At 66.5% G+C, this 56,150-nt stretch carries 56 protein-coding genes (2 of these 56 running past the window's edge); 38 read left to right on the top strand and 18 right to left on the bottom strand.

All coding sequences use genetic code 11. The annotated features are described in order from the left end of the window. The 6 genes in view from IEX43_RS15460 to IEX43_RS15435 are tightly spaced (at most 35 nt apart) and all read left to right on the top strand, a layout consistent with a single transcriptional unit that may run on beyond the window. Nucleotides 1-435 carry the final stretch of a dipeptide/oligopeptide/nickel ABC transporter permease/ATP-binding protein gene (locus IEX43_RS15460; protein WP_188812365.1) on the top strand. The gene continues 1,692 nt to the left of window position 1, outside the view, so only the last 435 of its 2,127 coding nucleotides appear in the window; its start codon lies beyond the left edge, outside the window; it ends in the stop codon at nucleotides 433-435. Further along, nucleotides 432-1,238, top strand: a complete 807-nt coding sequence (locus IEX43_RS15455) for an ATP-binding cassette domain-containing protein (protein ID WP_188812363.1) — start codon at nucleotides 432-434, stop codon at nucleotides 1,236-1,238. Before IEX43_RS15460 ends, IEX43_RS15455 begins: the two co-directional genes overlap by 4 nt. A gap of 35 nt (nucleotides 1,239-1,273) precedes the next feature. Further along, a complete protein-coding gene (locus tag IEX43_RS15450) occupies nucleotides 1,274-2,191 on the top strand; it encodes a dihydrodipicolinate synthase family protein (RefSeq protein WP_188812361.1) in 918 nt (305 codons plus the stop codon). A gap of 24 nt (nucleotides 2,192-2,215) precedes the next feature. Continuing rightward, entirely contained in the window at nucleotides 2,216-3,205 is a 990-nt protein-coding gene (locus tag IEX43_RS15445) for an ROK family protein (protein WP_188812359.1), read from the top strand. Nucleotides 3,206-3,232: 27 nt separating this feature from the next. Beyond that, a complete protein-coding gene (locus IEX43_RS15440; protein WP_188812357.1) occupies nucleotides 3,233-3,916 on the top strand; it encodes an N-acetylmannosamine-6-phosphate 2-epimerase in 684 nt (227 codons plus the stop codon). Continuing rightward, entirely contained in the window at nucleotides 3,913-5,157 is a 1,245-nt protein-coding gene (locus IEX43_RS15435; protein WP_188812355.1) for an N-acetylglucosamine-6-phosphate deacetylase, read from the top strand. The genes IEX43_RS15440 and IEX43_RS15435 overlap by 4 nt, the downstream gene beginning before the upstream one ends. Nucleotides 5,158-5,189: 32 nt before the next feature. Here IEX43_RS15435 and IEX43_RS15430 read toward each other — a convergent pair whose 3' ends face one another. From IEX43_RS15430 to IEX43_RS15420, 3 genes are all read right to left on the bottom strand, one after another. Beyond that, nucleotides 5,190-5,957 carry a glucosamine-6-phosphate deaminase gene (locus IEX43_RS15430; protein ID WP_188812353.1) on the bottom strand — a complete coding sequence of 256 codons (768 nt, stop codon included), beginning with the start codon at nucleotides 5,955-5,957 and terminating at the stop codon, nucleotides 5,190-5,192. Nucleotides 5,958-6,049: 92 nt separating this feature from the next. Further along, on the bottom strand, nucleotides 6,050-6,781 hold the full coding sequence (locus tag IEX43_RS15425) for a FadR/GntR family transcriptional regulator (protein WP_188812351.1): 732 nt from the start codon (nucleotides 6,779-6,781) through the stop codon (nucleotides 6,050-6,052). Between the two features lie 107 nt (nucleotides 6,782-6,888). Next, nucleotides 6,889-7,644, bottom strand: coding sequence for a ZIP family metal transporter (locus IEX43_RS15420; protein ID WP_188812349.1), 756 nt, complete (start codon nucleotides 7,642-7,644; stop codon nucleotides 6,889-6,891). 211 nt (nucleotides 7,645-7,855) lie between these two features. On the opposite strand from IEX43_RS15420, the gene IEX43_RS15415 reads away from it, so the two are divergent. Further along, nucleotides 7,856-8,332: a sensor histidine kinase gene (locus IEX43_RS15415; RefSeq protein WP_188812347.1), complete on the top strand. Its 477-nt coding sequence runs from the start codon at nucleotides 7,856-7,858 to the stop codon at nucleotides 8,330-8,332. Nucleotides 8,333-8,378: 46 nt separating this feature from the next. Here IEX43_RS15415 and IEX43_RS15410 read toward each other — a convergent pair whose 3' ends face one another. Next, nucleotides 8,379-8,990, bottom strand: a complete 612-nt coding sequence (locus tag IEX43_RS15410; protein ID WP_188812345.1) for an NADPH-dependent FMN reductase — start codon at nucleotides 8,988-8,990, stop codon at nucleotides 8,379-8,381. 306 nt (nucleotides 8,991-9,296) lie between these two features. Here IEX43_RS15410 and IEX43_RS15405 point away from each other — a divergent pair, with 306 nt between their 5' ends. Together IEX43_RS15405 and IEX43_RS15400 are read left to right on the top strand one after the other, a co-directional pair. Further along, nucleotides 9,297-11,975: an exo-rhamnogalacturonan lyase family protein gene (locus IEX43_RS15405; protein WP_188812343.1), complete on the top strand. Its 2,679-nt coding sequence runs from the start codon at nucleotides 9,297-9,299 to the stop codon at nucleotides 11,973-11,975. Nucleotides 11,976-12,276: 301 nt separating this feature from the next. Further along, on the top strand, nucleotides 12,277-13,203 hold the full coding sequence (locus IEX43_RS15400) for an SRPBCC family protein (protein WP_188812341.1): 927 nt from the start codon (nucleotides 12,277-12,279) through the stop codon (nucleotides 13,201-13,203). A 96-nt stretch (nucleotides 13,204-13,299) separates the two neighbouring features. Here IEX43_RS15400 and IEX43_RS15395 read toward each other — a convergent pair whose 3' ends face one another. Then, nucleotides 13,300-15,309, bottom strand: coding sequence for a rhamnogalacturonan lyase (locus tag IEX43_RS15395; protein WP_188812339.1), 2,010 nt, complete (start codon nucleotides 15,307-15,309; stop codon nucleotides 13,300-13,302). Between the two features lie 319 nt (nucleotides 15,310-15,628). After that, on the bottom strand, nucleotides 15,629-16,570 hold the full coding sequence (locus IEX43_RS15390) for a hypothetical protein (protein ID WP_188812336.1): 942 nt from the start codon (nucleotides 16,568-16,570) through the stop codon (nucleotides 15,629-15,631). 201 nt (nucleotides 16,571-16,771) lie between these two features. Between IEX43_RS15390 and IEX43_RS15385 the strand changes: the two genes are divergently transcribed. Continuing rightward, nucleotides 16,772-17,110, top strand: a complete 339-nt coding sequence (locus IEX43_RS15385) for a hypothetical protein (RefSeq protein WP_174175080.1) — start codon at nucleotides 16,772-16,774, stop codon at nucleotides 17,108-17,110. A gap of 37 nt (nucleotides 17,111-17,147) precedes the next feature. On the opposite strand, the gene IEX43_RS15380 is transcribed toward IEX43_RS15385, so the two are convergent. Then, nucleotides 17,148-18,083, bottom strand: a complete 936-nt coding sequence (locus tag IEX43_RS15380) for a threonine/serine dehydratase (protein WP_188812334.1) — start codon at nucleotides 18,081-18,083, stop codon at nucleotides 17,148-17,150. Between the two features lie 7 nt (nucleotides 18,084-18,090). Beyond that, on the bottom strand, nucleotides 18,091-18,351 hold the full coding sequence (locus tag IEX43_RS15375; RefSeq protein WP_188812332.1) for a hypothetical protein: 261 nt from the start codon (nucleotides 18,349-18,351) through the stop codon (nucleotides 18,091-18,093). A 237-nt stretch (nucleotides 18,352-18,588) separates the two neighbouring features. Here IEX43_RS15375 and IEX43_RS15370 point away from each other — a divergent pair, with 237 nt between their 5' ends. Beyond that, the gene (locus IEX43_RS15370; protein WP_188812330.1) at nucleotides 18,589-19,194 is read left to right on the top strand and encodes an AAA family ATPase; all 606 of its coding nucleotides are present in this window, start codon (nucleotides 18,589-18,591) and stop codon (nucleotides 19,192-19,194) included. Between the two features lie 73 nt (nucleotides 19,195-19,267). On the opposite strand, the gene IEX43_RS15365 is transcribed toward IEX43_RS15370, so the two are convergent. Beyond that, nucleotides 19,268-20,089, bottom strand: coding sequence for a hypothetical protein (locus IEX43_RS15365; RefSeq protein WP_229666491.1), 822 nt, complete (start codon nucleotides 20,087-20,089; stop codon nucleotides 19,268-19,270). Between the two features lie 117 nt (nucleotides 20,090-20,206). Continuing rightward, on the bottom strand, nucleotides 20,207-20,611 hold the full coding sequence (locus IEX43_RS15360) for an IclR family transcriptional regulator domain-containing protein (RefSeq protein WP_188812328.1): 405 nt from the start codon (nucleotides 20,609-20,611) through the stop codon (nucleotides 20,207-20,209). Nucleotides 20,612-20,709: 98 nt separating this feature from the next. On the opposite strand from IEX43_RS15360, the gene IEX43_RS15355 reads away from it, so the two are divergent. After that, on the top strand, nucleotides 20,710-21,927 hold the full coding sequence (locus tag IEX43_RS15355) for an N-acetylglucosamine-6-phosphate deacetylase (RefSeq protein WP_188812326.1): 1,218 nt from the start codon (nucleotides 20,710-20,712) through the stop codon (nucleotides 21,925-21,927). A gap of 53 nt (nucleotides 21,928-21,980) precedes the next feature. Then, nucleotides 21,981-23,723, top strand: a complete 1,743-nt coding sequence (locus IEX43_RS15350) for an HNH endonuclease signature motif containing protein (protein WP_188812324.1) — start codon at nucleotides 21,981-21,983, stop codon at nucleotides 23,721-23,723. Nucleotides 23,724-23,817: 94 nt separating this feature from the next. On the opposite strand, the gene IEX43_RS15345 is transcribed toward IEX43_RS15350, so the two are convergent. The 4 genes from IEX43_RS15345 to IEX43_RS15330 all read right to left on the bottom strand — a co-directional run bounded on the left by IEX43_RS15345 (nucleotide 23,818) and on the right by IEX43_RS15330 (nucleotide 27,794). Next, complete coding sequence (locus IEX43_RS15345; RefSeq protein WP_188812323.1) at nucleotides 23,818-24,735, bottom strand: Rieske (2Fe-2S) protein; 918 nt, start codon at nucleotides 24,733-24,735, stop codon at nucleotides 23,818-23,820. A 125-nt stretch (nucleotides 24,736-24,860) separates the two neighbouring features. Then, nucleotides 24,861-25,160, bottom strand: coding sequence for a putative quinol monooxygenase (locus IEX43_RS15340; RefSeq protein WP_188812321.1), 300 nt, complete (start codon nucleotides 25,158-25,160; stop codon nucleotides 24,861-24,863). Between the two features lie 39 nt (nucleotides 25,161-25,199). Continuing rightward, nucleotides 25,200-26,606, bottom strand: coding sequence for a cation:dicarboxylate symporter family transporter (locus IEX43_RS15335; protein ID WP_188812320.1), 1,407 nt, complete (start codon nucleotides 26,604-26,606; stop codon nucleotides 25,200-25,202). 159 nt (nucleotides 26,607-26,765) lie between these two features. Next, a complete protein-coding gene (locus IEX43_RS15330; RefSeq protein ID WP_188812461.1) occupies nucleotides 26,766-27,794 on the bottom strand; it encodes an Lrp/AsnC family transcriptional regulator in 1,029 nt (342 codons plus the stop codon). A 136-nt stretch (nucleotides 27,795-27,930) separates the two neighbouring features. Between IEX43_RS15330 and IEX43_RS15325 the strand changes: the two genes are divergently transcribed. From IEX43_RS15325 to bcp, 10 genes are all read left to right on the top strand, one after another. Then, nucleotides 27,931-29,160: a M20 metallopeptidase family protein gene (locus IEX43_RS15325; RefSeq protein WP_188812319.1), complete on the top strand. Its 1,230-nt coding sequence runs from the start codon at nucleotides 27,931-27,933 to the stop codon at nucleotides 29,158-29,160. A 56-nt stretch (nucleotides 29,161-29,216) separates the two neighbouring features. Beyond that, entirely contained in the window at nucleotides 29,217-30,506 is a 1,290-nt protein-coding gene (locus tag IEX43_RS15320) for an MFS transporter (RefSeq protein ID WP_188812318.1), read from the top strand. Between the two features lie 259 nt (nucleotides 30,507-30,765). After that, the gene (locus IEX43_RS15315; protein ID WP_188812317.1) at nucleotides 30,766-31,293 is read left to right on the top strand and encodes a hypothetical protein; all 528 of its coding nucleotides are present in this window, start codon (nucleotides 30,766-30,768) and stop codon (nucleotides 31,291-31,293) included. A gap of 235 nt (nucleotides 31,294-31,528) precedes the next feature. After that, nucleotides 31,529-32,329 (top strand): hydroxypyruvate isomerase family protein, encoded by an 801-nt coding sequence (locus tag IEX43_RS15310; protein ID WP_188812316.1) that lies wholly within the window; start codon nucleotides 31,529-31,531, stop codon nucleotides 32,327-32,329. Nucleotides 32,330-32,402: 73 nt separating this feature from the next. Beyond that, on the top strand, nucleotides 32,403-33,320 hold the full coding sequence (locus tag IEX43_RS15305) for a 2-hydroxy-3-oxopropionate reductase (protein ID WP_268238374.1): 918 nt from the start codon (nucleotides 32,403-32,405) through the stop codon (nucleotides 33,318-33,320). 119 nt (nucleotides 33,321-33,439) lie between these two features. Then, on the top strand, nucleotides 33,440-35,218 hold the full coding sequence (gene gcl, locus IEX43_RS15300; RefSeq protein ID WP_188812315.1) for a glyoxylate carboligase: 1,779 nt from the start codon (nucleotides 33,440-33,442) through the stop codon (nucleotides 35,216-35,218). Nucleotides 35,219-35,247: 29 nt separating this feature from the next. Then, nucleotides 35,248-36,462: a glycerate kinase gene (locus tag IEX43_RS15295; protein ID WP_188812314.1), complete on the top strand. Its 1,215-nt coding sequence runs from the start codon at nucleotides 35,248-35,250 to the stop codon at nucleotides 36,460-36,462. After that, nucleotides 36,455-37,798, top strand: a complete 1,344-nt coding sequence (gene allB / locus IEX43_RS15290; RefSeq protein ID WP_188812312.1) for an allantoinase AllB — start codon at nucleotides 36,455-36,457, stop codon at nucleotides 37,796-37,798. The genes IEX43_RS15295 and allB overlap by 8 nt, the downstream gene beginning before the upstream one ends. Before the next feature lie 9 nt (nucleotides 37,799-37,807). Further along, nucleotides 37,808-38,494, top strand: a complete 687-nt coding sequence (locus tag IEX43_RS15285) for a winged helix-turn-helix domain-containing protein (protein WP_188812310.1) — start codon at nucleotides 37,808-37,810, stop codon at nucleotides 38,492-38,494. A gap of 80 nt (nucleotides 38,495-38,574) precedes the next feature. Continuing rightward, nucleotides 38,575-39,054, top strand: coding sequence for a thioredoxin-dependent thiol peroxidase (gene bcp, locus IEX43_RS15280; RefSeq protein WP_188812308.1), 480 nt, complete (start codon nucleotides 38,575-38,577; stop codon nucleotides 39,052-39,054). A 118-nt stretch (nucleotides 39,055-39,172) separates the two neighbouring features. On the opposite strand, the gene IEX43_RS15275 is transcribed toward bcp, so the two are convergent. Together IEX43_RS15275 and IEX43_RS15270 are read right to left on the bottom strand one after the other, a co-directional pair. After that, nucleotides 39,173-40,669, bottom strand: a complete 1,497-nt coding sequence (locus IEX43_RS15275; protein WP_188812307.1) for an MFS transporter — start codon at nucleotides 40,667-40,669, stop codon at nucleotides 39,173-39,175. A gap of 59 nt (nucleotides 40,670-40,728) precedes the next feature. Beyond that, complete coding sequence (locus IEX43_RS15270) at nucleotides 40,729-40,932, bottom strand: hypothetical protein (protein WP_188812306.1); 204 nt, start codon at nucleotides 40,930-40,932, stop codon at nucleotides 40,729-40,731. Between the two features lie 112 nt (nucleotides 40,933-41,044). On the opposite strand from IEX43_RS15270, the gene IEX43_RS15265 reads away from it, so the two are divergent. Beyond that, a complete protein-coding gene (locus IEX43_RS15265; protein WP_188812305.1) occupies nucleotides 41,045-41,623 on the top strand; it encodes a GNAT family N-acetyltransferase in 579 nt (192 codons plus the stop codon). 180 nt (nucleotides 41,624-41,803) lie between these two features. Here IEX43_RS15265 and IEX43_RS15260 read toward each other — a convergent pair whose 3' ends face one another. Next, entirely contained in the window at nucleotides 41,804-42,118 is a 315-nt protein-coding gene (locus IEX43_RS15260; protein WP_104186438.1) for a hypothetical protein, read from the bottom strand. A 219-nt stretch (nucleotides 42,119-42,337) separates the two neighbouring features. Between IEX43_RS15260 and IEX43_RS15255 the strand changes: the two genes are divergently transcribed. From IEX43_RS15255 to IEX43_RS15240, 4 genes are read left to right on the top strand one after another with little or no spacing between them, the layout of a single operon-like run. Then, the gene (locus tag IEX43_RS15255) at nucleotides 42,338-43,450 is read left to right on the top strand and encodes a PP2C family protein-serine/threonine phosphatase (RefSeq protein WP_188812304.1); all 1,113 of its coding nucleotides are present in this window, start codon (nucleotides 42,338-42,340) and stop codon (nucleotides 43,448-43,450) included. Continuing rightward, on the top strand, nucleotides 43,447-45,426 hold the full coding sequence (locus IEX43_RS15250) for a glycosyltransferase family 2 protein (RefSeq protein ID WP_188812303.1): 1,980 nt from the start codon (nucleotides 43,447-43,449) through the stop codon (nucleotides 45,424-45,426). The genes IEX43_RS15255 and IEX43_RS15250 overlap by 4 nt, the downstream gene beginning before the upstream one ends. Beyond that, nucleotides 45,416-45,748: an STAS domain-containing protein gene (locus IEX43_RS15245; RefSeq protein ID WP_188812302.1), complete on the top strand. Its 333-nt coding sequence runs from the start codon at nucleotides 45,416-45,418 to the stop codon at nucleotides 45,746-45,748. The genes IEX43_RS15250 and IEX43_RS15245 overlap by 11 nt, the downstream gene beginning before the upstream one ends. Continuing rightward, the gene (locus IEX43_RS15240; RefSeq protein ID WP_188812300.1) at nucleotides 45,741-46,166 is read left to right on the top strand and encodes an ATP-binding protein; all 426 of its coding nucleotides are present in this window, start codon (nucleotides 45,741-45,743) and stop codon (nucleotides 46,164-46,166) included. Before IEX43_RS15245 ends, IEX43_RS15240 begins: the two co-directional genes overlap by 8 nt. 104 nt (nucleotides 46,167-46,270) lie before the next feature. Here IEX43_RS15240 and IEX43_RS15235 read toward each other — a convergent pair whose 3' ends face one another. After that, nucleotides 46,271-47,497 (bottom strand): GAF domain-containing sensor histidine kinase, encoded by a 1,227-nt coding sequence (locus IEX43_RS15235; RefSeq protein ID WP_188812299.1) that lies wholly within the window; start codon nucleotides 47,495-47,497, stop codon nucleotides 46,271-46,273. Between the two features lie 272 nt (nucleotides 47,498-47,769). Between IEX43_RS15235 and uraD the strand changes: the two genes are divergently transcribed. The 10 genes from uraD to IEX43_RS15185 all read left to right on the top strand — a co-directional run. Next, nucleotides 47,770-48,267, top strand: coding sequence for a 2-oxo-4-hydroxy-4-carboxy-5-ureidoimidazoline decarboxylase (gene uraD / locus IEX43_RS15230; RefSeq protein WP_188812297.1), 498 nt, complete (start codon nucleotides 47,770-47,772; stop codon nucleotides 48,265-48,267). Beyond that, entirely contained in the window at nucleotides 48,264-48,602 is a 339-nt protein-coding gene (gene uraH, locus IEX43_RS15225) for a hydroxyisourate hydrolase (RefSeq protein ID WP_066279543.1), read from the top strand. The genes uraD and uraH overlap by 4 nt, the downstream gene beginning before the upstream one ends. A gap of 92 nt (nucleotides 48,603-48,694) precedes the next feature. Next, nucleotides 48,695-49,009 (top strand): hypothetical protein, encoded by a 315-nt coding sequence (locus tag IEX43_RS15220; RefSeq protein WP_188812295.1) that lies wholly within the window; start codon nucleotides 48,695-48,697, stop codon nucleotides 49,007-49,009. Between the two features lie 58 nt (nucleotides 49,010-49,067). Continuing rightward, nucleotides 49,068-50,747 carry an amidophosphoribosyltransferase gene (gene purF, locus IEX43_RS15215; protein WP_188812293.1) on the top strand — a complete coding sequence of 560 codons (1,680 nt, stop codon included), beginning with the start codon at nucleotides 49,068-49,070 and terminating at the stop codon, nucleotides 50,745-50,747. After that, nucleotides 50,744-51,904 carry a phosphoribosylformylglycinamidine cyclo-ligase gene (purM, locus tag IEX43_RS15210; protein WP_174175153.1) on the top strand — a complete coding sequence of 387 codons (1,161 nt, stop codon included), beginning with the start codon at nucleotides 50,744-50,746 and terminating at the stop codon, nucleotides 51,902-51,904. The genes purF and purM overlap by 4 nt, the downstream gene beginning before the upstream one ends. A 379-nt stretch (nucleotides 51,905-52,283) precedes the next feature. Then, nucleotides 52,284-52,592 (top strand): hypothetical protein, encoded by a 309-nt coding sequence (locus IEX43_RS15205; protein ID WP_188812291.1) that lies wholly within the window; start codon nucleotides 52,284-52,286, stop codon nucleotides 52,590-52,592. Between the two features lie 210 nt (nucleotides 52,593-52,802). Further along, on the top strand, nucleotides 52,803-53,606 hold the full coding sequence (locus IEX43_RS15200; RefSeq protein WP_188812289.1) for an ATP-binding cassette domain-containing protein: 804 nt from the start codon (nucleotides 52,803-52,805) through the stop codon (nucleotides 53,604-53,606). Beyond that, a complete protein-coding gene (locus IEX43_RS15195; RefSeq protein WP_229666488.1) occupies nucleotides 53,603-54,517 on the top strand; it encodes an ABC transporter ATP-binding protein in 915 nt (304 codons plus the stop codon). Before IEX43_RS15200 ends, IEX43_RS15195 begins: the two co-directional genes overlap by 4 nt. Next, nucleotides 54,514-55,848, top strand: coding sequence for an MFS transporter (locus tag IEX43_RS15190; RefSeq protein ID WP_188812288.1), 1,335 nt, complete (start codon nucleotides 54,514-54,516; stop codon nucleotides 55,846-55,848). Before IEX43_RS15195 ends, IEX43_RS15190 begins: the two co-directional genes overlap by 4 nt. 80 nt (nucleotides 55,849-55,928) lie before the next feature. Next, a protein-coding gene (locus tag IEX43_RS15185) for an ABC transporter substrate-binding protein (protein ID WP_188812286.1) crosses the window boundary here: on the top strand, nucleotides 55,929-56,150 show its 5' end (the start). 1,329 nt of this gene lie beyond the right edge of the window; only the first 222 of its 1,551 coding nucleotides appear in the window; it begins with the start codon at nucleotides 55,929-55,931; the stop codon falls past the right edge of the window.

Genomic DNA, 56,150 nt, shown 5'->3' with positions numbered 1-56,150 from the left:
CTGGATGTGACCGTCCAGAAACAGGTGGTCGACCTGCTCAACGAGCTCCGCGAGCAGCTCGGATTCGCCATGGTCTTCGTCAGCCACGACCTCGCCCTGGTGGCGTCCCTGGCGCACCGGATCACCGTGATGTACGCCGGCCAGGTGGTGGAATCCGCCCAGGCCTCCGAGCTTCTGCGCAATCCCAAACATGAGTACACCCGCGGCCTGCTCGGCGCTGTCCTTTCCATTGAGGCCGACGCCGTCCGCCTGCACCAGATTCCCGGCACCGTTCCCTCACCACGCGACTTCGCGCCGGGCGACCGATTCGCGCCGCGTTCCCTGCGGTCCGACGCCGATCCCGACCAGAAGCTGGTCCTGACCCCGGTTGGAGCCGCGGGCGGCGGCGATGCCGACCACTACTGGGCAAGCCACCTGAAGGAGGATGCGAAATGAGTGAATCAACCGGCAAGCCGGTCATCGAACTCAAGGACGTCAAGGTCTACCACCAGGCGCGGGGCGGCAAACTCTTCCGGCCCAACATCGTCAAGGCGGTGGACGGCGTGGATTTCACCATCAGCCGCGGCGAAACCGTGGGCATCGTGGGTGAGTCCGGCTGCGGCAAATCCACGCTCGCGTCGGTACTCGTGGGGCTCCAGCCCCCGACGTCGGGCCAGGTCCTGTTCCACGGCAAACCAGCCATCAAGCGGAATGCCGCCATGCGCAAGGCATTCGGCCGCTCAGTGTCCGTAGTCTTCCAGGATCCGGCCACTGCCTTGAACCCGCGCATGACCGTCCAGGACATCCTTACCGACCCACTACAAATCCACGGGATTGGCACCGCCGCGTCCCGCGCAGCGACGGTCAAGGAGCTCTTGTCCCTGGTGGGCCTGCCCCAGTCCGCCTCGGAGGTCACGCCGTCACAGGTTTCCGGCGGCCAGCGCCAACGTGTGGCAATCGCCCGTGCACTGGCCCTGGACCCGGACATCATCGTCGCGGACGAGCCGACGTCCGCACTGGACGTTTCCGTCCGCGCCCAGGTGCTGAACCTGCTCTCGGACCTGAAGACACAGCTGAACTTGGGGATGGTGTTCATCTCCCACGACATCCAGACCGTCAGGTACGTCTCGGACCGCATCTGCGTGATGTACTTCGGCAAAATCGTCGAGCAAGGCAGCGCGGCCCAGGTCTTCGACAACCCCACCAACGATTACACCAAGAAGCTGCTGGGCGCCGCCCCCAGCCTGCTCCACATTTAGTTTCCCTCACCATTTCCAACCATCGGAGTATTCACGTGTCCACTCAGTACCAGGGCGTCATCCCGCCCGTCGTCACCCCCCGCCACGCAGACGGCAGCCTCGATACCGCCTCGCTGAAGAACGTCACCCAGCACCTGCTCGACGGCGGCGTATCCGGACTCTTCGTCCTTGGTTCTTCAGGGGAAGTCCCCTACATGACCAACGCCGAGCGCGAGCAGGTGGTCAGCACCATTGCCGATGCCAATGCGGGCGCCGTACCGCTGATTGTCGGCGCCAATGAGCAGACCACCAACCGCGTCATTGAAGAAGCAAAGAAGGTCATTGACCTCGGCGCCGACGCCATCGTGGTCACCTCCATGTACTACGCGATCGGCAACGCAGCGGAAACCGAAACCCACTTCCGCAGCATCCATGCCGCCATCGACAAGCCGATCTTCGCCTATGACGTCCCCGTCCGCACGCACTACAAGCTCCCCACCGACCTCCTGGTCCGGCTGGGCCGCGACGGCGTAATTGCGGGCGTGAAGGACTCTTCCGGCGACGACGTCTCCTTCCGCCAGCTGCTCCTGGCAGCCAAGGACGTCCCCGACTTCGACATCTTCACCGGCCACGAAGTGGTTGTTGACGGTGCGCTCCTGGGCGGCGCGCAGGGCGTTGTGCCCGGCCTGGGCAACGTTGACCCCGCAGGCTACCGCCGCCTGTTCGACGCCGCACAAGCCGGCGACTGGGCCGGCGCGGCCCGCGAGCAGGACCGCCTCGCAGACCTTTTCGAGATCGTCTACACCCCCAACGGCCGCGTATCCGGCGGCGCAGCGGGCCTCGGCGCCTTCAAGACCGCGCTGAAGGTCATGGGAATTATCGAATCCAACACCATGAGCGCGCCGATGCTGTCCCTCAACGAGGACGAGACCACCGCCATTAAGGTGATCCTGGAACGAAACGGCCTCGTGTAGTCCGCGCTCACTTTCAGGAAGAACATGATGTACGCGATCGGTGTTGACCTCGGCGGGACCAAGACTGCTGCCGGCCTGGTTTCAGGGGACGGGGCCGTCTTGTTTTCGGCGACGGTGCCCACACTCAACCGTGACGGCGGGGCAACGGTCCTTGATGCCACCGCGGCACTGGTCTCTTCCCTGACGGCGCGGGCAGAAGCAGAAGGCCTGGACGTTGCCGGGGTTGGAGTCGGCTCGGCCGGGGTCATCGACGCGGCACAGGGACTGGTGATTTCGTCAACCGATGCCATCCTCGGCTGGGCCGGGACGGCACTCACCACAGGCCTTGCAACCCGCCTCGGCCTGCCGTCGTCGTCAATCCGGGCAGTCAACGACGTCCACGCACATGCCTTGGGCGAGGCCTGGGCAGGAGCCGCCGCCGGAAGCGAGAGCTCCCTCCTGGTGGCCTTCGGCACCGGGGTGGGGGGCAGCTTCGTGCTTGCCGGGCACCCGATCCTGGGGCACCGCTTCGTGGGCGGACACGTGGGGCACTTCGCCTCACCCTACGCATACGACGGCGGCATTCCGGTCCCCTGTGTCTGCGGCGGTTCGGGCCATGTCGAGGCCATAGCCTCGGGTCCCGCGATCCGTGAGGCCTACGTCCGGCTGGGCGGCGCCCGCAGCGTGGCGGACGCCCGCGCTGTCTTTGTCCTTGCCGGCGCGGGTGACGCCACAGCATGTGAGGCCGTCCGCCGTGGCTCCGCCGCGGCCGGGCAGGCAGTAGGCGGCCTGGCGAACATCCTGGACCCCGAGGTCGTGGTTGTTTCCGGCGGGCTCTCAGATGCGGGTGCCGCGTGGTGGGGCCCCATGGAATGCGCCCTGCGTGCCGAGCTCCTGCCCACGCTGTCCGGCCTCCCGGTGCTGCCCGCTAAACTCGGCAACACGGCAGCCATGGTGGGCGCCGCCCGCCTCGTCCTCGCCCCGGCCTCCCAACCGGCGCTGACCTCCCAACCCGCCCGCATCCCACAGCTTTAGGCCCCGACCTTCCAGAGGAACCTGCCAGTGATCCTGACCCCCCAATCCCTTGAAGCCCTCCGCGGGCAGCTGGTTGTATCCTGCCAGGCATATCCGGGTGAGCCCATGCGGGATCCCCGCACCACCGGCCAGGTAGCTGCCTCCGCCGTTATTGGGGGCGCCGCCGCCGTCCGGGTCCAGGGCCTGGCAGATGTGCAGCACACGCGTGCCGCGGTAGAGGTCCCGGTGATCGGGCTCTGGAAGGACGGCCATGACGGCGTCTTCATCACTCCCACCCTTCGGCACGCCCTGGCGGTGGCCAATGCGGGCGCCCACGTGGTGGCCATCGACGGCACCCGCCGGAGCCGGCCGGACGGCCTCACCCTGGCGCAGACAGTGGCCGGCATCCACGCTGAATCCCATGCCTTGGTGATGGCGGACTGTGGATCCTTCGACGACGCCGCGGCAGCCGTCGAAGCCGGAGCAGACCTTGTGGGCACCACACTGTCCGGCTACACGGGCGAGCGTCCCAAAACCTCCGGCCCCGACCTGGACCTCCTTCGGGACATCGCGGCAGCGGACTTCGGGGTGCCACTCATCGCCGAGGGCCGCATCCATACGCCGGCCCAGGCACGGCAGGCCCTGGACGCCGGCGCGTTCGCCGTCGTGGTCGGAACAGCGATAACGCACCCGGCCACCATCACCGGCTGGTTCGCCGGGGCCCTGAAATGACGCCGCCAGCCACCCCGCTGGAACCAGGCAACTACCTGCTCACCGGCACCGTTGTTACCGATGGCTATTCCGCGCCGAATTCTGCGGTCGCCGTCGTTGACGGCTTCCTTGCCTACGTGGGGCCCCTAGCGGATCTTGACCGCTCCGTCCTGCCCGAACTTGAACCGCTCGAACTTCCGGACGGAAGCATGATCCTGCCAGGCCTCGTGGACCTGCACTGCCATGGCGCAGCCGGGGGCGACTTCCCAAGCGGCAACCTGGCCGCGGCCCGCACTGCCATAGACTTCATCCACCGCAGCGGCACCACTACCCTGCTGGCCAGCCTGGTAACAGCTTCGCGCGAGGACCTCCTGAAAGGCACGATGGCCCTGCGGCTGCTGGCGGACGAGGGACTCATCGCCGGCATCCATGCCGAGGGCCCGTTCCTGTCCCACGCCCGCTGCGGCGCGCAGGACCCGCGGTTCCTCCTGGACCCCGACCTCAGCCTGGTGGACGAGCTGTTGAAGGCCGCCGGCGGCCACCTGCGGACCATGACCTACGCCCCGGAACTGGCCGGAGCGGATGCCCTGGTCCGAAAGCTTGCGGAGCAGGGCGTGGTTCCGTCGCTGGGCCACACAGATGCTGACGCACGGACTACGGCAGCTTCCCTCACCGAGTCCGCCGAATTGCTCGCTGCCTCCGGGCCGGGGTCGGGATCCCGTCCCACAGTGACGCACCTTTTCAATGGCATGCCGCCGCTGCACCACCGCAGCCCCGGTCCTGTCGCCGCTTGCCTGCGGCTGGCCGGGGCCGGCAAAGTTGCCGTAGAACTCATCGCCGACGGCGCCCACCTGGATCCCGATACCGTTCGGATGGTTTTCGAACTGGTGGGCGCGGACAATGTTGCTCTCGTGACCGATTCCATGGCGGCCACGGGCCTGCCTGACGGTGACTACCGCCTGGGGCCCGCTTCCGTCTCCGTCAGGAATTCCGAGGCGCGGCTTAGCGGCGATGGATCCCTTGCCGGCGGCACGGCGACCCTCCTTGACGTTGTCCGGCGGACCATCGAAGCGGGCGTGGATCCGGCCGCCTCAGTTAAGTCAGCTACGGCCGTTCCGGCGGCCATCATCGGCCGGGCAGGGGAACTCGGGAGTCTCCGCGCAGCCCGCCGCGCCGACGTCGTTGCTGTGGACCGGGACTTCCAGCGCGTCCTGGTCCTGCGGGCCGGCCGCCTTCTGCGCCGCCCCGAAGCCCGGCTCTGAACCTGCCGCTTCCGGCTCCTTGCACATCGGCCCTACAAGGCCGCGGCTGCACCGCCCACGCGAACGGCTACCTGTCCACTCCCTGGGGGAAGCTGTGCAGCAGCGGCTTCGTCAGCCACCACCGTCACGTGAGGGTGCAGCTGAAGGACGGATGCCGGGCAGTCCGGCGTCACAGGTCCGTTGAGGGCGTCAGCCAGGATGCCTGCCTTGTCCGCGCCGTTGACCACCAGCAGGAGATGCCGGGCTTCAAGGATGGTGCCCAGTCCTTGGGTGATACAGCGGAGAGGCACGTCCGACGGCGACGTGAAGTAGCGGGCGTTGGCCTGCCGGGTGCGTTCAGTGAGCATTTCAACCCGGGTCCGGGAGTCCAGTGCCGAGCCCGGTTCATTGAAGGCCAGGTGGCCGTTGTGGCCGATCCCGAGGATCTGTACGTCAATGCCGCCGGCGCCGGCGATGGCAGCCTCATAGTCAGCTGCCGCCCGTTCCGGGTCCGCGGCGCTCCCGTCCGGAACTGCAACGTTGGCGGGGCCAAGGTGCAGCCTTTCAGTCACTTCCCGCCGGACAACCTCCGCGTAGCTTTCCGGATGGCCTGCCGGCAGACCCACATATTCGTCCAGGGCGAACGCCCGGATCAGCGTCATATCAAGCCGGTGCCCTGCCAGCGCCTTATAGATGGGCAGGGGTGAGCCTCCCGTTGCCACGCCCAGGACGGTGCTCGGCTTACTGCGGATGACGGCCGCAAGGATCCCGGCTGCAACGGAGCCAGTGGCTGGGGCGGTGGGCACGACGAAAATTTCCACGGCAAAGCACTCTCTACGAAAAAAACGGCATGGGTGGGTCCGCCCGGAGCGCGGGCGGTGAGGGAAGTCCGGACAGGGAAAGGCGGACGTCCTCAGGAGGCCGCGACGTCCTTGAGCTTCAGGCGGATGCCGTCGAAGTGGCGCTGGAGGCGCTCTGAGGCCAGCGCCTTGTCTCGTCCGTCGACGGCCTCATAGATGTCCCAGTGGATCTGGACCTGTTCCTCGAGGTTGACCGGCCCGGAGCCCAGAGCCTCGTGGATTTGGCGGTACACCTGCCAGAACACGTCCATCAGGTTGATGAGCAGTTCGTTGTTCAGGGGGGCGTAGAGACGGCGGTGAAACTCGGCATCGTGCTCCGCGAGGGGTTCACCCTTTGCGGCGGCATCCTGCATCGCTTGCATGGTGGACCGGAGGTCCGCAAGATGGTCGGCCGTCAGAAGGTCGATGGCTGAACCGATGAGGCCGGATTCGAGTGCCTGCCGCACATCAATGAGCTCCATTGCTTCTTCGCCCTTGTGCCTGAGCGAGAGCCTGCCACGGAAGGTCAGTCCGGACACCAGGGCGCTGAAGTTGTTGGGGGCAACGAACATGCCGAACCCGTGCCTGATTTCTATGACGCCGAGCGCCTGCAGCACCTTGAGAGACTCCCGGACCGTGTTCCGGCCCACACCCAGTTCAGCGGAGAGTTCGCTCTCGGTGGGAAGTGCGTCTCCAACATCGAGGCCACGCTCCAGGATGAGCTCCATAATGCGCGTTTGAAGTGCCTGGGAACGGATTTGCGCGCTAAACCTTGCCGAGGATACCGCTGCGGGTGCTACTGTCACGTCATCTCCTCTGACCGCACTCTGTTGGCGGCCTTCCTCTAGTGACAAGTGTACAGGAGATGGGACGTCCTTTCTCCTTCCGCGGTGACACTAATTTCGCCGTCGCGCTATCCCCCGAGGTGATGGATGGTGAAGGCGGCCAGAAACCCGACGGAGGCCGTCAAGCCCGTGAGGTTGTGGTGCTCCTCGAAGGCCTCCGGAATCATGGTGTCCGCCAGCATGGCCAGGATTCCTCCGGCCGCGATGGCGGTTATGAAGGCCACCACGCTGCCCGGAGCATTCTCCAGCACCACGTACCCGATCAGCGAGGCCACCCCGCAGAGCAGCGCGATGCCGCCCCACAAACCAAAAACATAGCGGGCACTCCTGCCGGCTTTCTTCATGCCGGCGGTTCCGGAGAGACCCTCGGGGACGTTGGAGATGAAGACGGCGGCCATCATCGCCGGACTGACGGCCCCACCGGCCAGCAGTCCCACGCCAAGGACCACGGACTCCGGCACGCCGTCCAGCAGCGCGCCCACGGCAATGGCACTGCCGCTGCCCGGGCTGTCGGATTCAGAAGGCTGCTGGTTGCCGGAACGTTTGCGGTGCTTGGCACCGGCCCGGGACAGCATCATGTTGGCAGTGACGTACACCACCGCGCCAGCCAGGAACCCGGCCACGGTGGGCCACAGGCCGCCGCCCTCCACGGCCTCCCCCACCAGCTCGAAAGCCAGGGCGGAGATCAGCACACCTGCGCCGAAGGACATGATCGAGGAAACCAGCTTGCTCGGCAGGTTCCAGCGCCATGACATTGCCGCGCCGAGGACCAGGGCAGCTCCTGCCACGGTTCCCCACATTAGGGCCTGCAACCACAACGGCATATGCACCGCTTCCCGGCTCCCCAGCGGAAGCCAACCGACCTGAACCCGGGCCCCTGCCTGCCCGGAGCCGGTGAGCGCTAAACAGCCAGAGTAGTGGAACTCCGCGCGGCGCCAGGAATTGACCGGATCTTGCGGCAAACCTTGCCGTGCCCTGAAGTTGCGGGTCCACGCTGAAGTCATGGACCAACCAGCTTGTGGGGAGCAGGAGACAATGGGAAACAGAACAGCATTGGACGGGGAAGTCACCGCGGTGGACGGCGTGCTCACCGACCAGCATCCGCTCGACTTCTACGCGTTGGGCCTGGCGGGCTGCATCGACCGGCTCACGGCCCCGCTCCGCCACCGGGGAACCAGTGTCCGCTGGGACACCCCGCACTGGGGCATCGAGATACCGAAGGACTGCGCGTCCCTTCTCTACCAGTCGGCACGCGAGGCACTGACGAACGTTTACAAGCACTCCGGGGCGGCTCACCTGACCGTCCAGCTCGCCGCCGTGGACCACGGCATCCGCCTGGTAGTGGCCGACGACGGCACGGGCTTTGACAGTGAAGCCGCCACCTGCGGGCGCCACCACGGCTACGGCCTCCGGCTCATGTCAGTAGCCGTCCATGAAGCCGGCGGCATAGTGGACATCCGCTCCGCCCCCGGGCAGGGCACCAGCGTGACGGTAACCCTGCCGCTGGACTAAGGCTCGGATGCCCGCCGTTGCTGGGACGGCGGGCCTCCGGAAAACCCTAACGGGTCAGTTTGGCCGTATCGGGCTCAAGGTCGCCGATGTGGCCGGGTGCGTTAGCCGCCAGGACCCGCTGGACGAAGGCGCAGTACTCCTCCATGTAGTGGCGCAGGAACTTGGCAGTCCCCTCATTCTTGACCTCGCCGTCGTCGCCAAACACGGCGGCATCGAAGTGGATGTAAGCCTCCGGTGCGTTGAGCTGCGGCGCGTCCAGGAAGCTCAGGACGCTGCGCATGGACGACTGCATCACCGCCGTACCGATACTTCCCACGGAAGCGCCGATGATGCCGGTGGGCTTGCGGGCAAAGGAGTTGCTTCCCCAGGGCCGCGAGCCCCAGTCGATGGCGTTCTTGAGGGCCCCGGGAATGGAGCGGTTGTATTCAGGGGACACGAACAGGATGCCGTCCGACGCCTCGATGGCCTCCTTGAGGGCGCGGCCTTCCGGCGGGAAGTCGGCGTCGTAGTCGTAGCTGTACAGGGGGAGGTCCTTGATGGGGATCTCCGTGAACTCGAGGTCCTCGGGAGCAAGTTTGATCAACGCCTTGGCCAGGACCCTGTTAATGGAGCCGGTTGCCAGGCTCCCCACGAAGTAGCCGATTTTGTACGGTGCCATGAGTCTTCCTTCCAATAGCCGGTCCGCGCCGGCAGGCCATGTTTCCGGAATGCGTGCCGCCCCAGCCGGGGCGGGCGGGTGGTGCCCACTGCACCCATCAGTCCAGCACAGAAGCCAGGGCACGGCCAGAGGGTGCAGCGTGTTGAGGACCCGCCGGAGACCTTCCGAATCCCGGCCACCCCTTGCGGTCCTGCCCTGGCTCGCATATTTTGAAACGAATCAGAAACCGCTTTCCGGTGAGCTGGACCACGCCTGCTGACGGGGCCAGCTGCGCCTAGCGGACGCGAAATAACAGAATTGGATGACATGACGGACAGCACCCTCATCAGGTGGATCGACGGCCAGGCACCTTCGGAATCCAGCGGCGGGACCACGTGGGGCATGCCTTTCGCCCGCGGTTCCGTAGCGGGGGCGGAGGCCCTCTCCGTCACGGATGCCGGCGGCAGCACCGTCGCCTCCCAGGCCTGGCCCCTGGCCACCTGGCCGGACGGCTCCCTCAAATGGGTGGGCATGGCACTCCCCGCCACCAGCTCGCCGTCGGACTTTTACCGCGTGGCGTCCGACGGCGCCGCGGCACCCCGCGAAGCCAGCCAGCCGCCGTCGGGCGGTACCAGCGTCACTGTCACCGAAACCGGCACGGTCCTCACGGTGGACACCGGAACCCTGCAGATGGTGATCGAGCGCGGCGGCTCCACCCTCTTCAGGAGTCTCACGCGCGGGGGCGTCGAAGTGGCCCGGGACGCCCGCCTGGTGAGCCTCCTGCAGGACGGCCTCGCTGATGACCAGGGCGGGGACGGCGCCGGAACCTTCAGCCGGGACGCCTTCACCGGCGAGGTCACCGCCGTCGTGCTTGAACAGAGCGGACCCGTGCGGGCCGTGGTGCGGCTGGAGGGTCAGCACCGGCCGGACGTTCGGGACAGTGGAATCAGCAGGGACAGCGGCAAGGAAAGCTGGCTGCCCTTCGTGGTCAGGTTCTATTTCCACGCCAACGCCCGCAGCGTCCGCATGGTGCACTCCTTCATCTGGGACGGCGACGCGGACCGGGACTTCCTGGCCGGGCTCGGCGTGCGCTTCACGGTCCCGCTGCAGGCAGAGCTGCACAACAGGCACGTCCGGATAGCAGGGGCCGACGGCGGCTTCCTCACCGAGGCGGTCCGCGGCCTCACCGGCCTGCGCCGGGACCCCGGGGAGGACGTCCGCCTGGCCCAGGTGGACGGCCGCGCCACGCCACCCTTGGCCGGCTGGAACCCGGAGGTGTCCGAACGGCTGCACCTGATTCCGGCCTGGAACGACTACACGCTCAGCCAGCTCAGCGCCGACGGCTTTGAACTGCGCAAGCGGACTACGTCAGGCCGGGCGTGGGTGGGGATTTCCGGCGGCACCAGGTCTGCCGGCTTCTGCTCCCTGACTGACACCCATGGCGGCTTCGGCGTGGGCGTCAAGGACTTCTGGCAGTCCCACCCCGGCCAGCTGGATATCCGCGACGCCGCTGCGGACCACGCCACCCTGACGGCGTGGCTGTATTCCCCTGAAGCCCAGCCCATGGACCTGCGGTTCTACCACGACGGCCTGGGCCAGGACACGTTCGAGGAACAGCTTGAGGGCCTCGAAATCACCTATGAGGACTACGAGCCCGGCTTCGGAAACGCGCACGGCATTGCCCGCACCCATGAGTTGACCCTATTTGCCTACGACGGAACGCCGGCAACGGAGAGCCTTGCGGCCGACGCCGCAGCCGCCTCCGCCCCCGCCCTGCTGCAGGCCACCCCGGAGCACCTGCACTCCGTGGGCGTATTCGGCGATTGGGACCCGGTGGACCGCAGCACCCCCGCACGCGCCGAGCTGGAGGACCATCTGGACTTCCTCTTCGACTTCTATGCCGGCCAGGTGGAGCAGCGGCGCTGGTACGGGTTCTGGAACTACGGCGACGTGATGCACACCTATGACCACGACCGGCACGTGTGGCGGTACGACGTAGGCGGTTATGCGTGGGACAACTCCGAGCTCTCCCCCGATCTCTGGCTCTGGTACTCCTACCTGCGCTCCGGGCGGGCGGACATCTTCCGGTTTGCGGAGGCCATGACCCGGCACACCGGCGAGGTGGACGTCTACCACCTGGGCCCGTGGCGCGGCCTCGGTTCGCGGCACAACGTCCAGCACTGGGGCTGCAGCGCCAAGCAGCTCCGCATCAGCACACCCGCCTACCGCCGGTTCTACTACTACCTGACGGCGGATGAACGGACCGGGGACCTGCTGACCGAGCTGGTGGACAGCGACCAGAATTTCCTGGGACTGGACCCAGTGCGCAAGGTCCGCCCCGACGCCGACACCTACCGGCCCAACCGGGGAGCCCTGGGCGTGGGCCTGGGAACGGACTGGGGCTCGCTCGCCGCCACCTGGCTCACCGACTGGGAGCGCACCGGCAACCCCCGCTCACGCGACCGGCTCCTGGGCACCATGGCGGACATCGGCGCCTTCAAGTACGGCTTCCTCACCGGCGAGGCGCTCTACGACCTGGACAAGGGGCGGTTCGACACCGGCCGGGAGCTTCTCCAGGTGTCCCACCTGAGCGCCGTGTTCGGACTGGTGGAGATCTGCAGCGAGCTGGTGGACCTGGTTCCGGACCCGGACTTCGAGCGCGCCTGGCTGCAGTACTGCCGGCTCTTCCTGGCCACCAAGGAGGAACAGGTGGCGGCCGTGGGACAGCCACTGGAGGGCATCTACCTCACCCAGGCGCACAGCCGGCTCACCGCCTACGCGGCTGCCCGGCTTAATGATCCGGACCTGGCCGCCCGCGCCTGGACGAGCTTCGCCGAGGGCGGGGAACACCTCAACCACGAGTCGGCCTTCACGCTGCGGACGATCGAGCCGCCGCACGTGCTGCTGCCGGTGGATGAGGCACCCACCGTATCCACCAACGACGCCTCCCAGTTCGGGCTCGCCGTGATCCAGAACCTTGCGCTGATCGGCAACCACCTGCGGTAGCACTACGCACCTGTGACGGCGGTACCCGGCGGTGACTACACCAGCCAGGTGCCGCCGTCGTCCGTTCCTCCGCCCATCCCAACTGGGTAGCAGCAGATGCTGCTATGGGCCCTCAAAACAGCATCTGCTGCTACCCAGTTGGGGTGGTGGGCGGCAGCCTGGGCCAGCGCTGATTCCCCGCCGCCGGACGGGACGTGGAAGCCACGCTCTGGAATCCGGCGTGCCCAGCAGGTACATTGGTAAGCATGCTGATGATTTTTACTGAACCATCGGCTTCCGGTAACAAAGCGAAGGAGACGTTATGAGCACGAAGGTGGAAAAACGCATTCTGGTGAACGTACCGGTAAGCACGGCTTACAACCAGTGGACGCAGTTCGAGGAGTTCCCGCACTTCATGGGCGGCGTCAAGAGCGTGACCCAGCTCAGCGATGACAGGCTGGAGTGGGTGGCTGAGATCGGCGGCATCCGCCGGCAGTGGGAAGCGAAGATCCTTGAGCAGGTCCCGGACCGGAAGGTCGCCTGGGCAGCTACAGACGGCGCCACGAACGCCGGCGCGGTTGAGTTCGAGGACGTAGGTGGCGGGCAGACTTCCCTTCGGCTGACGCTGGAGTACGAGCCCGAAGGAATCATCGAAAAGGTGGGCGACAAGCTCAACGTGGTTGACCGCCAGGCCGAGGCTGACCTGCAGCGGTTCAAGGAATTCATCGAGGATGAGGGTTACGCCAGCGGCGCCTGGCGCGGCCGCGTGAGCACGGGCGCACCGGCGGGCACGCCGGGCGTGGAGGATGCTGCCGGATCCCGGGGCGATTCCGGCAAGGCAGGCGTCTCCGGCAAGGTTGCCGCGGGCCTGGGCGTTGCCGCAGTAGCCGGCGCAGCAGCGGCCATGGCAGCAGGCGGCAACAAGGAGACAACTGCGGTTGCCGACGAAACGGTAACTCCAGCGACTCCGGGAGAGCCGGTCACCGTCACACCGATTCCTACCGACACAACCACCACCGATACCACTACAGGTACGACGGCGGCAGCCGGCTCCACCGGTTCGGTCGCCGATTTGGGCGATGACAGGATCGGACACCAGTTCGACCAGACCAATGGCCTGGTGGACACGAGCGGCGAGTCGGACGAGACGGCCGAGGGCGAGAACCTGAGCGCGGCCGAGCGCGAGGGCGACGACCGCCGTCGAGATGGCGGCCTGCCGCCCATCGGCGGAAACCTCGGAACGCACTAACCGGGTCCAGCCAGAGCGCAACAAAAAGCGCCGCCCGCCTCATTGCAGAGGCGGGCGGCGCTTTTGTGCGGGGCAGAACCGTTCGTATGTGCCGTCTTACTTGCCGGTGCCTGCGTAGGCCACCGACGGCGCGGCCGGGGTTTCCATGCCCTCGCCGATGAAGAAGCTCGGGTGCGGCGGCTGGTTGTAGGCCACGTTCTCGCGGGCCACTGCGGTGCGGTAGACGGTGTCGTGCATCAGGGTGCGGAGCCGGACCTCGGTGGGCGAGGTGCTGGTGTAGATCCGCAGCTCGGTGCTGTCCGACGACGGGAAGGCAAGTTCCTCGCGCCAGTCACCCAGCAGGTCAGCCTGCAGGGACGGGTTGCCCTTGGTGTGGTTGTTGGTGCGTGCGCCGGTGATAGTGAGGAGCCTGTCGCTGGACTCCGTTTCCCAGTTCCACTTCGAGATCGTGGGCACGCCCACGCCGGCGGCTGCGTCGAAGTCGTGGTCGACGATCTCGCGGAGCAGGTCGCCGTCCCACCATGCCAGGAAGTTGGCGGCGGGGATGCTCTCGGCAATCAGCTCGCCCTTGGCGGACATCAGCTGGCCCCGCGGGGAGTTCCAGGAGGCGTCGCCGCCTACCGCCCAGCCCTCAGCGCCGGCGTAGCGGGGATCGATGTCGCCGGCGGCACCGCGGCCGGTGTCCCGGATGGCGGGGATGCTCCAGAGCACCTCACCGGTGGCGGCGTCGCGGAAGGTGGCGCCACGGTTGCCGCTTTGGCTCATGCTCTCGTGGACGGCGAAGACCTCCAGCCCGGGGCGGGAGGGGTCAAAATCGCTGGTGTGCATCGCATCGCCGTGGCCCAGCTTGGTGTTGTAGAGGACCGAGCCGTCGTCGTCGATAGTCATGGAGCCGAAGACAAATTCGTCCTTGCCGTCCTGGTCCACGTCAGCGACCGAGAGATTGTGGTTGCCCTGGCCCTTGTATTCGGCGCCGGCAATGTCCGAGTCGAAGGTCCAGCGCTTCACCAGCTTGCCGTCCACCAGGTCATAGGTGACCAGCACGGTGCGGGTGTAGTAGCCGCGGCTGAACATCATGGACGGCTTTTCGCCGTCGAGGTAGGCGACGCCGGCCAGGAAACGGTCCACGCGGTTGCCGTACCCGTCGCCCCAGGCGGAGACGTTGCCGCGCGGCGGATCGTAGGCCACCGTATCCATGATGGTGCCGGTTGCTCCGTTGAACACTGTGAGGAACTCCGGACCGGACAGGACATAACCGGCGCTGTTGCGGTAGTCCGCTGTGGGGTCGCCGATCACGGTTCCGGCCCCGTCCCTGGTGCCGTCCGCCGTCTTCATGGACACTTCGGCCTTGCCATCACCGTCGAAGTCATACGCCAGGAGCTGGGTGTAGTGGGCGCCGGCGCGGATGTTGTGGCCCAGGTCGATGCGCCACAGCTTGGTGCCATCCATCTTGTAGGCGTCCACGTAGACGTTGCCGGTAAATCCGGACCTGGAGTTGTCCTGCGCATTGGAGGGGTTCCAGAGCTGGATGATTTCGTAGCTGCCATCTCCGTCGAGGTCCGCAACGCTGGAATCGTTGGCCGAGTAGGTGTACGGCTTCCCATCCTTGCTGACGCCGTCGGCGGGCTTGTCCAGCTTAATGGACAAGTAGTTCTGGGCCAGCGGGGTGAATTCCGCGCTGAGCTTGTCCTGCCCGTTGCCGTTTCCCACGGTCTTGATGACGTACGTGGAGGCCGCGGTTCCGGACGGGTCAACGAATGTGGTGGTGTTGCGGATGGGCTCTTCGGTGAGCTGGACGCCGTCGCGGATCACGTGGAAGCCCACGCTGTCCTGGTCCAGGCCCAGCATGCGCCAGCCCAGCGTGACGCCCTGGTCCGTAAGCACTGCGACAGGTGCCCGGTCCAGGTTCTCCACCTGGCGCTTCAACTCTGCCTTACCGGACTGCCCGGGTGCGGTGCTGGGGTTGGCCTGCGCGAGCGGTACGCCGGTGAACGCCAGCGCAGCGGCGGTGAGGGAAGCAGCCGCTGCCAGCGGAGCGGCCTTCCAGCCACGGCCGGACCGCAAACCTGGACGGGGCGTGGGGGAACATTTCGAGGGATAAGCCAAAAGAACATCTCCTTTGATGCGGCGGCAGCTGAGTCTGCCGCACGACAGTTTGGAACGTTTCATCCCGACCCGAAAGGCCGCCCGTCACGAAGGAAGGGTGGGTTTGGGATGCGGCGGAAACCGTTTTCTGCCCTTAACTTCTATCAGCGCTTTACAAGTCTGGTCAAGGGTTTGACGGGGCTAAATGGGAGATATTGTTCCGTTGCGTTCAGTTCGTGCCGGCGTTGCCGCGGGGCCGGCCCGCAGCCGCCTGCAGGAGCGGCAGCGTCCTGGCGGGCAAAACCTCCACCAGTGACGCACAACAACCGGCGCCCCAGTCCTAGTCCCAGGCCGGGACCAGGACTGCTTCATACTGGGTTGGCGGTGGCTGCTGTCCGAACTTGGCGTTGACCGCGGCGAGCGTGTCTCCGAACCTGGCCACCGTCGTCGGGATATTGAAGTGCTTGCTGGTGATGACGTCCCTAACCCTGAAGGAAGAGAAGTTCTCGGAGAGTTTGAGGCGGCTGACCTGGTTAGCCATGTTCTGGACCGCCCATACAGTTCGGTCCTTGACCAGGATGCCATCGACGAACTCCAGGTTCGGCCCCTTGATCCTGCTGCTCTTTCCCGAGTCCGGATCCACGGCATAGAGGGCCTGGTTTTGTGTGTGGGCCACAATCAGGACGTCGTCCTCGTCGGCTGCTGCGATGCCGTTGAACCCGAACTGGCCGGGTTGCAGGGGTGTGCCCGCCTCACCGCCCACTTTCAGCGTCTCTACATCCGCTGCTCCCCCCAGCTCGCCCCGCCGGCTCACAGGGACGAAATAGAGCTCGGGAGTGGCCGAATTGGTAAACCAGGCGCCGTCGCTGCTGAGTGTGACGTCATTAATGAAGCCGGGAGCCAGGTCATACTCCTTGACCTGCTTGCGGGTGTCAGTGTTGTAGACGTACGCCTTGCCAGTGCTACCGCCTGCCACAAACAGCAGGTCGTTGCGGGTATCCGCCTTCATGCCGACAGCCATCCGGCCTTCGGGCACGTCGATAAAGCGCTTGGCCTTTCCATCATGGATGTCGCCGCGGAAGATATCGCCAGTAAGCAGTTCGCCGGCGTAGAAGGTTGTTCCCCCGCCCGCCGCAATGCCTTCGGCGGAAGTGGCCCCGCGGAGGACTATGACATCGTCTTTGGAAGGAGTGGATGCGCCTGCCGGCACTGCCGTGGGCAGCAGTAAGGCCAGAAGTGCGATAAATCCACCAACGGCACGGCGTCGTACTGTTTTGCGCATAATAGGCTCCTGGAATTGGGCTGATGCGCGGGGCCCAATCTGCGGCAGCTCCGCACGATGGTGATCCCATTTTAAGCTTCCCCACGAAAGCCCCGCCAGAGCCCGGCGCCCCCTTCACAGTGAAGGGGGCAGCGCCGGGGACCGGCGTACTGTTCAGGATTCTGCTTACAATCGAAACCTCAATCAACTACTGAGGGATCCATGAAGAAATTCGCCACAGCCCTGATCGCCGCCGGCCTCGTTGTCTCCGCAACGGCCTGCACCGCCTCGAACCAGCTCACCACCGCAGAAACCTGCGAGCGGATCCAGTCCGTTGTGTCGAACCCGGCCAACAACGCCGGCAAGACCGGCATGAACCGCCTGGCCAACCAAATCCGGCCCATCCACGCCGTTGCCTCGGACGACCTCAAGGGTGCGCTTGAGTCGATCATCGAATACACGGACGAGCAGGCAAAAGAGACTCCGGACGAGGACAAGCTCGCCGAACTGACGGCAGACTACGAGGAAGCCGGCAGCACGTACAGCCAGTTCTGCAGCTGATTCCTGCCACAGACAGGCACTCTGCCAGCGGACCCGGCTACTTGAGGGTGGCCGGGTCCGTGTTCGCCCCGCACAGTATGACCGCCAGCCGTTCGCCCACGCCCTGCGTGTAGGCGCCGGAAGTAAGCGCGGCATAGGCCGCGGCCGCGCCGTGCTCCACGACGATCCGGTAGCCGTCCCACAGCTTCCTACGCGCTTCGATGATGTCGGCGTCGGACACCAGGACGCTTTCGACGCCGGCGCGGACCGCCACGGAGAAGCCGATGTCGCCGATGCGGCGGGCACCAAGGGAGTCTGCCGCAATTCCTGCCACCGGGACGTCCACCGGTTGTCCGGCCGCCAGCGCAGCGTTCAGCGTGGGAGCCGATTCCGGCTCCACGGCCACCACCTTGGCCCTGCCCTCCACGGCTGCGGCGATTCCTGCCATCAGGCCGCCTCCTCCCACTGCAACCAGCACGGTGTCCACCCCGCCCACCTGGTCGAGAAGTTCCAGTCCCACGGTTCCGGCGCCGGCGGCAATTTCGGGCTGGTCATAGGCGTGGCAATAGACGGCGCCGGCTTCCCGGGCATGCCCGACGGCCGCCTGGTATGCGTCCGCGTACTCGGCGCCGCCCTGAACCACCGTCGCTCCGATGGCTTTCAGCTTGCGGACCTTCACTGCAGGGGCGGCGGCGGGAACAAACACCGTTGCGGGCACACCAACCTGCACAGCCGCGTAGGCATTGGCCAGGCCGGCGTTGCCTCCGGAGGCAACCACGACGCCAACCTCCGGTTTCAGCTCACCGCGTTCCCTGGCAGCGAGGACGCGGTTCAGGGCGCCCCGGACCTTGAAGGTTCCCGTGTGCTGCATAAATTCGCATTTGAACCACACCGGGCCGGGAAAGTCTCCGGGGTCGCCTTCCAGGACAGGCGTCAGCCGGGTGAGGCCGGCGGTCCTTCGTGCTGCCTGTTCCACGTCGACGCGGGCAATCATTGGTGCATCAGACCTCGTCGTCCCAGGTTCCCGGTTCCTCCAGGGCATCCTCCGGTTTGTCCTTCTGGGACGGGTCGCCGCTGCCGGAGTAGGACGCGGGGACGGTCCCGGCGGCGTGGCCCTGCTGCTCCTCGCGGATATTGCTGGCACCCGGCAGTTCCGGATGCTGGCCGCTCTGCGGGGCCTGCTTGGGCTCCTTGGCTTCGTCCGGATCACCCGGCCCCCGAAGGTCTGCGGCGTTCTGCGGCTCGTCATTGCTAGCAGTCATGGTTCTGCCTTTCGCTCGGGAACTGCGGCGTTCGGCCGGGGTTGTCCCCGCACCGCACTCCAGCCTACGGGCTGGCGCTGCCCGGCAGCAGGAAGCGCCGGCCCTGGCTTTTCCCGCAGCCCGGACTATGAAACGCCGGCCTGGACCTGTGAAATGGGCGGTGAACCTGTGAATTGGGACTCAGCCGGGACTTCCACGGCACACCCTGCGTTAAACCCCATGGCGGAAGGAGGCCACTTGCTTATTGTCCTGACCGGAATCGACGGTTCCGGGAAGTCCACGGCCGCCCAGGCCCTGGTGTCATCCATCCGTGCCGACGGAGGCACGGCCACGCTGTTGAACAACCACGCGGGCCGGCGCAGCATGTCAGTCCTGGGCACCAGGCTGGGCTTCCGGCTGCCGCCCCGCGTTGCCGATGCCCTGGAGACCGCGTTCCGGGTGTGGAACGTGCTGGTGAACCACCTGCGGGCCAGCCGGGCTGACGGCCTGGTGGTGATGGACCGGCACCTGTACTGCCAGCTGGCCCTGCGCGCCACGAAGGGGCTGCCTCGCGGCCGTCTGCTTCCCTGGCTGCTCGGTGCACTCCCTGCCGCTGACGCCGTGGTGCACCTGGACGTGGACCCGGCCGTTGCGCATCGGCGCATCGCCGCCCGCGGCACGGATGCCGAGACGCTGGAGGACCTGGCTGCTTTCGCCCGCGCCTACCGCGAGCTGCCCGAGTACGGGAGCTTCGAGAAAGTGGACGCCTCGGTCTCCGGTCCGGAGTTGGCGCGCCGCCTGGCCGGAGTGGTGCGCGGTCTGGGACGGGCCCCTGTAGAGGGACGCCACCCGGCCTCCACGTAAGCGGGCGCAGGCTGTAATACAAGGAAGGCGGGTGGACCCAAGGTCCACCCGCCTTCCCAGAGACGTGCAGTAACTAGCTCGACGCCGTCGGCGAAGGCGAGGTCATCCCGGTTTCTTCCGGCTCGCTCTCCGTCTCGGACGGCGAGGCCGACCCGCTCGGCGACGACGTGCTCGTGGAACCGGATGTGCTGGTGGACGTCGGGCTGGACGTGGCGCTTCCGCCGTCGGCCTTCTCCAGCACCTCATTAATGAGGTCCTCAAGTTCCTTCTGGTCCGGATCACCCAGGTTAGCGCCGCTCTTGGTGGCAACCACCAGCAGCGTGCCCTCGGCAGCGGAGACCTGCATCAGCTTCTGCTGGTTATCGCCGCTGCGCGAGCTGAGGGTGGCGAAGGTCTTTTCAGCGTCGGTGTCCGCCTGGACCTCCTCGCTGGTCACCTCGTAAGTCTGCCCCAGTGCCTGGACCGAGAAGTTGGCGCACTGGTCCATCTTGCCGCTGATCTCATCCAGGACCTCGACGGCGTCCGGCCCCTCGCTGCCGGACTGTGCAGACAGCGTCCGAGGCTGGTCGCCTTCGGAGAGCGCGACGGCGATCTCGCCGCTCTCCACGGTGTCCAGCAGTCCCGCGGTGGCGATGTCCTTGCAGTCTTCAGGGTCAATGGTCGCGGTGCTCAGGAGGAGGTTGGCGATGTTGCCGCCCTGGTCCACCTGCTCCTTGGAGTACAGCATGAGCTCGTTGCCGTCGTCGTCCGTCATGCCGGAGATCAACTCGCGGAGCTCGTCCTCGCTGTACACCTTTGCCTCCGCCGTTGGTGAGGGTGTTTCCGAGGCCGAGGGGCTCGCAGCTTCACCGCCACCGCCCGTGCAGCCTGCAAGGGCCAACATTGCTGCCGTCATCAATCCAAGCGCAGGTACTTTTCGCATTGGTACAACCCCTTTAGAGATAGGAAGCATACTTAGTGTTTATTAGCTTAAGGGGTTTGGCCGCCGCCGGACATAACGGGGCTGTAACTTTCAAGGGGCTCCCCGGGGATATTGCACGTGCGGCGGCGGGCCGGGAACCACAACGGAGAGCGCAGCCACCGCTCCGCTGTCGGCTCCGTGGATGAGGGCTGCGACGTAGATCGTCCGGGACGGCTGGGTCAGGCGGACGACGGCGGCGCCGGACTTTTTGACGCCCGCCAGCGCAGCGGGCAGTTCAGTAGCGGAAACCTCGCCGGCGCCCCGCTCGGTGGGGGCAGGCTGGGCAAGGATCTCCGCCTCCAGTTCGGGGCCGGCATAGGCCAGCAGGACCTGCCCGCCGGCAGTGGTGCGCAACGGCATCCGGCCGCCCACCCTGTAGGCAACCTCAGTTGCCGCGCGCGAGAAGAGCCTGTCAATGAGTGCCTGTTGCCTCCGATGCCGAGCTGGTTGCCTCATGGCGACAGCGGGAACGTAACCGTCGCTGGCCTGCGTGGCATAATCCGAAGCGGCGGCCCGTCCGGGCCTCCTCTTTTCGGCTGACGGCGGGAGTGGCAGTGGGCAGTGGCTTGATACTTCGCGGCCGCATCGTCACCGGAAGCATGGACGTCCCCGATGGTGTAGTAGGGATCGACGGCGGCGTGATCACCTACGCTGGTCCGGCGTCGGAATTTCCCGTATTGGGCTTAGGCGGGGCTGAAGGTGCCTTACCTGAGGCGGCCGGGCGCATCCTGATGCCCGGGCTGGTGGACCTGCATTGCCATGGGGCGCTGGGATCGGACTTCTCCGAAGGATCCGCCGAAGGTGCCCGGTTAGCGGCAAGCTATCTGCACAGCCGTGGAACCACCACACTGCTGGCAAGCCTGGTCACGGGATCGCCCGAAAACCTGGTCCGGAACGTCACAGTCCTGCGGGACTTGGCTGACGAAGGGCTGATCGCTGGTTCCCACCTGGAGGGCCCCTTCCTCGCTTCGGGACAATGCGGCGCGCATGATCTCGCGCTGTTGCGTGGGCCGGATGCAGGACTTGTGGCCAAGCTGTTTGAGGCCGCCGGACCCTCGCTGGTGTCCATGACGCTGGCGGCCGAGCTCCCTGGCGCTGCGGCCCTGGTGGAAATGCTCACTGCGCGGGGGGTCATTCCCTCCCTGGGCCACACTGCGGCAGACCACCGCACCGCTGCTTCCTTCCTGGACCAGGCAGCCACAGGACTGGCTGGGGCAGGGAATTCCACCGGACGGATACGCCCAACCGTCACGCACCTGTTCAATGCGATGCCCAGCTTGCACCACCGCTCTCCCGGCCCGGTAGCGGCCAGCATCAGCGCGGCCCATGCCGGCAACGCCGTGGTGGAGCTGATCGCGGACGGAGTTCATCTGGCCCCTGAGACGGTCAAGATGGTGTTCGAGCTGGTGGGGGCGGAAAACATTGCACTGGTGACCGACTCGATGGCCGCCACTGGACTGCAGGATGGCCAGTACCGCCTGGGTACGCTGGCTGTCACGGTAAACCAGGGCGTGGCGAGGGTGGACAACACTGGGGCAATTGCCGGCGGAACCGCTACCTTGCTGGACGTTGTCCGGTCCGCGGTGGCAGCAGGTGTCCCACTGCAGGATGCGGTCCGCGCGGCGACGGCCGTGCCTGCCTCCGTACTGGGACTGTCGCCGCACGTGGGCGATCTCCCCGCGGGCATGCGGGCTGACCTCGTCATTGTCGACCGGGACCTGGATCTTGCAGGAGTCCTGCGCGGGGGCGAGTGGGTAACGCCGCTGGGGTAGTGCTCTTGGCTGCCTGACCGTTAAATGTCAGCCCCCACTGCCAGGATGGATATATGGAAGGCAATTCGGCGGTGGTGGAGGCGGAGGCGGTGGTTGACGCTTCGGTGGCTGCTTTTGCGGCGGTGCTCGCGGGCGGCGGTACGGCCGCTTCCGGCACGGCTGCTTCCGGACGTGGCGCCGCAGAGCCTGGTGCTGGTGCTGGTGCTGGCGGGTGCGTAGGCAGCATTGATGATGATCCGTTGCAGCGGGTTGCTGATGGGGCGTTGGATGTTCTTGCCGGGCTGGCCCGGTCTGAGGCGAAGCTGGCGGCGTTGAAGGCGCAGGCGGTTCAGGTTCTCGCGGCCGCCACGAGTGTGCTGAACGGTCCGCCGTCCTCGCCGTATGAGGCCACGGCGCAGGACCGGAGCCTGGTGGCCGAGGTCGGGTGTGCACTGGTGATCGGTGACCGTGCCGCCGGTGCCCTGCTGGCCGATTCCCATGCCCTGACCACCACCCTGCCCCGGACGCTCGCAGCGTTGCAGGGCGGTTCGATTTCCTGGGCGCATGCCCGGGGGATGGCGGAGGAGGCAGCCACCCTCGACGCCGCCGGCGCCGCGGCCCTGGAGGCCCACTTCCTCGACCCCGACACGGTCCGGCCTGCCGCCGCGGCCATGATCGGGGAGATGCCCGCCTACCGGTTCAAGGCCAAGGCCCGTACCTGGCGCGAACGCCACCATCCCGAATCGATCGAGAAGCGCCACGCCAACGGTGTTGCGGACCGGCGGGTCGAGTACCGGCCGGACCAGGACGGCATGGCCTGGCTCTCGGCCTACCTCCCCGCCCATCAGGCAATGGCGGGCTGGAACCGGCTCACCGCCCTCTCCCGGGCCGCACAAGGACCCGACGAACCCCGCACCCTCACCCAGATCCGGGCCGACGACTTCGCCGAAGCCATCCTCACCAGCGGCACCAATCCCGCCCACTCGTCTGCGGTGCGGGCGCAGGTGCTCGTCACGGTCCCGGTAGTCGCCCTCATGGGCCTGACCGACGAGCCCGCAATGCTGGACGGCTTCGGGCCGATCCCGCCGTCCATGGCACGGGACCTGGTCGCGAACGGTGCCGATTCGTTCCACCGGGTCCTTGTTGATCCGCGGGACGGGGCACCGTTGGAGATCGGGCGGACCAGCTACCGGGTTACCAAAGCGATGCGGAACTGGCTGCGGCTGCGGGACGGCACATGCCCGTTCCCCGGCTGCAGCAACAGTTCTTTGGATAACGAGGCAGACCACCTCCTGGCCTGGCAGCACGGCGGGACAACCGGGATCAGCAATCTCGGACAGCCCTGCCCGAAGCACCACAAACTCCGGCACAGCAGCGGGTGGAAACCGACACCGGCCACCAAGGATGAACCACCCGGCTGGATCTCACCGTCCGGGCGGCACTACAAAAGCGAACATCAGGACTGGGAGCCAACCCACTGGCCGGAATCTGTCCTGTCCGCCCTGCCGGCGGCGCTGGAACCGGGGGAGCACCACAACGGGCAAATCCCCGGCATGCTGCCCTACCCGCCCATGCCCGGCGCGTGTGCCTGCCCTGCCGGAGACCTCCTGCACCTGGAACCTCCACAGGAGGAACCTGAAGATGACAACCTCATAGACCTGGACGACATACCCGTGGACGACCCCCTCTGGGAAGACTTCTACGCCCTGCCGCCCGTCCTGCCCCAATACCCCCCGACTGACTGGGACGCCCTAAGTGACTGGGACGCCATGAATGACTGGGACCGGATAAGAGACCGGGACCCGGCACTGACTTAGCCGGCATCAAACGCCCCACAGACACGGGCAGCCGCGCGCGGGGGTCAACAGCCCCGGGCCGGGAAGACGGCCCAAGCACATGCCGGACGAGCGTCTACTCAGCGCCGGGCAGGCAGACTTCCACCATGCCGCCGCTGGTGCGCGTCTTGAAGAGTGGCTGCTTCGCGGTGGCGGGGCCAGCCTGCACTTCCCCCGTCCGCAGCGAGAAGGTGCTTCCGTGCCAGGGGCACACCACACACGGGTCGCCACCGTCACCAGGGCCGCCATTCTGGTTGACCCTGTCCTGAAGCCTGCCGCCCTTGATCTTGCCTTCGTGCAGTGGCCCGGAGAGGTGGCTGCAGACGTCGGACAATACGCTGACGGCATCCCCCTCCCGATAGACAAGCAGCGGAATCTCGGCCACAACAATCTTGTGGAGCTTCCCGTCGGGCAGCTCGGACAGCGGCGCCAGTGGCTGCCATCCGCTCGGGAAGCGGTGCGGGATCTCCTCGCTGTGGTTCACGCCCGCCGCCTGCCGGTACGTGAGATGGCCGCCCAGGAACCCGCCCGCACCCACAACGGCCAGGCCGAGGTAGGCAAGCACCTTGCCTCCTCCCCGGCTGCCCCGGGCTCGGGCAACCAAGGAGGCAGCATAGAGGCCCGTGGCCGTGATGTTGGCTGCGGCATGGACCAGCCCCACCCGCTGCTGCTGGGGGTGCAGTTGCGTCCAGTCGGTAAAGCCAGCCACCGCGGAGGGCACGGCGGCTCCGGTGCCCACACCGATCAGGAGCGCTGAGGCCTTGTCGTTACCAGGCAGGGCGTCCAGCACGGCCGCGGAGATCCACGCACCCATGGGCACCTGGACCGCCAGCGGATGCACGGGGTGTCCAATGGGAACGCCATGCAGGACGTCGCGTGCCCACTTGGGGCGGATGGCCCGCTTCACCACTTTCCGGACCTTTTTGGAAATGGGGTCCAGCCACTCCGCATCTTCCAGGCGGGTAACAAGTTCCAGTGCAGGCAGCGGTTTCATGTGTCTCCCTTACCCCTGTGCTTCATGTCCAGTCGATGCCGGGAAGCTTACTTGCCGGAGCAGGCGCAGCACAGGGCCCCTTGGGTTGGAACCCTGCAAGCGCTGACAGCTACCGGCGCGAAAACCTAATGAAGCGGGGAACCCAGCACCGTGAACTGGTTGCCGCCCATTTCACCGGTGAGCAGTGGCATGGCTTCCTCAATCGCCGCCTGCACACTCTCCAGCCCCAGGGAAGCCCGGTGCGCTTCCGGCGATTCCCACAGCTCACAAACAAACACGGTGTCCGGCACAGCGTCGTTCACGCCCACTTCGTAGAGCAGGCAGCCAGCCTCCTTCAGCCCGGGCATGGGCCGGACCAGGATTGAGAGGACGGCATCGCGCTGGCCCGGCTTGGTTTCGAGGCTTCCCACATTCGCAAAGGTCATAGAAACAGTGTGCAGTACAAGGGCGGCAAAGGCCGGACGCTACCGCACCGCCGGCGCCGACGTCCCCAGCGGCGACTGTTCGACGGCGGTCCCCGCCGCCACGCTGCCAGGCGCACTGGCTCCGGCCGGCTCCAAGGCCGCCTCCGTCGTCGTGGTTTCACCTGCAAAGGCGCGGAGCATGGCGGCGCGGTCGAACTGGCCTTCCCACTTGGCCACCACGAAGGTGGCAACGCAGTTGCCCAGCAGGTTCACCACCACGCGCATGGAGTCCATCAGCCGGTCCGCGCCCAGGAGGAGGGCAACGCCCGCCACCGGGAAAATTCCCAAAGCACCCGCCGTGGCGGACAGGGCCAGGAACGCTGACCCGGGGACGCCGGCCATGCCCTTGGACGTCAGCATGAGGATGCCCAGCGCGGCCAGCTGCTGGCCGAGGTCCAGGTTGTAGCCGAAGGCCTGCGCCAGGAACAGGAGGGAAATGGACAGGTACAGCGCGGCGCCGTCGAGGTTGAAGGAGTACCCGGTGGGGACCACCAGGCCTGTGGTGGCGCGGGAGCAGCCGGCGTTGGTCAGCTTGGTCATGATGCGCGGCAGCACGGATTCGGTGGAGGCTGTGCCCAAAGCGAGGAGGAATTCCTCGCGGGTGTACTTCATGAGCTGCCACAGCGGCACCCGCGGATAAACCCACGCCACCACAAACAGCAGTCCGATGAACACAATCGCCGCGCCGTAGCAGGCCGCGATCAGCAGGGCATACGTGCTCAGCGAGCTGAGGCCGTACTGGCCAATGATGAATGCCATGGCGCCGAAAGCACCCACCGGCGCCACCCGCATCACCCAGCCCATGATCTTGAAGAACAGCTCAAGCACGGTCTCCATCAGCGTGACGACGGGCATGCAGCGTTCACGGCCGACGACGACGATCGCCGCGCCGAAGAAGACCGCGAAGCACAGCACCTGCAGCAGGCTGTTGCTGGCAAACGCGCCCACCACGCTGGTAGGAATGATTCCAAGGATGAAGGTGCCGGCATCCTTCGGCGGGGCGGTGGCGGTTTTCGCGTTGAGGGCGTCCTGGGAGAGCGACGCCGGATCGATGTTCAGTCCCGCGCCCGGCTGGACCACGTTCCCCACCACCAGGCCGAAGACCAGCGCAAACAGTGTGGCTGCCGTGAAATAGATCAAAGCCTTGACGCCCGTGCGGCCCACAGCCTTGACGTCACTGACCGCGGCTATGCCGGTGACGATCACCAGGAAGATCAGCGGCGCGATGATCATCTTGATCAACTGGATGAAGCCGTCACCCAGGGGGCGTAGGGCCGCACCGATGTCCGGCCAGAGGTGTCCTATCAGGATGCCGGCCACAACGGCCACCAGGATCTGGAAGAAGAGGGATTTGTAGAGCGGCTTCCTGGAAGCGGGAGGTGCTGCCGTGGGCGCGGTGACATTCATGCCGTTGCCTGTTCGTTGGAGGACGGCGGCACGCATGCCGCAGGGTCACAAGCAACGCTAGGAACCGCATGTTTCCGGAAAGATAAATCCATAATGCGGAACTATTAAGTATGCCGGCGCCTGCCGCGGGGAATTTGGGGTTGCCCCAGTCCCCGCGGCTCAGTCCGCAGCCGGCAGTGCCGCGGACTGGACCACCACCGCGCCGCTGGATGTGGTGTCCTCATTCAGCATCCATCCCACCCGTTTGACCGTGCGCAGCATCACCACGCTTTCCACCAGGTGAATCCTCGGGACCTTTTGCTGAAGGGCAAGTTCGGCAGTCATAACGTCTGCAAGGGACTGCAGCCACATGATGATCACGAAGTTGGTGGGCCCTGTGGTGGAGGCACTCAGGCGGACATTCTTAATGGTCCGGATGGCGGCGGCCGCTTCCTCGTGCTGTCCGGCGGGGACGTTGGCGAACCACTGGCAGGTCACCGGGTAGGAGGAAAAGGCCTGCGCGATTTCACAGCGGAACAGCAGGATCCCGCTGGCCAGCACCCGGTTGAGCTGACGCTGCACCGTTGCCGGACGCCGCCCCAATTCCCGCGCTATCTGGGCCGCAGTTGCCCTGCCGTCGCGGGCCAGGAACGGCAGCAGGTCCAGATGGCTTTGCGGCAGCTGCCCCGCCTCCGCCTGGTGGGCGTCCGGGCCGCCCTGGTGGCCGAGCGTCCGAAGCAGTGCCAGCTGAGGCTTGCTTAGGATATTCAGGCGCCACTCATCGGCGCTGGTGTGAAGCCGTGTGCACAGGGCCGCCTGGTACTTGATGAGCCCCTCGATGTTCTTCAGCTGGGCGACCACCGTTGCGCTGAACTCCTCCAGCGACCTGGTGATCACGGTGAGCATAAGGTCCCTGTTGCTTGCCGCTTCCTCCACGGTGACGATCCCCGGGATGCCTGCCAATTGCGCAGTCACACTGTCCCTCAGGTTCATGTCGCAGTCCACCGCCACAAAGGCGAGGAGCATCTGCTTCGGATCCCCCGCCAGGTGCGCCGTCACCCACGCCGCCCCGCTTGAGGTAAGCCGTTCCCAGCGGGCGGCAAGGGTGGTGGCGTGCACCCCCAGCACCTTGGAGGCGTCCGCCCAGCCAAGACGCGGATAGGTCTGCAGCACCTGGATGAGGGCCAGGTCTTCCTCACTGAGTTCCACCACTTCCCCCGTCCCCAAGCATGAATCCTGTCAAAAGCGGCTCCAGCAAGGATACTTCGAGCGCTTTCACGCAATGTGAGTTGCGCCACTCCAGAATAGTCCACAGACCCGAAAAGCTGAGCTCAGGAGTTATAAAGTGCCCGTGATTGAAGACGCCAAGGAACTGCAGGGGGACCTCACCCGTCTCCGCCACGATCTTCACCGGCACCCCGAAATCGGGCTGCACCTCCCGCGGACCCAGGAGAAAGTCCTCCAGGCCCTCGACGGGCTTCCTTTCGAGATCACCCTGGGCAAGGAAACCACCTCTGTCACCGCAGTGCTTCGCGGGGGCAAGGCCGCGGCAGGCAACCCCGGCGCCCAGCGGCCCGCGGTTCTCCTCCGCGCCGATATGGACGGCCTTCCCGTCCAGGAGAAGACGGGCGCGGAGTTCTCTTCCCAGTCCGACGGCGCCATGCACGCCTGCGGCCACGACCTGCACACCTCGATGCTCGCCGGAGCCGCCACACTCCTTGCCGAGAAGCAGCACCTGCTGCAGGGCGACGTCGTCCTGATGTTCCAGCCCGGCGAAGAGGGGTGCGACGGTGCCAGCTACATGATCCGCGAAGGCGTCCTTGATGCCGCCGGAACCCGCGTGCAGGCGGCTTACGGAATGCATGTGTTTTCCTCGCTCGAGCCCCACGGCACCTTCTGCACCAAGCCCGGCGTGATGCTGAGTGCCTCGGACGGGCTGGAGGTCACCGTCCTCGGCGCAGGTGGCCACGGCTCCGCCCCTCATGCTGCGAAGGATCCCGTCACAGTGGCTGCCGAAATGGTCACCGCCCTGCAGGTCATGGTGACCCGGCAGTTCAACATGTTCGATCCGGTGGTGCTCTCGGTGGGTGTGCTGCACGCCGGCACCAAACGGAACATCATCCCCGAGACTGCCCGCATCGAGGCGACGGTCCGTACCTTCTCCGAAGCTTCCCGGCTGCGGATGATGGAGGCCGTGCCCCGCCTGCTCAAGGGAATCGCGGCAGCCCATGGCGTGGAGGTCCACGTGGACTATCAGGAGGAATACCCGCTCACCATCACCAACGAAGACGAAACGCACACGGCGGAGAAGGTCATCTCGGGACTTTTCGGCGAGCGCCGCCTTTCCCGCTGGGCCACTCCCCTGAGCGGTTCGGAGGACTTTTCCCGGGTACTCGCCGAGGTGCCCGGCACGTTCGTCGGCCTCAGCGCCGTCGCCCCAGGCGCCGATCCGGCCGCCTCACCGTTCAATCACTCCCCTTATGCAACGTTCGACGACGGCGTGCTGGCTGATGGAGCTGCGCTCTACACCGAACTGGCCACCTCGCGCCTTGCCGCGCTGGCGGCGGCGGCCTGACCCGCCGTCGTCCTTCCCATCCCCATCCTCTTCACCACGAACCTGAGGAAGTACCCATGTCCATTGCAGTAACCAAGCAGCAGACTGGACGCGTGTCCACCACCAAGACCATCGTCGGAACCGGCATCGGCAACGCCGTCGAATGGTACGACTGGGCCATTTACGCCACATTCACGCCCTTCATTGCCAGCCAGCTCTTCAGCAAGGCCGACCCGGCGTCGGCGGTGCTGTCCACCCTGGCGATCTTCGCCGTCGGCTTTGTGGCACGTCCTTTCGGCGGCTTCCTCTTCGGCTGGATCGGCGACAGGGTGGGCCGCAAGACCTCGATGACCCTCGCCGTCGGACTCGCCTCGCTGGGCAGCCTGATGATCGGCATCGTTCCGACCTTCGCGAGCATCGGCGCCTGGGCGTCCCTGATGCTGCTCGTGGCACGGCTCATCCAGGGCCTGGCGCACGGCGGCGAGCTGCCGTCGTCGCAGACCTATCTGTCCGAGATGGCCCCCAAGGAGCACCGCGGCTTCTGGGCCACCCTGATCTACACCTCCGGAACCGTGGGGATCCTGTTCGGCACACTGCTGGGCGCCGTCCTTAACATGACCCTGACCGCGGAGGCCATGAACGCCTGGGGCTGGCGCATCCCGTTCCTGCTGGGCGCGGCCATGGGGCTGTACGCGCTCATCATGCGCTCACGGCTGCACGAGACCGAAGCGTTCGAGGGCGAATCGCTGGCGGAAAAGCGCGCACCGCTCTGGCCGCAGATTGTCCGCCACCGCAAGCAGGCGCTCCAGGTCATCGGCCTGACGGTTGGACTGACAGTCATCTACTACGTCTGGGGAGTCGTGGCTCCCAGTTACGCCACCACCGCCCTGAAGATCGACCGCGGCGAAGCACTCTGGGCAGCCGTCATCGCCAACATCGTCTTCATCGCCGCACTTCCCTTCTGGGGGAAGCTGTCTGACCGCATCGGGCGCAAAAAAGTCCTGTGGTCCGGGGCCATCGGTTCCGCCGCGATGCACTTCCCCATGACCTGGCTGCTCAAGGATGCAGCCTGGCAGCTGGCCGTAGGCATGTCCGTGATGCTGATCTTCATCGCTGCGAGCGCCGCGATTGTCCCGGCTGTTTACGCCGAACTGTTCCCGACGTCCATCCGCACCGTCGGCGTGGGTGTGCCGTACTCCATCTGCGTGGCAGTGTTCGGCGGCACCGCACCGTACCTGCAGCAATGGCTCGGAACCACCATGGGCGTGCCGCAGCTGTTCAACATCTACGCGGTGGTGCTCCTGGCCGTGAGCGCGGCATTCGTGTTCACCATTCCTGAGACGAAGGGCAAGGACCTGACGCACTAGGCGCGGGTGGGAGCGCAACCAAAAAGGGTAGACACCACCCTAGCGCGGCTCGAATTGCAGGAGCAGGATTTAACTACCGGATCACAACATCGAATGAGGCCGGATACGCCCCCACTAGCAGGGCGCACTTTGAAAATGGGACAAGCAGGCTGCGGCCGCCATGCTGATTGCGATGCTCAGCCAGGCGCGCGCTTACTCGGCCCGCACGGGGAATCGCACCCTTACAAAATTGTGAACCGCATCCTTATCAGGAGCACAAATGTCCATCACTCCATCAACAGGAATCCGCTCAACTCGGGCCAGGATCGCCCTGGTCCCGCTTCTCTCACTGGGCCTGCTCGGGGGCTCCGTGGCGTTCGCCGGCCCAGCCCTGGGGCATGACGACCGGCGTGACGACCGGCACGGGTGTACCGTCAAGCCGCTGGACCCCAAGGACCTCCGCGGCAACAAGGTCGACTTCAGGATCAAAGTCCAATGCGACGACAAAGACGGCAAGAAGGACGGCAAGAGGACCGTCCATATCCGCCAACTCCGCTACGAGGACGAGAAGGGCCCGCGGCGTACCGACGACCTCCTCGGCCGTTCCCACTTCTACGAGGAATTCAAAAAGGACGATGACAAGGCCAGGACCATCCACAGCGTTGACAAGGTGCGCAACCTGGACCGCCGGGGCGCCGAAGAGGTCTACCACGTTGTCTCCTTCCGTGTGCAGAAGGGCAACGGGGACTGGTCTGACTGGACCAAGTGGGAGATGAGCGAGGTCGTTGAAGTTACGAGAGGCCGCTGACAGGGCAGGACTTTTCAATAAGAAAGAAGCAAAAGAGCCAGGGGCCACCGCCCCTGGCTCTTTCGCTTGCCAACTCCCCTAAGGCAGCGCACTCGGGCAAACTGCGCCCCTTGACTCCCCCGCCCCTCATTCCCTACACTTTTCATAAAGCAGAATCTAAATTCCACAAAGCGGAAAGTTTATAAAGACTGGAAGCAAGGGAAGATGGATCAAGCCCTCCTTGGAAGGACCTACGATGACGTACACAGTGAACTGCTCCATCCTCCTCACGGAGCTGCCCCTGCTCGAGCGCCCTGCAGCAGCCAAGGCAGCCGGCTTTGACGCCGTCGAGTTCTGGTGGCCCTTTGAGAGCTCCGTCCCGTCCGACGCCCAGGTCACCGAATTCGAGAACGCCATCCAAGACGCAGGGGTGCAGCTGACCGGCCTGAACTTCAACGCCGGCAACATGCCCGGCGGCGACCGCGGGCTGGTCTCCTGGAAGGGACGCTGCTCCGAGTTCAAGGACAACATCGACGTTGTAGCCGGTATCGGCGAGCGTCTGGGCTGCAAAGCCTTCAATGCTCTTTACGGCAACCGGCAGGACGAGTTCACTCCCGAGGAGCAGGACGAGCTGGCGGTCAAGAACCTGGCCGCGGCCGCCGAAGGCGTCGCCCGGATCGGCGGGACCGTCCTCCTCGAACCGGTCAGCGGAGCACCCAAGTACCCGCTCCTCACCGCTGCCGACGCACTCAACGTCATCGCCCGCGTGAAGGCGGAGGCCGGCGTCGGCAACATCAAGCTCCTCGCCGACTTCTACCACCTCGCAGTCAACGGCGACGACGTAGCAGCTGTCATCGAAAACCATGCCAAGGACTTCGGCCACATCCAGATCGCGGACAACCCCGGCCGCGGCGCCCCCGGCACCGGCACTCTCCCCCTCGGCGAGTGGATCGCCCGCAGCCGCGAACTCGGCTACGAGGGCTACATCGGCCTCGAGTACAAGGAGCCGCAGGAAACGGCCTTCAGCTGGGCCATCCGCCAGCGCGTCAGCCAGTAATCCCCCGCCCCACCCAACTGAGTAGCGCGAAGTGTCGTTTTGAGCCCCCATAACGACACTTAACGCTACCTAGTTGGGTAACCCCACACAGACTTCAGGAAAGAGAACCATCATGAGCAACGTTGCAGTTATCGGACTCGGAATCATGGGCCTGCCCATGGCCATCAACCTGGTCAAGGCTGGCCACACCGTCACCGGCTTCAACCGCAGCCAGGACAAGATCGACAAGCTGGTCTCCGAAGGCGGCAAGGGCGCCACGAGCATCGCGGACGCCGTCAAGGATGCCGACGTCGTCATCACCATGGTGCCGGACTCCCCCGACGTGGAGGGCGTAGTGGGCGGCAAGGACGGCGTCTTCGCCAACGCCAAGCAGGGAACCTTGTGGATTGACGCCTCCAGCATCCGCCCCGACGTCGCCAAGCGCCTGTCGGATGAAGCCCGCGAAGCCGGCATCCGCCCCCTCGACGCCCCGGTCAGCGGCGGCGAGCAGGGTGCCATCGACGCCGTCCTCTCCATCATGGTCGGCGGCGACAAGGAAGACTTCGACGCCGCCTCGGACGTGCTGAACGCCGTCGGCAAAACCATCGTCCACGTGGGCCCCTCCGGCTCCGGCCAAACCGTGAAAGCCGCCAACCAGCTCATCGTCGCCGTCAACATCGAGGTCCTCGCGGAGGCCATCGCCTTCCTTGAGGCCTATGGCGTGGACACCGACGCCGCCCTCAAGGTCCTCGGCGGCGGCCTGGCCGGCTCCAAGGTCCTGGACCAGAAGGGCCAGAAGATGCTGGACCGCAACTTCGACCCCGGCTTCCGCCTGGCCCTGCACCACAAGGACCTCGGCATCGTCACCTCCGCCGCCCGCGAAGCCAACGTCGCCGTCCCCCTCGGCGCCGTCGTCGCCCAGCTCGTCGCCGCCACCGTCAACCAGGGCGACGGCGCACTGGACCACTCCGGACTCTTCAAGCAGGTCCTCCAGCTCAGCGGCCGGAAGTAACCCGCCCCACCCCACGAAGTTTTTGTCCAGATATGCGGACTTGAAAGCCCCAAAACCCTGCATATCTGGACAAAAACTCCTTCAGCACACCCAAAAACAGACTTCAGTAGGAGCACACCATGAGCAAGATGCGTACCGTTGATGCAGCGGTTGCCATCCTGGAAAAGGAAGGCGCCATCGAGGCGTTCGGCCTGCCAGGAGCCGCGATCAACCCCTTCTATTCCGCAATGCGCGCCCACGGCGGCATCCGCCACACCCTGGCCCGGCACGTTGAAGGCGCCAGCCACATGGCAGACGGCTTCAGCCGCGCCAAGGACGGCAACATCGGCATCTGCATCGGCACCTCCGGCCCGGCCGGCACGGACATGATCACCGGACTGTACGCCGCCTGGGCCGATTCCATCCCCATGCTCTGCATCACCGGCCAGGCACCCGTCGCCAAGCTGCACAAGGAAGACTTCCAGGCCGTGGACATCGAATCCATCGCCAAGCCCGTCACCAAGATGGCAATGACCATCCTGGAGCCCGGCCAGGTTCCCGGCGCCTTCCAGAAGGCCTTCCAGCTGATGCGCTCCGGCCGCCCCGGTCCCGTGCTGCTGGACCTGCCCATCGACGTGCAGATGGCCGAGATCGAGTTCGACATCGACACCTACGAGCCCCTCCCCGTCGAAAAGCCCAAGGCCTCCCGCAAGCAGCTGGAAAAGGCCCTGGACATGCTGACCGCGGCCCAGCACCCGCTGATCGTGGCCGGCGGCGGCATCATCAACGCCGGCGCCTCCGCGCAGCTGGTTGAGCTGGCCGAGACCCTGAACATCCCCGTCATCCCCACCCTGATGGGCTGGGGCACCATCCCGGACGACCACCAGCTGATGGCCGGCATGGTGGGCCTGCAGACCTCGCACCGCTACGGCAACGAGAACTACCTGCAGAGCGACTTCGTCATCGGCATCGGCAACCGCTGGGCCAACCGCCACACCGGCGGCCTGGAGACCTACACGGCCGGCCGGAAGTTCGTGCACATCGACATTGAGCCCACCCAGATTGGCCGCGTGTTCTCGCCGGACCTGGGCATCGCGTCCGACGCCGGTGCGGCGCTGGCCGGGCTGGTTGAGCTCGCCAAGGAGCGCAAGGCGGCAGGGTCCCTGCCGGACTACAGCGCCTGGGTTGCCGAGTGCCAGGACCGCAAGGCGGCACTGCACCGCAAGACGCACTTCGGGAACATCCCCATCAAGCCGCAGCGCGTGTACGAGGAGATGAACAAGTCCTTCGGCCGCGACACCATCTACGTGTCCACCATCGGCCTGTCCCAGATCGCCGGCGCGCAGATGCTGCACGTGTTCGGCCCGCGCAAGTGGATCAACGCCGGCCAGGCAGGTCCCCTGGGCTGGACCGCCCCGGCCGCCCTCGGCGTGGTCCGCGGCAAGCCTGACGAGACCGTGGTTGCGCTCTCCGGCGACTACGACTTCCAGTTCATGATCGAGGAACTGGCCGTGGGTGCGCAGTTCAACCTGCCGTACATCCACGTGGTGGTGAACAACTCCTACCTGGGCCTGATCCGCCAGTCCCAGCGCGGGTTCAACATGGAACAGAACGTGTCGCTGGCCTTTGACAACATCAACTCGCCTGAGACCAACGGCTACGGCGTGGACCACCTCAAGGTGGCTGAAGGCCTGGGCTGCAAGGCCGTGCGCGTGGAGGACCCCAACGACCTCGCCGCCGCCTTCGACAAGGCCAAGGCACTCATGGGCGAGTTCCAGGTTCCCGTGGTGGTGGAAGTGATCCTGGAGAAGGTCACCAACATCTCCATGGGCGTGGAAATCAACGCCGTGAACGAGTTCGAGGAACTGGCCGAGACCGCCGCCGACGCCCCCACCGCCATCCTGGCCCTGCAGGCCTAAACGCTGAAGCCCTAGAAAGAAAGACAGCCATGCGCATTGTCATTGCCCCGGACAAGTTCAAGGGGTCGTTGTCCGCCCCCGAAGTCTGTGCGCACCTGGAAAAGGGCCTGCAGCGGGGCGCGGGCGGGAACCTTGACGTGATCCCGATTCCCGTAGCCGACGGCGGTGAGGGAACCCTCGACGCCGCCGTCGGCTCGGGCTTCACCCGCCGCAGTGCCGTGGTGGCCGGACCAACAGGGGAACCGGTCACGGCCGAGTTCGCCGTCCGGGGCAATGAGGCCGTCATCGAGATGGCCGCGGCCTCGGGCCTGGCGCTTCTCCCGGCCAGTGCCCTGGTGGACGGGTGTCCGGGCCCGGCGGCGGCCGCCACCGCCACGAGCCTGGGCACCGGCCAGCTCATCCGCGCCGCCCTGGATGCCAGCTGCAACCGCATCATCCTGGGCGTGGGCGGCAGTGCCAATACCGACGGCGGCGCCGGAGTCCTGCAGGGCCTCGGCGCCAGGCTCCTCGATGCCGCCGGCAACGACCTTCCGTCCGGCGGTGCCGCTTTGGCCCGCCTGGACCGGATCGACTTCAGCGGATTCGAACCCCGACTGAAGGACACACGCTTTGTGCTGGCATCCGACGTCGACAATCCCCTGTTGGGCGCCCAGGGCGCCGCGGCGATTTTCGGCCCGCAGAAAGGCGCCACACAACAGGACGTCGGCATGCTCGACGCCGCCCTGGCCAGGTTTGTCGAAGTCCTGGCCAGGGAAATCGGTTCGGAAGGCCCGTCCAACAGGGCCTTCAAAGCGGCGGAAGCCCCCGGCGCCGGAGCGGCAGGAGGCGTCGGCTACGCAGCCATCGCCGTCCTGGCCGCAACCCGGCGCCCGGGCATCGACGTCGTTCTGGAATTCACGGAATTGGAGCAGAGGCTGGCCGGCGCCGACCTGGTGATCACCGGCGAAGGCAGCCTGGACGAACAAAGCCTGCTGGGCAAGACCCCCATGGGCGTGGCCCGGGCAGCCGCGGCGCAGGGCGTCCCGGTGGTTGCCGTCTGCGGGCGGACCACCCTCGCGCAGGGGCAGGCGGCCGCCGCCGGATTCGAGGACGTTTACGCTTTGACCGAGCTTGAAAGCAATGTAGACAGGTGCATAGCAGAGGCAGCGCCGCTTCTGGAGCAGCTAGGCACACAGATCAGCGGAAGGCTGGCAGCCACCACGCTGTCCCGCTCCGCAACCACCAAGGAGGACCTCCATGTCTGAAGAACGTTTTGACCTGGTCATCCGCGGCCAGCGCATCCTCACCACCGCCGGCCTGGCTCCACGTGAAGTGGGCGTCCGCGGCGGCAAGATCGTGGCCCTCGAGCCGCTGGGCAACGGCCTGGCCGGCGCGGAAGTCATCGAACTGGCTGACGACGAAACCCTCATCCCCGGCCTGGTGGACACCCACGTCCACGTCAACGAGCCCGGCCGCACCGAGTGGGAAGGCTTCGCCTCCGCCACCCGTGCAGCAGCGGCCGGCGGCGTCACCACCATCATCGACATGCCGCTGAACTCCGTCCCGCCCACCACCACCGTGGCAAACCTCAAGCTCAAGCGCGAGGTGGCCGAGGACCAGGCGTTCGTCGACGTCGGATTCTGGGGCGGTGCGATCCCCGGCAACAAGGGCGACCTGCGTGCCCTGCATGACGAAGGCGTGTTCGGCTTCAAGTGCTTCCTCCTGCACTCCGGCGTGGACGAGTTCCCGCACCTGGACGCGGACGAGATGGAGGAGGACATGGCCGAGCTCAAGTCCTTCGACTCGCTGATGATCGTCCACGCCGAGGACTCGCACGCCATCGACCGCGCCCCGCACCCCGGCGGCGACCACTACCAGACCTTCCTGGCCTCCCGCCCGCGCGGCGCCGAGAACAAGGCCATCGCCGAGGTGATCGAACGGGCCCGCTGGACCGGTGCGCGTGCGCACATCCTGCACCTCTCGTCGTCGGACGCGTTGCCCATGATTGCCAGCGCAAAGCGCGACGGCGTGAAGCTCACTGTGGAAACGTGCCCGCACTACCTCACGCTGATGGCCGAGGAAATCCCGGACGGCGCCACTGCCTACAAGTGCTGCCCGCCCATCCGTGAAGCCTCCAACCGGGAGCTGCTGTGGCAGGGCCTGCTGGACGGCACCATCGACTGCATCGTCTCGGACCACTCCCCCTCCACCCTGGACCTGAAGGACCTGGAGAACGGTGACTTCGCCGTGGCCTGGGGCGGCGTCTCGTCGCTCCAGCTGGGGCTCTCACTGATCTGGACCGAGGCCCGCCACCGCGGCATTCCGCTGGAGCAGGTGGTGTCCTGGATGGGCGAGAAGCCCGCCGCCCTGGCCCGCCTCTCCACCAAGGGACAGCTGGCGCTGGGCTACGACGCCGACTTCGCCATCTTCGCCCCGGACGAGGCCTTCGTGGTGGACGTTTCCAAACTCAAGCACAAGAACCCCATCACCCCGTACGACGGCAAGGCCCTCTCCGGCGTGGTCCGCAAGACCTTCCTGCGCGGGTCCGTCGTGGACGGGCAGACCCCCACGGGCAAGCTGATCCGCCGCGGCGGAGTCTAAGGACGCGCCATGGCAGTGGAAGCCCACCATCCGAGGACGGGGGCACGTCCCGGAACCATCGCCAGGCCTGCCTTCACCGGGGCAGCCGCCCGCGGCCTCGCCGTGTGGGTGGTCCCGGAGGACGGCACCAGCCCGGAACTCCTGGCCCGCGCCGCCCAACTGGTCCTGGCCAGGGCCCTCGAAACTGCTCCGGAGGCGGAAGTCCACTGGCCCGCCGCCGGAGCTCCCACGCCGGGGTCCTCCGCTTGCGCGGGGGGAGCCGCAGACGACTCCTCTCATGCTCCCTCCGCCGCGGAGGACCCTTCCGGCGCCCCCTGCGGGGCACCAGGGGAGGACGACGGCGGCACCCGGCTGCCGCCGTCGGCCGGCCCCGTGAGCCGCATGGCGGTGGACCTCGCCGCTGACCAGGTCCTCCTGGACGGACGGCGGGTGCCGCTGACCGGCGTCGAATTCAAGGTCCTCCGGTACCTGGTCACGCACCTGTCCCGCACAGTGGGCAGGGAGGAACTGCAGGAGTTCCTGGACTCGTTCGAAACCCCCGGCGCCTCGGCCCGGTCCATCGACGTGTACGTGGGCAGGATCCGCCGCAAGCTCGGGAATGCCCGCCATGCCGTGGCCACCGTCAGGGGCGGCGGCTACCAGTTTGTACCAGGTTCCTGCGCCACCGTCCGCGGGCCGGCGGAATACTGCATATGACGCCGGAGTTGTATCACTGAGCGGGAAGCCGCTTCACTTGATGTTTTGCCAGTAATGACAAAGTCTTCCAAAGGAACACCATGAGCCCCACCCTGACCACCAAGCTCCAGCCCGGAACCCCGGCCCCTGACTTTACCCTTCAGGATGCCCAGGGCCGCGAGACTGCGTTGGCCGATTACCGTGGCAAGAACGTGATCGTGTACTTCTACCCGAAGGCCGCCACCCCTGGCTGCACCACCGAGGCCTGCGACTTCCGCGACAGCCTGGCTTCCCTGCAGGGCAAGGGCTACGAGGTCATCGGCGTCTCCCCCGACGAGCCCGAGGCGCTGGCCGGCTTCACCGGCGACTTCTCCCTGACCTTCCCGCTGCTCTCCGACCCGGACCACGCAGTTGCCCTTGCCTACGGCGCCTGGGGCGAGAAGCTGGTCAACGGCGAAATCACCGAGGGTCTGGTCCGCTCCACAGTGGTGCTGGATACCGAAGGCAACGTTGTCCTGGCCCAGTACCAGGTCAAGGCCGATGGCCACGTGGCCGCCCTGAAGGAAGCCCTGGGCTTCTAACGCTCTCTCACTTACCGCAGCATTTCCCCAAACGCTCTCGCACCTACTGCAGCTTTTCCCCGGACGCTCTCCCACTGGTCACCATCCCACTGGTCAGCGGTGCGGGGGCGTTCGGTGTTTACGCAGCGGTGTCCGGTGCCCGCGACTCTTCTGCCGCCGCCTGTGCGTACGACGCCGAGACCCGGCGGTAGACCGGCGTGAGGAAAGCCAGCAGCGCGGCGATGATCATGATGGCCCCGGCCACGAGGAATACGAGGGCGATGCCGCGGGAGGTGCCCTCGCCCAGCAGCGGGGCCAGCTGGGCGGCGCCGTCGGCGGACCGGGCGTAGGGAATGATCCAGAACTGGGCGATCGGGGCGATGAGGAAGGCCGTGACGGGCGATGCCGCGGACTCGAAGGCCATGGCGAACCCGAACACACGGCCCTGCCGCTGCAACGGCACCACCTGCTGGATTACTGTCTGCTCGGCGGCTTCCACGAAGGGCACCAGGACCAGGTAGGCCCATATGCCCGCGATGTACAGCCACGCCCACTCCCTGATTGTGAAAATTGCACCGAGGAAACCCATCAGGGCCACAGCAAGGAGCAGGGTGCGCAACGGGTTGGACCCCAGCCCGAACTTGCCGATCAGCGCACCGCCCACAAGGATCCCCGTGAACCCCACGGCGGAAAAGATGCCCCACAGCTCCACGGGGAACATCTCCAGGCCGTAGGGATCCATCAAGGCCATGTAGACGCCGCCAATGAAGTTGTTGAACGTGGAGAACAGGATTAGGGCAAACAGCCCGGATATGGCCAGCACGGCAGCAAGGGAGCCGCGCAGGTCGAAGCTGCCGTGGGCATCCGTGGCTGCCGCCCGGACTTCCTCGGGCATGCGCAGGGTGAGCAGGTGCAGGAACGCCAGTGCAGTGAGCGCAAGCGCGACGGCGATGGTCCAGCCCATGCCGAGCAGCCCCACCGAGAGCCCGGAGAGCACGGACGTGACAATGAACATCAGTCCCTGCACCATGCCCACCAGTCCATTGGCGTTGGCGCGGCGGTCCGGCTCGATCAGGATGGTCACCGTGGTGGAGAGGGCAATGTTGCGCATGTTTTCAACCACCGCGCCGATCAGGATGACCAGCGTGAACACCCAGAACCACGGCCGGGCCAGGTCGAGCAGCCAGGCGGTGGGCGTCAGCAGGAACATGGCCCCGGCCAGCGCGAACATCACCAGGGTGAAGGCCGCGGCGAATCGCATCACGGCCAGCTTGCGGTAGCGGTCCACGAAGGTGCCGAAGCTGATGCTGGACGCGGCAATCAGCAGCATGTACGCGCCGCCCACTACCCCGGTGGCAATCACGTTGCGCGTCTCCAGGTACACCCAAAACGTCAGTGCGAACCAGAGATAGCTGGTGGTGACGTTGGCGGCCGCGGTGTTCACCAGGATCCCGGCGAAGGTACGGGACCGCTGGGCCGGGGTGCGCACAGAAGTGTCGACGGCGCCCGGATCAGTGAGGCGCGGAGCCTCACCCTCCTCGGGTGCGGCGGACGCGACTGCAACGTCCTCGCTAAGTCTTTTCCCGCCGTCGGAAGCCGCAGCGGCGCGCGGCGGGACCGGCTCCTGCTCGGTCATGCGTCCCAGTGTAATAACAACCCTGGAGCATGGACACGGTCAGGGTCCGGGGGTTTTTGTCAGCGCTTGTCTCGGTCGCTGAATTCCTCGTCCAGCTCGTAGTGGCGGAATTCGGTTTCGGGGTCGGGTTCGCCGTCTGCCACTACCTCGTGGTCGAGTTGGCGCTGGACCTGGCTGTCCAGGACTTGCAGCTCCTGGTCCGTAACCTTCTCCAGGTCTTCGGGAAACTGATCGTCCGGAGTGAGGTGCAGCTTGTCGTTCATTATGCCCGCCATGTCTATCCGCAGTTGCCGTGTCGGTACAGTGTAGCCGTGCTGTCGTCAAGCAATGCGGGCGCCGTTGCAGAGCGCCGCAGCCCGGTGACAGGATGGCCGCATGGGCATCGAGGTCCGTCCCGCAACCAGCTTCGAGGACGTCAAAACCATGGTCGGACCCAAGCGGCCCGACGCCAACGTTTGCTGGTGCCTGAGCTACCGCATCCCGTCCAAACAGAACCAGGCGCTGCGCGGGACCGAACGCGGGGAACTGGTGCAGCAGCTGGTGGCGGAGGATCCCCCTCCTGGGGTCCTGGCGTACGACGGCGGCGAGGTAGTTGGGTGGGCAGCGGTCCATCCCCGTGCGGACACCAGTTTTGCCGGCAACCGCAGGATCCCGTACGTGGATGACGCGAAGGTGTGGTCCGTCTGGTGCATCAGGGTGCGGCCCGGGTACCGGGGCACAGGCATCTCGCACCACCTGCTGGCCGGCGCGGTGGACATGGCCCGGGCCTACGGGGCACCGGCCATCGAGGGGTACCCGGTGGACAACGGCGGCCGGAAAGTGGACCTCACCATGGCCTATGTGGGCACGCGCAAACTGTTCGAGGATGCGGGCTTCACCAAGGCCGCGGACACCGGATCAGTGCTTAATGGGTTTCCGCGGGTGCTGATGCGGCTGGAACTGCCGCCACGCTGAAGGCGTCAGGGTTTCTTCCACCAGCTCCGTGGCCAGTCCTCGTCAATGGCCCACAGCGCCAAAAGGAGTGCGTCCACTGTCATGAGTCCCGCAATGAGGTACGCCCAACCTGTCCACCAACCCATAACAATCTCCTGACCCGGTAACCCCCAGCCACTCGATTGCTCATAAGTGTGGCACCTAAAGCGCCAGGACGGAACGCCCTCCGCCCGCAGTCTTGAAAAGCGCCTCCAGCCTCACGTGTGCTTCCGTCTCCAGTTTGAGCCGGCGGGTCAGGCGTTCCACCTGCTGCGACATCTCATCCCCCACCGGAAGCCGGTCTCCCGGCCAGCTCCACACCTCCCGGGACTCGGCCAAAGCCGCCGCCAGCGCCGTGGCCGCAGCGCGCACTTTCCGCCTGTGGAAGTAGACCCGCAGCAGCGCCCGGCCCTTGTCCAAAGCCGCCAAGGCTGCGGCCTGGACCGCTGCCTGATCTATGATCCTGATTTGCCCCATGACGCACCTTTTCCGAGCCGTCCAGCCTCCCGGCGGACCGTCCTTGGCCCTGCTCCGGTGAAGCTGCTCCGTGCCTTCGAGTGTCCCGGGCATACCTCAATGTCCGGGCAAGCAGGTCCAAGGATTTCCACAAGATCCGTACTCGCCGGTAGCGGCTCTGCCACCCGTGTGAAGCGCTGCGACATGCCCCGTAGGGGTTAATACGGTAGAAGTAGACCTATGGTCTCTCCCATCGAATCGCGTCGTGCCGTTGTCATCGAGGATGACCCGGACATCCGCGGGCTGCTGGTCCGCGTCCTTGTTAAGCAGGGATTCGACGTCACCCAGGCGGGAGCTGGGCTGGCGGGGGTGGAGGAAGTGCGCCGCGTGCAGCCGGACCTTGTCACGCTGGACCTGAACCTGCCGGACCTTGACGGTCTGGAAGTCTGCAAGTTGCTCCGTGAATTCTCGGACGCCTTCATTGTGATGCTGACCGCCAGGGCCGATGAGCTGGATAAGCTGACCGGTTTGGACAACGGCGCGGACGAATACCTCAGCAAGCCGTTCAGCCCGCGCGAGCTCCAGTCCCGGATCAATGCCCTCTTCCGCCGCCGGCCCTCCGCAGCCGCGGATTCAGCGGCGCGCAGCGAACTGCAGCGCGCCACGGAGGTGCAGAAAAGCCTCCTGCCCCAGGAGGACATCCAGGTTGAGGGCTACGACGTCGCAGGGGTGTTCCGGCCCTCGCGGAACGTTGGCGGGGACTTCTATGACTGGTACCAGACTCCGGACGGGCTCCACCTGACCTTCGCCGACGCCATGGGCAAGGGCATGGGCGCCGCGCTCATCGCCGCAACGGTCCGCGCCGTGATGCGCTCCACGGGCCTGCGGCATGACCTGGACACGGCCTTCCGCTCGGCGAGCAAGGCGATCGCCGCTGACCTGGACTCCTCCAATTCCTTTGTCACCCTCTTCCACGCCCGCCTGGACGCCGCTTCCGGAACGGTCAGCTATGTCGACGCCGGCCATGGGCTTGCGCTGCATGTCCAGTCCGGCGGGACGGTCCACCGCCTTCCCTCCGGCGGTCCCCCGGTGGGCGCCTGGGCAGGAACGGAATGGCCGCAGTCGGCCCTGGACCTGCTGCCGGGGGATTCGTTGGTGGTGGTGAGCGACGGCGTCCTGGACGTTTTCGACTCCGTGGAGGACTTCACGGACGCCGTGCTCCGGGCAACGCACAACCAGGAGTCGGCGCAGGCTGCGAGCACTGCCATCCTCGCCCTGGCCCCGGCCGCCACGGCTGAGGATGACGTCACGGTGGTTGTGGTCCGCCGGCTTCCGCAGGAGGCAGCGGCATGACCCGCTTCTGGACCCGGCTTGTTGTTGTCCTGACCGTCATCACGGGCGTCAACTACATCGCCTGGCGCTGGGCCGCCTCGCTGAACTGGGATGCCTGGTGGATCGCGCTGCCGCTGGTGATCGCCGAGACCTACAGCCTCATCGACGTCATGCTCTTCGGCATGACGGTGTGGAAGCTGAAGATCCGCAAGGCCGCCCCGCCGCCCCCGCCGGATGCCACCGTGGACGTCTTCATCACCACGTACAACGAAGACCTGGACATGGTGATGACCACCGCGCTGGCGGCGCAGAAGATCAGGCACCCGCACAGCACCTGGATCCTGGACGACGGCGCCCGCCCCGAGCTGAAGGCCCTCGCCGAACAGCACGGCCTGGGCTACGTCACCCGAAGCGAGGACTGGACCTCCAACCTGCCCCGGCACGCCAAGGCCGGCAACCTCAACAACGCGCTGATGCAGACGCACGGCGAGTTCCTCCTGATCCTGGACGCGGACCAGATCCCGGAGCCGGACATCCTGGAAAAGACCCTCGGCTATTTCAACAACCGCCGGGTGGCGCTGGTCCAGACCCCTCAGTACTTCAGCAACGTTCCCGCCGACGACCCGCTGGGCAGCCAGGCGCCCCTGTTCTACGGCCCCATCCAGCAGGGCAAGGACGGCTGGAATGCTGCCTTCTTCTGCGGTTCCAATGCCATCCTGCGCCGGGAGGCCCTGATGCAGCTGGGCCTGGTGGGCTACGTCAAGGAGACCGAGAAGAGCATCCGCCGGGCGCTGGCAGCCTCGCGCTCCGCCATCAAACAGGCCCGAAAGTCAGCGGACATGGAAACGCCGCTGGTGGCCCAGGTGCTGGATGAGGTTGAAGCCGCCACCCGCGAGGCCCAGAAGGAGCTCGACGCCGGGCAGCCGCTGGGCGAGATCACCTACCGGGTCCGCCGCCGCGTGGACGCTGCCGTGCAGACCCTGGTGATGGCCGACGTCGAAGCCCTCCAGGCGGACCTCGAAGAGATCGCCGCCATGGAACTGGCCCACGTGGGCGAGTCGGGCGTCCCGGTGGTGGCGGACGACGCCGTGCAGCGGATGTCCGCCCGCGACTGGTCGCCGCTGGGCGCCCTTGAATCGGTGCAGGCCGTCCTGGACGCGCTGTCCGTGGAACGCAACGACGAAGCCCAGCCGGTCATGCCGCTGGCCACCATCTCCGTGACCGAGGACATGGCCACCGCCATGCGCATGCACGCCATGGGCTGGGAGAGCGTCTACCACCACGAGGTCCTGGCGTACGGCCTGGCGCCGGAGGACCTGAAGACCATGCTCACCCAGCGCCTCCGCTGGGCGCAGGGCACCATCCAGGTGCTGCTGCGGGAAAACCCGCTGGTCCAGAAGGGCCTCAAGCTGGGCCAGCGGCTCATGTACTTCGCCACCATGTGGACCTACCTGAGTGGCTACGCGGCGGTCATCTATTTCGCCGCACCCATCATCTACCTGCTGCTGGGCATCCTTCCCGTCACCAGCCTGAGCTGGGATTTCTTCATCCGGTTCATCCCCTTCATGGTGGTCAACCAATTGCTGTTCGCCGTTGCCGGCCGCGGCATCCCCACCTGGCGCGGGCAGCAGTACAGCCTGGCGCTGTTCCCCACCTGGATCAAGGCGTGCTCGACGGCGGCCCGCAACGTCTGGTTCGGCCGTCCCCTCGGGTTTGCCGTCACCCCCAAGGCCCGCCAGAGCGGCGGACCCAGCTGGAGCCTGATCCAGCCCCAAATCGTGGTGTCCGTCCTGCTGGCCGTGGCCGCCGTCGTCGGAATCATCCGCCTGGCGACCGGCCTGGCGGAACCCCTGGGCACCCTGGTGAACGTGGCCTGGGTCATTTTCGACCTGGTGGTCATGAGCATCCTGGTCCGCGCCGTGCTCTACAAGGGGTACGAACCGGCCGCGGAACCCGCAGAACCAACTAATACGGAAAGGAATTCCGATGGAGTTTAGTTATGAGGTCAAGGACTCGTACGCCGAGGTGAAGGCGGACGGGCGGCTCAACATGGTCTCCGCGCCGAAGCTGCGGGAGTTCGTCACTGACGTGATCGCGAGCGGGTCCAACCGGATCGTGGTCAACCTGGAAAACACGGCGTTCATGGACTCCTCAGGCCTGGGGGCGCTCATTGGCTGCCTCAAGGCTGCGCGCCAGGCCGGCGGGGATCTCCGGATCGCGGCCGTCCAGCCGCAGGTGAAGATGGTCCTGCAGCTGACCAGCATGGACAAGGTGCTGACGTCCTACGGTTCAGCCGAGGAGGCGTTCGGCAATGACTAACGTTCTGGCGTCCCGCAGCTTCCGGGGACCGGCTGCCGACGAGGCCATCGAAGCCGTCCACAACCACCTGGACAGCCTCTGGCTCGACGTCCCCTTCGTGGGGGACATGGACCAGATGACGTTTACGACGGCGGTGATCGAGTCGGCGTCGAACATCGTCCAGCACGCGGAACCCGTGGGGCAGGATCCTGTGGAGCTCGGTGTGGACATCGAGGTCCAGCCCGCTCTGCTGCAGGCCCGCGTCAGCGCCTACAACGCCAAGCCGCCGTTCGGACCGATGACCCCCGGATCACCGGACGAGGACGCCGAATCGGGCCGCGGGCTGGCGCTGATCGAAGCACTGGTCACCACCGTCACGTTCGAGCGCCAGGACGGCACCAACACCTGGGTCCTCACCCGGACCTCCCAGCACGACTGACCACCCCTAAGCCCGGCCACCCCGCAGGAGTTTTTGTCCAGATATGCAGGGTTCCAGCGCCTGACACCCTGCATATCTGGACAAAAACTCCGGGTGGGGGTGGCTTAAGTCGCGGCGGGGAACAGCACGGAGACAGTCGCCCCGCCGCCGGGGGTGTCCGTGATGGACAGCTCTCCCCCGTGCGCCTGGGCGATCCGCTGGCAGGTGGACAATCCAAGCCCTGTTCCGGGGCCGTCCCCGGGGCGGTTCAACCTGACCAGCGGTTCCACGGCCCGTTGCCGCTCCGACGGCAGCATGCCCTTGCCGTTGTCTGCCACCTGGAGGGTGACGCCCATTGGTCCGGTGTCGGCGCTGACGGCCACCCGCAGCGGGCGGGTGCCGCTCCGGTAGTTCAGGGAGTTGGCCAGGAGGTTCTGGACCAGGGTCCGCAGCTGGGACCGGTCGGCAAACAGTTCCGCGTCCTCGCAGGAAATTCCACTGCCGGCCCCCAGGTCCAGTCCGAGGTCCCGCGCTGCCTCCGCCGTGACGGCCAGCAGGGACACCGGTTCCCGGTTCAGCGCTCCGTCCGCCTTGGAGTAATCCAGCACGTCCTCCAGCATTCCCAGCATGCGGCGCCCGCTGCTGCCGACGTATCCCAGGTACTCCACGGAGGGATGGCCCGCCGGGATGTCCGGATCGTCCTCCGCCAGCTCCACGTAACCCAGGATGGCGGTGAGCGGGGCGCGGAGGTCGTGGCTGACCCGCCCGGCGAACTCGGACAGCAGGGCGTTGCTGCGCCGCAGCCCGGCCAGGGCGTCGCTGAGCTGCAGGGTGCGGTGCTGCAGCTCCAGGAGCTCCACCACCTGCTGGGCCAGCATTTCCAGCATCCCTATCTGCCCGGTGCTGGGGCGTCCGGACTCATTGGAGAAGACGCACAGTGAACCGAGCACCAGCCCCGCCGGGGTCTCCAGCGGCACGGACGCGTAGAAGCGGACGTCGGCAATCTCTCCGGTGACAAACGGGTTGGCGGCGAAACGGGAATCCTGAGAGGCGTCGGCCACCACTGTTGTGCTGTGGCTCAGGAAGACCGTGGCGCACATCGAGTCCTCCCGGGAGCAGATCCCGGGGTCGATGCCGAAGGCCGCGATCTGCAGCTGCTGCTCCGCGGTGATGATGTTGACCACGCTGTAGGGCACGCCGCACAGGGAGGCGGCGAGCTGGACCAGGTTGTCCAGCGCACTGCGGGTGGAGGCGTCCGCAAGGACCGGCAGCTCGTCCGCAGCGGCAGGGACCAGCCCGTACTTCCGCAGTCCCGCCTCGCGTGCCGCGTCCTGATCGGTCAGCATTTGCATAGCCGTCCCGTCCATCTTCTTTTGCGCCCCCCAGCATCATCCATTCGAGCTCCCCGGCTCTCCCGTGATGATACCGGCTGGTCCTGTGCGCTGTTGTAGTCTTCTTGACACCACCGGAAGCCTGCTTTTGAATATTACGTATGCTGAAATAACAGTTCCATGATGCGGAAGCCTGGGATGATGCGAAGTTGCATCGCCGGGTGCCGGGAAGTCCGGCCTCCGCATAGCCGTCACCATGGATGCCAGCAGATTCTCACAAGGGACCAGCCAGCATGAAGCTTGCCGAATTCAACTCCGCGGAACCCGCCAGGGCCGCCGAAACCCTCCGACCCTGCATCGACGTCGCCCGCTGGGTGGAGACCGTCGCCGCAGCCCGCCCGTTTGCCAGCAAGGACTCGCTCCTGGCCTTTGCGTCCCAGGCAGCGAGCCCCTTCACGTCCGCCGAGGTTGAGTCCGCCATGGCGCACCACCCCCGCATCGGGGAACGTCCGACGGCGGCCACCACCGAGGCGTCCATGTCACGTTCGGAGCAGGCCGGGGTGGACCCTGCGGACAGCGCGGTCACCGAGGCACTGGCCCGGGGCAACAGGGACTACGAGGAAAAGTTCGGCCGGGTCTTCCTGATCCGAGCCGCCGGCCGCACCGCCCCTGAAATCCTGCGGGTTTTGAATGAACGGCTCGCCAACACGCCGGCCGAAGAGGACACCATCGTGGCCCAGCAGCTGCGAGAAATCGCCGTACTGCGGCTGGAAGGACTGATCACCGAATGAGCGTCTCCCACGTCACCACCCATATCCTCGACACCGGCGCCGGACGCCCGGCGGCGGGGGTCGCCGTCGTGCTTTACCGGAACGACGGCGGCACCTGGCGGCATGTTGCCGACTCCACCACGGATGCCGACGGCCGCGCCAAGGACCTTGGCCCGGAGCAGCTGGAAGCCGGGCACTACAAGCTCAACTTCGCCACCGGGGACTACTACGCCGGCCTGCAGACGGCCACGTTCTTCCCCGAGGTGGACCTGGTGTTCGAGGTGACCGGCCCGGAGCACTACCACGTGCCCCTCCTCCTCAGCCCGTTCGCGTACTCCACCTACCGCGGCAGCTGACCTGGCCCCTGGAGTTTTTGTCCATTTAGCAAGCCGAAACGCGCGATCAACGGCCGTTACGTGGACAAAAACTCCGGCAGTAGGCTTGATGCATGCCTTCTGAACAACCCCCCGCCGAGCGCCGCGAAGTTACCGTCCGCCGCGCGCCCAAGTATGTGCCGTTCCTTATCCTGGGCGCACTGGTGGGTGTCGCGGCCGCAGCGGTGGCCGCCTACGCGGTGCCCGCGAACCCCAGCTTCGACGCCGGCGCGGTGTTCGGCTTCTTCATGGTGTGGTTCGCCGGCGGCGGCGCCATCCTCGGTGCCGTACTGGCGCTGGTCCTGGACCGCCGGAGCATCAGGCGGCAGCAGCGGGCCGTGGTGGAAGCCGTGCCGGATTCCGAGCCGGACACGGACGGGCAGCCCTAGCCCGGTCATAAACGGGCGGCCGGAAAAGTCATACCCCATGTCGTGAGATAATCGACCAGTGGCACGCGGCGATGGAAAACTTTCCCATGATCTTCTCCCCGGCGAAAAAGGCCCGCAGGACGCTTGTGGCGTCTTCGGCGTTTGGGCACCAGGTGAAGAAGTAGCAAAACTTACCTATTACGGGCTGTATGCACTACAGCACCGCGGTCAGGAGTCGGCTGGTATTGCCACCAGCGACGGCAAGCGGATCAACGTCTACAAGGACATGGGACTCGTCTCCCAGGTCTTCGACGAGACCACGCTGAACACCCTGACCGGGCACCTGGCGGTGGGACACTGCCGCTACTCCACCACCGGAGCCAGTCACTGGGCCAACGCCCAGCCCACCCTCGGTGCCACCAGCACCGGAACCGTGGCCCTGGCGCACAACGGCAACCTGACCAACACCGCCGAGCTTAACGCCATGATCCAGGAACGGAACGGCGGCCAGCTCACCGGCGAAATGAAGCAGGGCAACACCTCTGACACTGCCCTGGTCACCGCCCTGCTGGAAGGCGAGCCGGGCAAGAGCCTCGAGGAGACCGCCACCGAGCTGCTGCCCAAGATCAAGGGCGGCTTCTGCTTCGTCTTCATGGACGAAGGCACCCTCTACGCTGCGCGCGACACCTACGGCATCCGCCCGCTGGTGCTGGGCCGCCTGGAGCGCGGCTGGGTTGTCGCCTCCGAGCAGTCCGCCCTCGCCACTGTTGGCGCCAGCTTCATCCGCGAGATCGAGCCGGGCGAATTTATTGCCATTGACGAGCAGGGCGTGCGTTCCCAGCGTTTCGCGGAGCCGACGCCGGCCGGTTGCGTTTTCGAGTATGTTTACCTCGCGCGTCCGGACGCCGCCATCGCCGGCCGCTCCGTGTACGAGTCCCGCGTGGAAATGGGCCGCCAGCTGGCCCGCGAAAACACCCAGGCGGCGGACATCGTCATCCCCGTGCCGGAATCGGGAACTCCCGCAGCCGTGGGCTACGCCGAGGAATCCGGCATTCCGTTCGCGCACGGCTTCGTCAAGAACTCCTACGTGGGCCGCACCTTCATCCAGCCCTCGCAGACGCTGCGCCAGCTCGGCATCCGGCTCAAGCTCAACGCCCTCGAATCGGTGATCCGCGGCAAGCGCGTGGTGGTGGTGGATGATTCGATCGTCCGCGGCAACACCCAGCGCGCCATTGTCAGGATGCTCCGCGAGGCCGGTGCCGCCGCCGTCCACGTCAAGATCTCCTCCCCGCCCGTGAAGTGGCCCTGCTTCTACGGCATCGACTTCGCTTCCCGCGCGGAGCTGATCGCCAACGGCGCCACCATCGAGGAAATTGCCCAGGCCATCGGCGCCGACTCGCTGGCCTACATCTCCGAAGACGGCATGATCGGCGCAACCCGCCAGCCGCGTGAGCGGCTGTGCACCGCCTGCTTCACGGGCAAGTACCCCATTGAACTTCCGGGCTCGGACAAGCTGGGCAAGAACCTGCTGGAGCGTACCGACCTGGGCGGACTGAAGCCGTCGCCGTCCGCCCTTCCCGGCTCCACCGCCGCCCTCTCCGTCGATTCCCACGAAGACCCGGCAGAGAAGGCCGGCGCCACCGGCTGCGATCCCGGGCCGGACTCCGAGTTTGAAAACCTGCTTACCGAAGCCGACCTCGTGCCAGAGACCCATCACGTAGCCACCACCCCCGGCGCCGACAAGAAAGAGTCCGTATGACTTCCGCTGCCCCCGCCTCCGGCAACACCTCCGGGAACACTGCCGGCATCACCTACGCCTCCGCGGGCGTCGATGTTGAAGCCGGCGACCGCGCCGTCGAGCTCATGAAGGGTGCCATCAAGGCCACCCACAACTCCTCGGTGATCGGCGGGGTGGGCGGCTTCGCCGGCCTCTACGACGTCTCCAGGCTGCTCACCTACAAGAAGCCACTGCTGGCTACGTCCACAGACGGCGTTGGAACGAAGGTGGCCATCGCCCAGGCCATGGACATCCACGACACCATCGGGTTCGACCTGGTGGGCATGGTGGTGGACGACATCGTGGTGGTGGGCGCCGAGCCGCTGTTCATGACGGACTACATCGCCTGCGGCAAGGTGGTGCCCGAGCGCATCGCCGATATTGTCCGCGGCATTGCCGCCGCCTGCTCCGTGGCTGGCACCGCCTTGGTGGGTGGCGAAACCGCTGAGCACCCCGGCCTGCTGGGCGAGCACGAGTATGACGTGGCGGGAGCCGCCACCGGCGTCATCGAAGCCGACCACCTGCTGGGACCGGACCGTGTCCGTGCCGGCGACGTGGTGATCGGCATGGCCTCCTCCGGCCTCCACTCCAACGGCTACTCCCTGGTCCGCCGGGTCATCAACCACGCAGGCTGGGCACTGGACCGCCAGGTCTCCGAACTGGGCCGCACGCTCGGCGAGGAACTCCTGGAGCCCACCCGCGTGTACGCAGCGGACTGCCTGGACCTTGCCCGCACCTTCCCCGTCACCGGCGGCGCGGCCGTGCATGGATTCAGCCACGTCACCGGCGGCGGCCTGGCCGCGAACCTGGCCCGCGTCCTCCCCCACGGCCTCGTGGCTACCGTGGACCGCTCCACTTGGGAACTGCCGGCCATCTTCAAGCTGGTGTCCGAGCTGGGCAACGTCCCGCTGGCCGACCTCGAGCGCACGCTGAACCTGGGCGTGGGCATGGTGGCCATCGTGTCCCCCGAAGCCGCAGACGCAGCAGTTGCCCGCCTCAACGACCGCGGCCTGCCGTCCTGGGTGATGGGCACCGTCACCGAGGATTCAGACGCGATCCTCAAGTCCGGCCCGGACTACGTGCAGGGCGCCAAGGGTGTGGACGGCGGCGCTGTCCGGCTGGTCAACGCCTACGCCTAGATTTTTTCGAGTGCTCCGTATCAGCCGTTTTCACGCTCCATAACGGCTATTACGGAGCACTCGATGCGTTTAACAGGGACCGCTCTGAGCACCCTCACTTGACTACTAAGCATACTTAGTTTTAGGTTTGAATCTGGAAGTGCATAAGAGATAGTCAGCCGGGCCATCCAAGGCTTGATGCCCCGCCGGAATCCACCGGCGCCTGGGCGCCCACCCGGCTGAACCGCCTTCCCCCGCCGCACCGGCGGATGCCAGAAGAAGCAACCACAGAGACGCCCGTCCCCATCCGCTATGCATCAGCACGGCCGTCAGGCAGTCCAGGGTTTACCCGCGGACTGCAGGACAGGGACACCGGGCAGATATCAAGGGAGCGAAAACTATGTCAGTTCTTAAGAAAGCCACCGCCGCAGCCGCTGGAAGCCTGTTCCTCATGGGCGCCGTTGCCGGACCTTCGCAGGCGGCAGACAACACCACGTTGAATGACGGCCTCGTCAGTGTCACGGTGGGCGACATCACCGTCAAGGATGCTGTTGACGTCAATGTGGCCGCCGGCGTCGCAGCAACCCTGTGCGACGTTGCGGACATCGGCTCAATCGCGGTTCTCGGTGAAGCAGTGGATGCCACCGGCACCGAGGAAACCGTCTGCGATACCGCGACCGGCCCCGTCCGCATCGCAAATAACAAGTAAGCGGAGCCACTGAGGGGCAGGCAGCACGCCTCACCCAACACCCTCTTTTGAAGCTTCATGCGAAGAGCCCCGGCCACTGGCCGGGGCTCTTTTGCGCGCACACGCCAAGCGCACGAACCACGATGCCCGCATATTTGCATCTTAATGCGAATGATTATTGATAGCATGTGAATCGACCCCTGCTCAGTCCTCACATGAAATGACGTTGCCATGCCTGCACCCGCCCTGTCCGTGACAGACCTCGCGCTCTCAAGCGGCGGCCGGCAGTTGGTGCATCCCCTGACGTTCTCATTGGCGGCCGGTGAGCGTGTCGCGCTGCTGGGCGCCTCCGGATCGGGCAAGTCGCTGACGGCCGCAGCCCTGGCCGGCTCGCTTCCCGAGGGGATATCAGCCGGGGGAACCATCACCTTCGGGGCAGGATCCGGGGCAGGATCAGGCAAGGACCGGGCCGCACTGATCCGCCAGGACCCGGCAACGGCCCTCAACCCCCTGGTTCCGATCGGCAGGCAGCTCGCCATCCCCCTGCGCTCCGCTGGATACAGCCGCCCAGACGCAAAGGCTGAAGCCGCCCGGCTGCTGGCGCGGGCGGGCATCGGGGAACCCGCCCTCTTCCTGCCGCGCTACACGGGCCAGTTGTCCGGCGGGCAACTGCAGCGCGTCTGCATCGCCCTTGCCCTGGCCTGCGGCACCCCCGTCCTGGTAGCGGACGAACCCACCACTGCCCTGGACGCCGTCACACAAAATACCGTCCTGGAGACCCTCCGCATGTGGAGCACCGGGGGCCGCAGCCTCCTGTTCATCACCCATGACCTGGCCGCGGCCGCCTCGCTGTGCACACGCGCCCTGGTGATGGAGGCCGGGCGCATCGTGGAGCAGGCTCCCATGGCGGACCTGCTGCGCAACCCCCTGCACCCCTACACCGTGCGTCTGGTCCAGGCTGCCTCAGGGTCAGCGGACAGTTCAGCGGAAGGTGCGGCGGCGCGTTCAGCAACAGCGACGGCGGTGGCAGCGTGAGCGACGGCGGCGCGTTCAGCAACAGCGACGGCGGCGGGAGCGTGAGCAACAGCGGCGGCAGCAACAGCGGCGGCAGCGTGACCGGAGCACTTGCCGCAGACAGGGTCTCCTTTGCCTATCCGGCACCCCGCTTCAGGGGCGGGGTGCACGGCACCCGCCACGACGGCACCCTGCACAACGGCACCCTGCACAACGTCAGCCTGCACCTGGCACCCAGCAGCAGCACCGCCCTGGTGGGAAGCTCGGGCTCCGGCAAATCCACCCTGGTGCGCATCCTGCTGGCGCTGGCAAAACCCTCCGCAGGAACGGTGGCCCTGGGCGCCCGCGAGGTGAGACCCGGGCTCGCGCGGTCCCTCCGCTGGTACCGGCAGGCCGTGCAGTACATCCCGCAAAACCCGGCAGGAAGCCTGGACCCGCGCATGACCGTTTCCCAGCTGCTGGGGGAGCCCCTGCGCCAACTCCGCGTGGCGGGCAACCACAGGGCGCTGGTGGGTGAGGCGCTGGAACGCGTCGAGGTCCCGGCCGGGCTCATGGAACGCCGGCCGGGCGAACTGTCCGGTGGCCAAAACCAGCGCGTGGCCATCGCCAGGGCCCTGGCTGTGCAGCCGGCCTACCTTCTGGCCGACGAGCCCGTCAGCGGCCTGGACCTTCCCCTCCGGGACACCGTCCTGTCGCTGCTCAGCAGCCTGGTGCGCGAGGAGGGCCTGGGCCTGCTCCTGGTCACCCACGATCTGGGCACCGCTGCCCGGATGTGCGGCACCACCTCCGTCATGGCGCATGGCCGCATCGTGGAGCACGGGCCCACCCACCGGGTACTGGACAGCCCGGGGAGCCCCGAAGCGGCCGCGCTGGTGCAGGCATCAGCAGCCCTGCACTTTCCCCCCGCCGTTCCGGCCGGTGCTGCCCCGTGACGACTCTTGAAACCACAGGACAGACCGCCACAGCGCTGCGCCCCGCTCCCGGGCTGCTCCTGGCCAGCCAACTGGTCTTCAACATCGGCTTTTACGCCGTGGTGCCTTTCCTGGCCCTGGTCATGACGCGCGACTTTGGCCTGGCGGCAACGGCTGTGGGTATCGTCCTGGGCGCGCGCGTCTTCAGCCAGCAGGGGCTCTTCCTGGTGGGCGGCATGATCACGGACCGGTGGGGAGCGCGGCGGGCAGTGCTGGCGGGCTGCCTGGTCCGGGTTTCGGGCTACCTCACGCTGGCCATGGCCGGCAGCTTTCCCCTGTTCCTCCTGGGCGCGGTACTCACGGGCATGGGCGGCGCCCTCTTCTCACCGGCGCTGGAATCACTGGTGGGGAAGGCAGAAGAACGACGGCGGAGCACCGGCGGGAAGGCACCGGCGCTTTTTGCGCTGCTTGCCATCTGCGGGGAAATCGGAGCCGTGGCAGGTCCCCTGTTGGGCGCCCTGCTGCTGGGCGTTTCCTTCACCTGGGCCGCGCTGGCCGGGGCAGTGGTCTTCACCGTGATGGCCGGGGTGCTGTGGCACAGCCTGCCTGCCGAAGGCCCACGACCGGCACCGGCCATGCAGAAGCCCGCCACCCCGCTGCGGCCAGCCGCCCTGCAGACCGAAAGAACCGAGGGGACCGAGGGTTTCGATGGTTCCGAGCGTTCCGGAAGAACCGGAAGAACCGAGGGGACAGCCGCAATGCTGCGGGACAGGCGCTTTGTGGCGTTCGCCGCCTTGTACAGCGTGAACCTCCTCGCCTACAACCAGCTCTACTTCGGCCTTCCCGTCGAGCTGGCCAGGACAGGAGCAGGCCCAGAGGTGCTGGCCGGCCTGTTCGCCGTCGCATCCCTGCTGACCGTTGCGCTGCAGTGGCCCATCTCCCGGCTGACAGCCAGGATAGGTGCAGGACGGGCCCTCACTGCGGGGTTCATCCTCAAGGGCCTGGCCTTCGGCACCATGGCCGTACTGGCCCAGGTGCCGGCCGCCGGAACCATGCAGCTCCTGCCGCCGCTGCTGCTCGTGGTGGGACTGTGCCTCGGCCACATGTGCATCGGCCCGGTGGCCATGCCGCTGGTCCTGGACTTTGCCCGCGGCCGCCGGACCGGGATCTACTACGGCCTCCTCGCGAGCATGGGCGGCTGCGCCGTACTGCTGGGCAACACTGTCCTGGGACCGCTGTACGCAGGAGCCGCCCAGCCGGGGCCTGACGCCGCCTGGCCCTGGGCGCTGCTGGCGGCACTCACGGTGCTTCCCGCCGTCGGACTTCCCAGGCTCCTGCCTGCCAAAACGTAACCCGCCGGAACCTGGCTCCGGCGCCCAGACCCGGCAAGACAGCATTCAAACAACCCAACTGAAGGAACAGGTACTCCCCCATGTCCAAACACCGCCTCCGCCCGGCGCTCACCGGCCTGTCAGTGCTGCTCCTGGCCACGAGCCTGACCGGATGTTTCGCAGCCGGAACCGATCAGGCAGCCGGCCCCGGCACCGATTCAGGCCGGATCAAGCTGGCCATGCTCCAGCCGCCGCGGTCCGGCTTGTCCCCGCTGAGCGATGACGCGTTCAAGCTGTCCCGCTGGAAAACCGCCGAAACGCTG

The sequence above is a fragment of the Pseudarthrobacter polychromogenes genome, assembly GCF_014644495.1.
Classification (GTDB): Bacteria; Actinomycetota; Actinomycetes; order Actinomycetales; family Micrococcaceae; genus Arthrobacter; species Arthrobacter polychromogenes.
This window is presented reverse-complemented; position numbering and strand designations above follow the sequence as displayed.

Bases quoted from the DNA above. Each gene is read 5' to 3' on its own strand.
- IEX43_RS15295 (WP_188812314.1), top strand. From the start codon at position 35,248: ATGCGCATTGTCATTGCCCCGGACAAGTTCAAGGGGTCGTTGTCCGCC.
- IEX43_RS15340 (WP_188812321.1), bottom strand. From the start codon at position 25,160: ATGACCTTTGCGAATGTGGGAAGCCTCGAAACCAAGCCGGGCCAGCGC.
- IEX43_RS15285 (WP_188812310.1), top strand. From the start codon at position 37,808: ATGGCAGTGGAAGCCCACCATCCGAGGACGGGGGCACGTCCCGGAACC.
- IEX43_RS15220 (WP_188812295.1), top strand. From the start codon at position 48,695: ATGCCTTCTGAACAACCCCCCGCCGAGCGCCGCGAAGTTACCGTCCGC.
- IEX43_RS15400 (WP_188812341.1), top strand. From the start codon at position 12,277: ATGAGCACGAAGGTGGAAAAACGCATTCTGGTGAACGTACCGGTAAGC.
- IEX43_RS15365 (WP_229666491.1), bottom strand. From the start codon at position 20,089: ATGACGGCAGCAATGTTGGCCCTTGCAGGCTGCACGGGCGGTGGCGGT.
- IEX43_RS15385 (WP_174175080.1), top strand. From the start codon at position 16,772: ATGAAGAAATTCGCCACAGCCCTGATCGCCGCCGGCCTCGTTGTCTCC.
- IEX43_RS15245 (WP_188812302.1), top strand. From the start codon at position 45,416: ATGGAGTTTAGTTATGAGGTCAAGGACTCGTACGCCGAGGTGAAGGCG.
- IEX43_RS15380 (WP_188812334.1), bottom strand. From the start codon at position 18,083: ATGATTGCCCGCGTCGACGTGGAACAGGCAGCACGAAGGACCGCCGGC.
- IEX43_RS15350 (WP_188812324.1), top strand. From the start codon at position 21,981: ATGGAAGGCAATTCGGCGGTGGTGGAGGCGGAGGCGGTGGTTGACGCT.
- IEX43_RS15405 (WP_188812343.1), top strand. From the start codon at position 9,297: ATGACGGACAGCACCCTCATCAGGTGGATCGACGGCCAGGCACCTTCG.
- IEX43_RS15205 (WP_188812291.1), top strand. From the start codon at position 52,284: ATGTCAGTTCTTAAGAAAGCCACCGCCGCAGCCGCTGGAAGCCTGTTC.
- IEX43_RS15360 (WP_188812328.1), bottom strand. From the start codon at position 20,611: ATGAGGCAACCAGCTCGGCATCGGAGGCAACAGGCACTCATTGACAGG.
- IEX43_RS15235 (WP_188812299.1), bottom strand. From the start codon at position 47,497: ATGCAAATGCTGACCGATCAGGACGCGGCACGCGAGGCGGGACTGCGG.
- uraH (WP_066279543.1), top strand. From the start codon at position 48,264: ATGAGCGTCTCCCACGTCACCACCCATATCCTCGACACCGGCGCCGGA.
- bcp (WP_188812308.1), top strand. From the start codon at position 38,575: ATGAGCCCCACCCTGACCACCAAGCTCCAGCCCGGAACCCCGGCCCCT.
- allB (WP_188812312.1), top strand. From the start codon at position 36,455: ATGTCTGAAGAACGTTTTGACCTGGTCATCCGCGGCCAGCGCATCCTC.
- IEX43_RS15265 (WP_188812305.1), top strand. From the start codon at position 41,045: ATGGGCATCGAGGTCCGTCCCGCAACCAGCTTCGAGGACGTCAAAACC.
- IEX43_RS15415 (WP_188812347.1), top strand. From the start codon at position 7,856: ATGGGAAACAGAACAGCATTGGACGGGGAAGTCACCGCGGTGGACGGC.
- IEX43_RS15390 (WP_188812336.1), bottom strand. From the start codon at position 16,570: ATGCGCAAAACAGTACGACGCCGTGCCGTTGGTGGATTTATCGCACTT.
- IEX43_RS15435 (WP_188812355.1), top strand. From the start codon at position 3,913: ATGACGCCGCCAGCCACCCCGCTGGAACCAGGCAACTACCTGCTCACC.
- IEX43_RS15275 (WP_188812307.1), bottom strand. From the start codon at position 40,669: ATGACCGAGCAGGAGCCGGTCCCGCCGCGCGCCGCTGCGGCTTCCGAC.
- IEX43_RS15345 (WP_188812323.1), bottom strand. From the start codon at position 24,735: ATGAAACCGCTGCCTGCACTGGAACTTGTTACCCGCCTGGAAGATGCG.
- IEX43_RS15335 (WP_188812320.1), bottom strand. From the start codon at position 26,606: ATGAATGTCACCGCGCCCACGGCAGCACCTCCCGCTTCCAGGAAGCCG.
- IEX43_RS15255 (WP_188812304.1), top strand. From the start codon at position 42,338: ATGGTCTCTCCCATCGAATCGCGTCGTGCCGTTGTCATCGAGGATGAC.
- IEX43_RS15420 (WP_188812349.1), bottom strand. From the start codon at position 7,644: ATGCCGTTGTGGTTGCAGGCCCTAATGTGGGGAACCGTGGCAGGAGCT.
- IEX43_RS15455 (WP_188812363.1), top strand. From the start codon at position 432: ATGAGTGAATCAACCGGCAAGCCGGTCATCGAACTCAAGGACGTCAAG.
- IEX43_RS15445 (WP_188812359.1), top strand. From the start codon at position 2,216: ATGATGTACGCGATCGGTGTTGACCTCGGCGGGACCAAGACTGCTGCC.
- gcl (WP_188812315.1), top strand. From the start codon at position 33,440: ATGAGCAAGATGCGTACCGTTGATGCAGCGGTTGCCATCCTGGAAAAG.
- IEX43_RS15250 (WP_188812303.1), top strand. From the start codon at position 43,447: ATGACCCGCTTCTGGACCCGGCTTGTTGTTGTCCTGACCGTCATCACG.
- IEX43_RS15270 (WP_188812306.1), bottom strand. From the start codon at position 40,932: ATGAACGACAAGCTGCACCTCACTCCGGACGATCAGTTTCCCGAAGAC.
- IEX43_RS15375 (WP_188812332.1), bottom strand. From the start codon at position 18,351: ATGACTGCTAGCAATGACGAGCCGCAGAACGCCGCAGACCTTCGGGGG.
- IEX43_RS15410 (WP_188812345.1), bottom strand. From the start codon at position 8,990: ATGGCACCGTACAAAATCGGCTACTTCGTGGGGAGCCTGGCAACCGGC.
- IEX43_RS15310 (WP_188812316.1), top strand. From the start codon at position 31,529: ATGACGTACACAGTGAACTGCTCCATCCTCCTCACGGAGCTGCCCCTG.
- purM (WP_174175153.1), top strand. From the start codon at position 50,744: ATGACTTCCGCTGCCCCCGCCTCCGGCAACACCTCCGGGAACACTGCC.
- IEX43_RS15320 (WP_188812318.1), top strand. From the start codon at position 29,217: ATGTCCATTGCAGTAACCAAGCAGCAGACTGGACGCGTGTCCACCACC.
- IEX43_RS15315 (WP_188812317.1), top strand. From the start codon at position 30,766: ATGTCCATCACTCCATCAACAGGAATCCGCTCAACTCGGGCCAGGATC.
- IEX43_RS15240 (WP_188812300.1), top strand. From the start codon at position 45,741: ATGACTAACGTTCTGGCGTCCCGCAGCTTCCGGGGACCGGCTGCCGAC.
- IEX43_RS15200 (WP_188812289.1), top strand. From the start codon at position 52,803: ATGCCTGCACCCGCCCTGTCCGTGACAGACCTCGCGCTCTCAAGCGGC.
- IEX43_RS15260 (WP_104186438.1), bottom strand. From the start codon at position 42,118: ATGGGGCAAATCAGGATCATAGATCAGGCAGCGGTCCAGGCCGCAGCC.
- uraD (WP_188812297.1), top strand. From the start codon at position 47,770: ATGAAGCTTGCCGAATTCAACTCCGCGGAACCCGCCAGGGCCGCCGAA.